Genomic DNA, 57,671 nt, shown 5'->3' on the forward strand with positions numbered 1-57,671 from the left:
GTGAACACCGCGCCTTAATTCCAGTCGTCCCGAACCTGGCTCAGCCGCTCGTTGATGACCTCTTCGAACTGCTCGGCCTTCTTCACGTAGATGTCCCGGAAGTTGCCGTCCTGCCGTAGCAGGATCGCCTGCAGGCGCACCAACTCGAGGATGGCCAGGAACATCGTCACCAGGCCGCGCTCCGAGCGCGTGTTCTTGAGCAGGCTTCGCAGCGCGACGGGCTTGTCTTCCATCACCAGCCTGCGCCGCATGAAATCGATCATCTGGCCAACGGTGATTGGATCCTCGTCGAGGTTCAGCACCGGGCGGTTCTTTGCGCGCTCGAGAATTTCGCGGAAAACGCGCACGAGGTCGACCGTGTCGGCGGCAATTTCCTGCTCGGTCCCATCCATGTTGCGGAACTCGCGCAGGTTGGGCTTCGACCAGGTTGCAGCCTCGATCTGCTGCTTCTCGTAGAGCATCTGCGCGGCGTTCTTGAAGCGCTCGTGCTCGAGCAGCCGCTCCACCAGCTCGCGGCGTGGATCCTCAGCCTCGCCCTCGGCGCCTTCCACCGGCGAGCGCGGCAGCAACATGCGACTCTTGATCTGGATCAGCAGGGCGGCCGTGTAGATGAACTCGCCCGCCGTGTCGATGTCGGTCTGCTTCAGCCGCTCGACATAGGCCAGGTACTGCGCCGTGATCTTCGCGATCGGGATGTCCCAGATATCGATGTCCTGCTTGCGGATCAAGTCCAGCAGCAGGTCAAGCGGCCCGTCATAGACCTTGCCCACCGTCACCGAGAAGGGGAAGACGGACTCTTCTTCCTTCTTACTCTTCTTCCTCTCGGACTTTTCCGCCTCGGGCTTTGCGGCTTCAGTCTTGGCCGGTGCTGCATTGGCTGCCGCGGGCTTCGCGGCAGGCGCGGAAGCCTGGACTTCGGTCACAGTTTCGGGCACGATCTTCTGCTCGTCGCTCATCCGGCTACTCTTCAAGCCCCATGGCTGTCTTTACTTCGCGCATGGTGATCGCGGCACGCGCCGCGGCTTTGGCGTTACCCGCGGAGATGATCCCCTCCACCAGCGCCGGGTTCGCCTCATAGTAAGCACGGCGCTCCTGAATCGGGGCCACCTCCGCGACGACACCATCGGCCAGCCAGCCCTTGCACTCGATACAGCCAATGGAGGCCGTCGTGCAGCCTTCGCGGGCCTTTGCCTGTGTCTCGGCGCTCGAAAACACCTTGTGCAAATCGAAGACCGGGCAGACTTCCGGGTTGCCCACGTCGGTGCGGCGGATACGCGCCGGATCGGTGACCATCCCCTTGAGCTTCTTGCGAATCTCGGGTTCGGGATCGCTGAGCCCGATCGTGTTGCCGTAGCTCTTCGACATCTTGCGGCCATCGAGGCCGGGCAGCTTCGGCGAAGGTGTCAGCAGCACCTTCGGCTCAGGCAGAATCGGCACATCCGGATTCGTCTTCGACGTGTAGAACTGGTTGAAGCGCCGCGCTACCTCGCGGGTCAGCTCCACGTGCGCCACCTGGTCCGCACCGACCGGCACAAAATGAGGCTGATACAGCAAGATATCAGCCGATTGCAGCAGCGGATAGCCAAGAAAACCGTAGGTCGCGAGATCCTTCTCCTTGAGCTGCTCCTGCTGGTCCTTGTAGGTTGGCACACGCTCCAGCCAACCGAGCGGAGTAATCATGCTCAGCGCCAGGTGCAGTTCAGTGTGCTGCGGCACGCGGCTCTGCACGAACAGCGTCGCCTTCTCGGGATCGAGACCGGCTGCGAGAAAGTCCAGCACCACATCCTTGATGCTGTCCTTGATCCTCGAGGGGTCGGCATAGTCAGTGGTCAGTGCATGCCAGTCGGCGACAAAGAAATAGCACTCGTACTCGTGCTGAAGGCGCACCCAGTTGTAAAGGGCGCCCATGTAGTTACCAAGATGCAGTTTGCCGGTGGGGCGCATGCCGCTCAGCACGCGCTTGCGCTGTTCAGAAGAAGTGTTCGACACCCAGATTCCTTGCCAGAAAATGACTCGCTCTATTGTACTGCTGTGCGCTGAGCGCCCCGCCTTCGGGCACTGGCCGTCCAGGCCTTAAACCGCCAGCAGGATAGCGTTCACGATGCCCAGCGCCGGGGAGACAAAGAAATTCACCAGCGGAGCGCCGATGATCAGCATCAGCAGCAGGCTGATCAGGCCCATTTTGTCGTAGATGCGCAGGGCGTTATAGGGCAAGAAGTTGCGCACTATCTGCGCGCCGTCGAGCGGCGGCAGCGGCAACAGATTGAAGACCGCGAGAAAGATGTTCAGCACCAGCGTCAGATAGAAGATCACCGCCATCGGGAATGCGGCGGACGACATCATCTCCGGATCGATCACGCCGACGATGACCGAGCGTACTGCCATCATGCCCACCGGGCTCACCTTCGTCAGGATCACCAGCGCGATAAACGCGACGAGCGCGGCCAGCAGGTTGCTGCACGGCCCGGCCAGCGTCACCAGCGTGTCGTCGCGGCGGATGTTCTTGAAGTTGCGCGTGGTCACCGGCGTCGGCTTGGCCCAGCCCACCAGGAAGCGTCCGTACGCGCCGCCGAAGAGCATGATCAGCGGCAGAATGACCGTGCCGACCGGGTCGATGTGCCGCAGAGGATTGAGCGTCACCCGCCCCATCATCCGCGCCGTCTGGTCGCCCAGCCGCGAGGCCATCCAAGCATGCGCCGCCTCATGCAGGCTCAGCGAGAAGACAAGGATGACAAATTCGAAGATCTTGAGGAGGATTTCCTGCTGACTCATTGCGTTGCTACGAGGATATCAGCCCGCCCGTGGACTGGCCGTCCAGGCTTTTCGCCTTCGGCCACCGTTCCCGCTGGTCGCGATTCAGCCCTCAACACTCGACGGTGCCCACTCAAGCCAATTTTAGGCTTGAATGGGCCACCCAGGCATTCCGCACGAAGGCACAGGAGACTGCGCGAGGATTCGACCCTCCCGCGGATGCTCGTTTCCCAGGCGGAGAGCGCGGACGCTCTATCCACCCGCCTTATTTTCTCCGCCCTGCTTTTCCTCGCCGCCCACGCGCGCATACTCGGCGACGGTCTCGCCCTTCTTAAGCGTCAGCTCGTTGCCATCCACCAGAACGGCGTGCTTCAGAATCGTCACATCGTCCTCGATCGTCACGTTGTAGCCGTAGCTGAACTCGACGCCATAGAAGATGTGCACATTCTTCCCGATGCTCTTGAAGATGTGCTTGCCCAGCATCGCCCGGAAGCGGAAGGCCAGCCAGAGATTCCGGGCTACCGGCGACTGGTCGAAGAGCCGCCAGAACCAGATCAGCGGTTTGATCTCGGCAAACTTCTCCCGGTCGAGATTCTCGTCGTACTCGGCCTCGAGCGTCACGTTTGCCGGATCGAGCGAGAGCTGCAGCACATTGAAGGGCAGCTCGCTGGTCAGGGTGAAGTTCAGCTTACCGCCATGCGGCGCGCCCAGCAGCAGCTGGTGCAGATTGTCGCGAACCATCTCGGCACGCAGCGCCGGCTTCTTGTGCTTCGTGAATGTCTGATCGAGATAGTCGATCCAGCGGAGATACACTTCCTTCGCTTCCCGCGAGGGCTCGACGACAAACTGCTCTTTCTTTTCCTGCTCTTCAGTGGTGGGCATGGCCATCCTTGCTGGTTGTCCGGAACGGAGTTCAAAGTACAGACCGGCCCGATCGTATCCTGCCGTGTCCTCTCAGCGCTCTTAGTTCTGATGCTTATCGACGCAGCAGGACGCTCAAAAGACCAGCCCGGAGTTTCTCTCAAGCAGCATCAGCTCGAGTCGCGAAACCTTCGCGCTACACCCTGACCCTATCCCCTACACCCTGTCCTTCGTATTCACAGCCGTATCCGCGGCAAACTCCCGCAGCCTTGCCACCACTGCGGTCGCGCCGCCGGAATCGATCGCTTCGGCCGCCCGCGCCAGTCCTTCGTGGAAATCCGCTGCTGTGCCTGCCGCCACCAGGGCCGCGGAAGCATTCAGCAGCACGATCTGCCGCTTCGGTCCCTGAGCTCCGGCAAGAATCCCTTCCAGCACATGGGCGCTTTCCGCCGCAGTCTCGGAAGCGGTGATATCGGCCAGGGTCGCCCGCTGCAGTCCGAAATCTTCCGGCTGAACATGGAAAAGCCGAACCGAATCCGGCCGTCCCTGCATGTGCTTCACCTCGGCCATGCTGGTCTCGCCGGTGATCGTGATCTCGTCGATGCCGTCGATGCCGTGGGCGACAAAGGCATGGCTGACGCCGAGCCGCGCCATCGCCTCGGCCACGGATGGCACCATGCGCGCGCTGGCTACGCCCATCACCTGAGCCCTGGCTCCGGCAGGATTCGTCAAAGGGCCAGCCTGATTGAAGATAGTGCGGAATCCCAGGTTGCGGCGGATGGTCATCATGCGCTTCATCGCCGGGTGAAAGACCGGAGCCAGCAGAAACATGAAGCCCGTCTCGCGCAGGCACAGCGCGGCCTGGTCCGGGGTCAGAGCCACCGGCAATCCCAGCGCTTCGACCACATCCGCTGACCCGCACTTCGAGGTCACGGCCCGGTTGCCGTGCTTGGCCACCTTCGCACCCGCCGCCACGGCCACCAGCGCTGCACATGTCGAGATGTTGAAGGTGCCACGGCCGGTGCCGCCAGTACCACAGGTGTCTACCAGGGAGTTGCGTTCCGCGTCCGTCAACGGGATCGGCGTCGCCCGGGCACGCATCGCCTCGGCAAAGCCGGTCAGCTCATCGGCCGTCTCGCCGCGCAGGGAGAGCGCCGTGAGCAGCGCGGCAATCTCCATATCTTCCTGCCCCGGCTCGCTTTCGAGAATTTCGGTGAGAAATCTCCGCGCCTCATCGCGCCCCAGGGTCGCGCCTTGCTCCACTACCAGCCTCAGAACCTGTTTCAACCCAGCCATAACGGTCAGTTTACCGTCCCCACTCCAGAGATTCGTCCATTCCTCTCTGGCGTGAAGCACCCAGGGCGATGGTTTACGGAGAAAGCGCCCACACCAAAACGGCCCCCCCCCGATCAGCAAACACCCCTGTACCCAGCGCGGATAGCTCCGCTGCTGGGCCCTGATGGAATTTCGAGGGAAACACAGCCGCCAGGAGCCGGAGATTGCCAGTCCTGCGAAAAGCGTCCAGAAATACCAGCCACGCCAGAAGAGGCCTGGGATCGCCAGAATCAACAGGCATGCGCCCACCGCCCGGATCACAGAATGCCGGCTCAACCAGGCTTCTGTGAGATCGGGAGCAAGGATGTGCCAAAGGCCGGAAACTCCCAGAAAAGCAGCCAACGCTCGGACATAGATCGTTTCCGCCACCTCATCCCCCCGGCGCTAGGCGCTATTCGCTAGGCGCTATTCTATTCATGGATGTCTGCATATTTACCCGTTCCAGGGGGTTTTCCAAGGAGGAATGTCCTCTCCCTCCCGCATCGCCTTTTCAGACAGGCAAAAGACACCGACCGCTCCGGTCCGATACACTGAAAAGTCTACGGACATGGACTTGTAACTGCGCACCACGGCGACGCCGTGTTGGCAACATTCTGCGGACGGTCGCCGGGATCGCCGTTTCACTCAGCTGCTTTTGTCTTAAGGGTCTTTCGAAACACACGACTATGAAAATTCACGAGTACCAGGCAAAGGACATCCTCGCGAAGCACGGCGTTGCCGTACCGCGCGGTGAAGTGGCCAACACGCTGGACGAAGCGTTGGACGTGGCCAAGAAGCTGTTCGCCAACGGCGCGAGCGGTGTGGTCGTCAAGGCACAGATTCACGCCGGAGGCCGCGGCAAGGGCGGCGGCGTCAAGGTCGCCAAGAACATTCAGGACGCCGAGACCTATATCAAGCAGATCCTCGGCATGCAGCTGATCACCCACCAGACCGGCCCGCAGGGACAGAAGGTCTCGCGCCTGCTGATCGAAGAGACCGCGGCCATCGACCGTGAGCTCTACCTGGGTATCGTGCTCGACCGCGCCGCCGCGAAGCTCGTCTTCATGGCCTCCAAGGCCGGCGGTATGGAGATCGAAGAAGTCGCTGCCAAGGACCCCAAGGCGATCCATAAGGCCTATATCGACCCGGCCGTGGGCTTCCAGCCCTACCAGGCCCGCCAGCTGGCCTTCGCGCTCGGCCTCAAGCCGACGCAGATCAACCAGGCCGTGAAGTTCATGCTGGGCCTCTACAAGGTCTACATCGATACCGACGCCTCGCTGCTCGAGATCAACCCCTTCATCACCACCAAGGACGATCAGCTCTTCGCCCTCGACTGCAAGATCAACTTCGACGACAACGCCATGTTCCGCCACAAGGAGCTAAAGGAACTGCGTGACGTTGCGGAAGAAGATCCCCTCGAAGTGGAAGCGTCGAAGTACGCGCTCAACTACATCAAGCTCGATGGCAACATCGCCTGCATGGTGAACGGCGCGGGTCTGGCCATGGCCACCATGGACATCATCCAATATGCCGGCGGCTCGCCTGCCAACTTCCTCGACGTAGGCGGCGGCGCAAACCAGCAGCAGATCGAAGCGGCTTTCGCCATCCTGCTCGCCGACAAGAACGTTCAGGCCATCTTCATCAACATCTTCGGCGGCATCCTGCGCGTGGATGTGCTCGCGACCGCAGTCGTCGCGGCAGCGAAGAACCTGAACGTCACCCTGCCCATCGTTCTGCGCCTCGAAGGCACCAACGTCGAAGAAGGCCGCAAGATCCTCGAAGAGTCCGGCCTGAAGTTCGCTGTCGGCGCAACCATGAAGGACGCAGCGGATATCGTTGTTGCGGCCGCGAAGGGAGGCAAGTAAATGGCAGTTCTCGTCAATAAGGAAACTCGCCTCATCGTTCAGGGCATCACCGGCAAGGAAGGCACCTTCCACGCCAAGGGCTGCGCCGAGTACGGCACCAAGGTTGTCGGCGGTGTGACCCCCGGCAAGGGCGGCACCACCCACGAGGGCTGGCCGGTATTCGACACCGTCGAAGAGGCCGTCGAAAAGACTGGCGCCAACGCGACCGTGATCTTCGTTCCGCCGCCGTTCGCGGCTGACGCCATCCTCGAAGCCAACGAAGCCAAGATCGCCCTGATCGTCGCCATCACCGAAGGCATCCCGGTGAACGACATGGTCAACGTGTGGAGCGTGCTCAAGGATTCGAAATCGGTACTGATCGGACCCAACTGCCCCGGCGTCATCTCGCCCGGCAAGGCCAAGATCGGCATCATGCCTGGCCGTATCCACAAGGAAGGCAATGTCGGCATCGTCTCCCGCTCGGGAACCCTGACCTACGAGGCCGTCTACCAGCTCACGCAGCGCGGTATCGGCCAGTCGACCGCGATCGGCATCGGCGGCGACCCGATCGTCGGGACTACACATATTGATGCGATCAAGCTGCTCAACGAGGACCCCGAAACCGAGGCCATCATCATGATCGGCGAAATCGGCGGCACCAACGAAGAAGCCGCGGCCGAGTACATCAAGGCTCACGTGAAGAAGCCGGTCGTCGGCTTCATCGCCGGCCAGACCGCACCTCCGGGCCGCCGCATGGGCCACGCGGGCGCCATCATCTCCGGAGGCCAGGGTACGGCCGAAGAAAAGATGAAGGCCATGACCGCCGCCGGCATCCACGTCGTCCAGTCCCCCGCCGAAATCGGCGAGACCCTGGCACGCGTGACGGGCAAGGCGTAAATCCCCGCTCTACCCGCAACAGAAAAGGCTGCGCTTCGGCGCAGCCTTTTCTTGGAGCCAACTTCAATGCACATCACGATAGAGCAAAGAAAATCCAACGGCCTGGCCCCATTAGTCACGGCAGATGCGGAGATACGTCGGCATTATCTGCGCGCTATCTGGTAAAGATAGACGCTCCAGCCGATTACGGAACGGCTGCTGCTAAATGAATAGAGCGTATACACCCGGAATACCCGTACTCCCGACCTATGCAATACACTGGACGTAACGTCTACACGTTCCAAGGAGAAACACAGGTGTCCCAACGCACCTTCAGCATCATCAAGCCGGACGCAGTCCGCAAGGGTTATACCGGAGCTATCCTCGCCGAGATCGAGAAGGCCGGTTTCAAGATTGTCGCCATCAAGAAGGCCTCCATCTCCAAGGCTCAGGCCGAGGGCTTCTATCACGTTCACGCCGAGCGCCCCTTCTTCGGCGGCCTCACCGACTTCATGTCCTCCGGCCCCATCTTCCCGATGGTGCTCGAGAAGGAAAATGCCATCGCCGACCTGCGCAAGCTGATGGGCGCCACCAACCCGGCCAACGCCGAAGAGGGCACCATCCGCAAACAGTTCGCCGGTTCGATCGAAGAGAACGCGATCCACGGCTCGGATGCCGAGGACACCGCGAAGTTTGAGATCGGCTACTTTTTTGCCGGCCTCGAACTGATCTAAATTCGAGTTCGCAAAGCCCTTCGGGTTTGCAAACAAGATCAAAAAAATCGCCGGCGCTCTCGTGAGCATGCCGGCGATTTTCTTTGTCGCGAATCTGGTGCGCCCGAGAAGATTCGAACTTCTGACCTACAGCTTCGGAGGCTGCCGCTCTATCCAGCTGAGCTACGGGCGCGCTCCTCAAGAATACTACGGGCGGCCCCATCCTGCACCCAATCTGCGCAGAAGGAGCCGCGAAACGCACCACCGCGGAACCCTTCCCTTTGACAGATCGCCCGCCTCCGCGCTGTGATGATGGGGGACCTGCGCGTCTCTTCACCGATTGGCGCACCCGTCACACGTTAGGAGCAATTCATGAAGCGTAAGCTGTTTGCCTGTCGACTCACCCTGTTCGTTCTCGTGCTCGCATTCTTCGCCGGAGTCCGCGCCAACGCGCAATGCGATCCCAAGAGCCAGAACCCTCCCAGCCCGCCCGCGCAGACCAGCGTTACGCTCGGAGGCAAGGACGTCACCATCTACTACTGCGCGCCTTCGATGCGCGGCCGCAAGATCTTCGGCGGACTGGTGCCCTATGGACAGTGGTGGCGCACCGGCGCCAACACCTCGACGACCATCAAGACCGAGACCAGCCTTGAGATCGGCACGCTGAAGGTTCCAGCCGGCACCTACACGCTCTACACGCTGCCTTCTGAAGCGAACTGGACGCTGATCGTCAATAAGCAGACCGGCCAGTGGGGCACCGTCTACAAGCAGGACATGGACTTTGGCCGTACCGGGATGACACGCGCACCCGCGCCGTCCTCGCCTGTCGAGACCTTCAAGATCGACTTCGAGAACACCAAGGGCAAGAAGACCCAACTGCACCTGATCTGGGACACCACGGACGTTTACGTGCCGGTGAAAGCCGGAAAGTAGTCCGCCTCAACAGGAAAAGCAAAGGCCGCGCTGCTAGCTGCAGCGCGGCCTTTGCGTGTCTATCGACTATTTTCCGGATTCACCCGAGGCAGCCAGCTTCTGCTTCTCCAGCTCTTGCATCACGGACTGGATCAGCTCCTTCGCACCGTTGATCTCACCCAGCACCGTCTCGAGATCGAGCGCCGGCTTCGACGGATTCCGCCGCGAGGTGCAGTACACACCGTGCTGCCCGATGAGGATCAGCGCGTCGGTCAGCATATCCAGCGTGACCGCCAAACGCCCCCGCGCCGGCCCCATCATGAATTCGTACTTCTCGATCTCGTCGCGACGATGCATCAGGGAAGACATGTTTACCACTCCTTAGCGGGCGTATCCATCTCCACCGGCGTTGAGGCAGGCGGCGCCTGCCAGCGCAATACCGGCTTGCGGGCGGCTGTCGTCTCGTCGAGGCGCGAGATGCGCGTCGAGTGCGGAGCCGAGGTCACCAGCTCGGGGTTCTCGTCCACTTCACGGGCGATCTGGCGCATCGCATCCACAAACAGGTCGAGCTCCTCACGCGACTCGCTCTCGGTCGGCTCGATCATCAGCGCGCCGGGCACGATCAACGGGAACGACGTGGTGTACGGATGGAAGCCGTAGTCGATCAGGCGCTTCGCGATGTCGCCCGTCTTCACACCGTTCTTCGTCTGCCGTTTGTCGCTGAAAACGACCTCGTGCATGGAAGGCGTGTTGTAGGGCAGCTCGTAAAGATCCTGCAGCTTGGCGCGGATGTAGTTCGCGTTGAGCACCGCATCCTCGGTCGTCTGGCGCAGGCCGTCGGGACCGTTCGCGAGGATGTACGCGAGCGCGCGCACAAACATGCCGAAGTTGCCGTAGGTCATGCGCACGCGGCCCACTGACTCGGGACGGTCATAGTTCCAGTGCAGCAGACCGTCGGCTCCCTGAGCGACGACAGGCGTCGGCAGGAACGGCTCGAGGATCTTCTTGCAGGCCACCGGACCCGAGCCCGGACCACCACCGCCGTGCGGTGTCGAGAAGGTCTTGTGCAGGTTCAGGTGCATCACGTCCACGCCGAAGTCGCCCGGCCGCGTCTTGCCGACCAGCGCGTTCATGTTCGCGCCGTCCATGTAGAGCAGCGCGCCCTTATCGTGCAGCACGTCGGCGATGCGGTGAATCTCGTTTTCGAAGACGCCGATGGTCGAGGGGTTGGTCAGCATCAGCGCCGCCGTGTCCTCATTCACCATCTGCGCGAGCGCGGCCACGTCCACGCCACCCTGCGCGTTCGACTTCAGGTTCACGACCTGGTAGCCGCAGCTCGCTGCAGTCGCGGGATTGGTGCCGTGCGCCGAGTCGGGGATGATGACATGCTTACGCGCATTGCCCTTCGACTGGTGGTACGCGCGAGCCAGCAGGATGCCGGTGAACTCACCATGCGCGCCGGCCGCAGGCTGCAGCGTGATCGCGTCCATGCCGCAGATCTCGATGAGGCAATCCTGCAGCAGCTTCACGATGCCGAGCGCGCCCTGCGAGAGGATCTCCGGCTGGTAGGGATGCGCCTCGGCGATGCCCTCGAGCCGCGAGACGAACTCGTTCACGCGCGGGTTGTACTTCATCGTGCAGCTGCCCAGCGGATACATGCCCAGGTCAATCGCGTAGTTCCACGTCGAGAGGCGCGTGAAGTGGCGGATGATCTCGATCTCGCTCAGCTCCGGCATCACGGCGATCTCGTCACGCACCGCGCCGCCCAGCAGCGCAGCCGCGTCGACTTCCGGCACATCGAGAGGCGCGAGCTTGTAGCCCTTCTTGCCAGGCGCCGACTTCTCGAAGCTCAGGTTTTCGTTCTGCGTCAGGTGCGCCGTGACCTTGCGCGGCGTGCCGACAAACTTGTCTGTAGTAGCCATGTGTTCCTCGAATCTCTATCCCACTGTTCCGGGTGCCCCACATCTCGTGAAGTTTGAGATGTGGGAAGGTAGAAACCTAAACTCTGGGTGCCCCATTCAAGCCTGATTTCGGCTTGAGTGGGAAGGCACGAACCTAACCCGAACTAACCTTGGATCGCTTCCGCGGCTGCTTCAATCTGCTCGCGCGTGGTCAGCTCGGTGGCGCACCACAGCGTGGCATTGCCCAGCTCGGGATACCACTTCTTCAGACTGAGTCCGCCGATGATCTTCTTGTCGAGCAGCCGTGCATTGAGAGCCTCTGCGGTCTCGTCCGTCTGCAGCACGAACTCATGGAAGCGCGGCGTGTTCGCGAAGAGCAGCTTGCCCTGCTTGCCGATCGTCTCCGCAGCGAAGCTGCCCTTGGCCAGGTTCTGCAGCGCGAGATCGCGCATGCCCTGCTTGCCGTAGACGGTGAGGAAGATCGTCGCCATCAGCGCGACCAGCGCCTGGTTGGTGCAGATGTTCGAGGTCGCCTTCTCGCGGCGGATATGCTGCTCGCGCGTCGAGAGCGTCAGCACGAAGCCGCGGCGGCCTTCTGTGTCCTTGGTCTCGCCCACAAGGCGGCCGGGCATCTGGCGCAGGTACTTTTCCTTCGCCGCCAGCACGCCGCAGTAGGGGCCGCCGTAGCTCAGCGCCACACCGAAGCTCTGCGCTTCGATCGAGACGATGTCGGCCTCGACCGGAGGACGCATGATGCCGAGCGAAACGGCCTCGGCGATCGAGACGATCAGCAGTGCGCCCTTCTTGTGCGCGATGTCCGCAATGGCCGGGATATCTTCCGCAATGCCGAAGAAGTTCGGCGACTGCACCAGCACGCACGCGGTCTGGTCGGTAACGGCCTGCTCCAGCGCTTCGAGATCGACGCGGCCAGCCTTGGCATGGCCCTCGGGATAGTACGTAACCTCGCTCGCATCGTGGCCCTGGTGCTGCGCGTAGGTGTGCATCACCTCGCGATACTCGGGATGCACGGTCTTCGCCACCAGCACGCCATCGCGGCCGGTGATGCGGACGGCCATCATCACGGCTTCCGCCGCGCCGGTCGAGCCGTCGTACATCGAGGCGTTGGCGATGTCCATGCCCGTCAGCTCACAGATCATCGTCTGGAACTCGAAGATGGCCTGCAGCGTGCCCTGCGTGATCTCCGCCTGGTAGGGCGTGTAGGAAGTGAGGAACTCGCCGCGCTGCACGAGCGAGTCGATGACCACCGGGCGATAGTGGCGGTACGCGCCTGCGCCAAGGAAGCTCGTGTAGCCGTTGGCGCTCTTCGCCGATGCGGCCTTGAAGTGATCGATAATCTCGGACTCGCCGAACTGGCGCGGGATGGAGAGATCGCGCGTGAAGCGGTACTCCTCAGGGATGACGGCAAAGAGCTCGTCGATCGAGGAGGCGCCGATCTCGCGCAGCATGTCTACGCGCTCGGCATCGGACTTGGGAAGATAACGCATCGGACTTCCTTTAAAAAGCGGTGAGCTTCAAACAAAATTCGTAACAGATACGACTACAAAATCCCTGCGCCGCGCTTTCCGCGCAGACGCAGCAATGCCCGTAGCCGCGCGCCTTGCACGCAGCTACGGGCAGATAGGCTACTTGCCGGTCTCTTCGGCGATGAACGCCTCGTACTGGGCGGCCGAGAGCAGGCTGTCGAGTTCCGCAGGGTCGCTCAGCTCAACCTTGATGATCCAGGCGGTGTGCGCCTCGGTGTTGATCTTCTCGGGCGAGTCATGCAGTTCGGCGTTGACCTCGGTCACCGTGCCGCTGACCGGCGAGAAGAGATCGCTGACGGCCTTGACCGACTCGACGCTGCCAAAGACCGCGTCCTTCTCGACCTTGGTGTCCACCTTCGGCGCGTCGACGAAGACGATGTCGCCGAGCGTGTTCTGCGCGTAGTCGGTGATGCCTACGGTGCCGATGTTGCCGGCAACCTCGATCCACTCATGTTCCTTGGTGTACTTGTACGTTGCGGGATAAGCCATGCGAACAATCTCTCCGTGAAATTTCGTCTGTGGTGCCGTATAGGGTGCGTATCTTGTTGGGGTCCGTGCGATGGAACCGGACAGGGTGGAATCGCTACCTCGGCAACGCGCGGACCTGAAATCCGCCTCGTGCCTCCGGTATAAAAGTCTAAAACCTGACTCTTTTATGCCTGCTTCTTCGGCCGGCGATAAAACGGTGTCGGCACGATGCGCGCCTTCACCGCATTCCCGCGGATTTCGACGGCAACCTCGCCATCCACCTGCGCCACCTCTACCGGCACATACGCGAGCGCGATGTTCTTCTTGAGGAATGGCGAAGGCGAGCCGCTGGTGACTTCGCCGATCTTTACGCCGTTTGCGTCGAGCACCGGATAGCCGTCGCGGGCGATGCCGCGCTCGATCATCTCGAGGCCGACGAGCTTGCGTTGCGGACCACCATCGGCGGTGATCTTCTCAAGCGCTTCAGAGCCGACGAACGGCCCCTTCTCGAGCTTCGCATAGCGGCCAAGGCCAGCTTCGAAAACGTTGATCGTCTCGGAGATCTCATGGCCGTAGAGCGCCATCGCCGATTCCAGGCGCAGCGTGTTGCGCGCGCCCAGGCCGCAAGGGATGATGCCGAACTCCTTGCCCGCCTCGAGCACCTCGTTCCATACGCGCTCGCTGGTGGCCTCGTCGGAAGGCACATAGATCTCGAAGCCATCTTCACCGGTGTAGCCGGTACGCGCGATCAGCGTGTTGTGCAGGCCGCAGACCGTGCCCCATGTGAACCAGTAGTTTTTGATCGTGCTCAGGTCCACATTGGTCAGCTTGGCCAGCGTCTCGGCCGCGCGCGGGCCCTGGATGGCCAGCTGCGTGTAGTAATCGCTGTAGTCGCTCACGTGGCAGTGGTGGAACTTCTGCGACTGGGTGCGAATCCACTGGTAGTCCTTCTCACGCGTGCCGGCGTTGATCACGATGAGGTAGTCGTTTTCGCCCAGCTTGTGCACGATGACGTCGTCCACGAAGGTGCCATTCGGATAGAGCATGGCCGAGTACTGCGCCTGGCCCACCTGCAGCTTCGAGGCATCGTTCATCGAGAAATTCTGCACAGCGGCCAGCGAATCGGGACCGCGCAGCTGGATGTCGCCCATGTGGCTCACGTCGAAGAGGCCGACACCGGTGCGCACGGCCATGTGCTCGGCGATCAGGCCCGAGTACTCGACCGGCATATCCCAGCCGCCGAAATCGACCATCTTCGCGCCCGAACGGCGATGCATAGCGTTAAGCGCAGTTTTACGAAGGGCGGCAGGTGCGGAGGTAGCCACGGCGGGGAATCCTTTAGAGAAATATCTCGAACCTTTTAAAGTATCACCTACTGCTTCGCATGGCGCTCCCGTTGGCGCGATCCCAGTTTTATGCAGTGGAGACGAAAAGGGGGGCGTCCCGTCCAAGCTCCGACTAGGCGGGAGATACCGACCTCCAGGTTCTCTAGCAGGCATGCATGCCCGTGCCGAGGAGAACCTTCAGCGCTGATGGGGATGTCTACCGCGGTACGGAACCCGGACGCAGAAATGCGCGCCGGAATACCCGGCGCGCATTCAAGCTAAACCTTACAGGAGAAGCTACTTGAGGCCGCGGCGCCAGCGGTAGACGACACCGACCGAAAGCGCGAACTGCTCTTTCAGGTTGCCTTCGCCGGCCGAGTTCTGGAAGTGCGTCAGCGTGGCGTCCGGCGAGATGCGGAAGACCCAGCGCGACGAGCGGTTCAGATCGATGGAGCCACCGATCGCGCTCGCAAACGTGGTCTGGTTATTGAACAGGCCCAGGACTTCGGGATCGATCTGCGTACCGTTGTCCAGGTGCGTCGCGCCGTTGAAGTAGCCGTACGCGCCGCCGACCAGGGCGTGGAAGGTCATCGAGACGTGCTCGTTACTGGGACCGCGGTATTCCGGGCCGGCCAGGAACATATGCTCGCTGACGAAGGGTCCCTTGATGTCATAGACGTTCGGCTCGACGCCGCTGGTGCCGTAGTAGCCGCGGACGTTGCCCATCACGCCCCAGCGGCGGGTAAAGAAGCGCGTGGCCTGCGCATCGAAACCGCCCAGATTGGCGCCCTGCGTCAACTGCGGACCGGCGTCGAAATGCGAATAGGCCAGACCGCCATAAAACTCCCACTTGTAGTCGTAATGGACGTTGGCCAACGTGTCATTCGCAGCCAGAACCGGCTGCTGATACTGTGCCTGCGCGTACCTGGACCCGCCCAGCAGAGTTACAACCACGACCGCGATCACTGCAAAAAACTTCTTCGTTCCTTCAGTCAACAAGACTGTCCTCCAAAATCGTCTGGGCAGACTACCGGGCCGGGCCGCAATTGCCTGCAAATTATCACGATACATGGCCGGGGCAGCCCTCGTCGCCCCTTCCTATAAGCGTTCTGCTGTGTGACGGGTGAAACCCGGTTCCGTTTCGTAAAATACGGCCTTTCGCACAAGGAAACCGGACGAAGCGCCCCTGTGCGACAATATTGGCAGCGAGTTGACCCTCGCAGTCCGGCAGGGCCGAGACCTGTCGTGTTTCCGGGAGACATCACCATGCTCGACAATCTGTTCACGCCCACCCACCTGATCATCATCCTGGTCATCGCCCTGCTCATCTTCGGGCCGCGCAAGCTTCCCGAGCTCGGCAAGGGCCTGGGCGAAGGGCTGAAGGGCTTCAAGGACGGCATCAAGGGCAACCCCGACGCCGCCAAGCAGGACAACGTCGCCAAGACCGAAGCCACCCCGCAGGCCAAGTAAGCCCGGCCGCAGTGCCGCTTCGCGACAGGCCTCTCAGCCTGCCTGTTCGGTCAGGCGTGCAGGAATAAGCTCATCCGGTGAAAGCCCGGGCCCACGCAAGGTGGCCCGGGCTTTCCTGTCTTTATCAACCGCCGGTTCCTGACAACCGCAGCTTACGGCGCGGAAATTACTCCCATCAAACAATTCCCATCCTTCGTCTTCGGCTGAAAACGTCCGTTGGAAGACCCTGCTGCGCCAAGCGGAGTTTGCAAGACCCAGTCCAGTCCCACGAGCCGGGCCATCGCATCTGCGGCGCGCCGCTCGTGCTGCAACGTTGGGATATAAGGCACTTCAGAGGTCAGATAGAGGCTGACAACTCCGTCAACAGGAGTAAAAGCCGGGTTGAAGCAAGCTCCGTGAAATTTCGCACCGGTGACCTGCTTGTAGATCAGCACCTGATCGAGAGCGACCGATGCGGGAATCAACCCCACATCCTGCCCAGTGAACGATGCGGAAGCATTCGCGACGAACTGATCGCACACCCACTCTTCGGGCGGCGCAGGCAAAGTAAAAGCAATATCCCAGCCACCCATGATCGGGCGATTCGCAGAAAGCCAGGGCGTATTCGCAGAAATGCTCGTCTTCAAATCACCGAGGGTCAGAGGCGCGGGCGTATAGCCGCTGGCGTATTGCGGATCGATGCAGTGCCAGTAGCTTTCCAACATATAGGTCGAACCGCTGTTGATGGTTGCTGCGTTTGTGTGACCGCAAACCGGCGCATAGACATCGACGCCGGTGATCTTCGCACCCGCATCGGAAGAGTTGGATTCGGTCTTCACCGAGAAAATAAAAGCCCCTTCGAAATGCAGATGCAATTCAAAGGGGGTTGAGGGAGTGGAAGCCTGCGAACTCACTTGCTCAGTCATCGAAACAGCTCCTTAAGGTTTTCCCTGCTCATGCCAAAGACGGAATAAGAGGCCCAGAAGTACGGATGGTGATATCCGGACTGTGCACTCAACTCCCGCTCAGACTCCATCAATGCGGTGGAAACACTCTTCCCTGCCGCCAACTCTCCATAAAACGCCTTCATCAACGGCACGGAAGCCGCAGAGTCCACAGCCCAGTGTGCGGCCACAGTCTGCTTTACGCCGTCAGCGGACAGGGTCTGCTCGATATCCGCTGCGCCGCCGACATCGCGATCTTCTCTGCTTCCGGTGGCGCAGGCAGAGAGCACAAACAGGCGGCATGCGGCGAGCGCGTGCGGCGGAATATTGCGCACATCGAGCTCCCCGGCCGTATCGTGCCTCTCTGCTGCCAGCATCAGTTTCGTCGCACTGTCCTTTACGGCGGCGTGTCCGGCAAAGTGCACCATGACAGATCCTGAAAGAGCCTGCTCCATGGCCTCCGGCGTCGCTCCGCGTCCAGTCAGAACCGTGGCTCCAGGCAGTGTCGCAGCCACAGCCACGGCCTCCGTCCTAGCCTCGGGCAGTCTCGCCAGATTCTCGCGCGCGGGCATCGAGGCACCGATAACCAGACTCTTCTCCCCCTCGGTGGCCCGGGACACGCCGGAACCGGCGAGAAGCGCGCGGACCTCTTCGACTGGCATCTCCAGTCCGAGGTAGCTGCCACGCCAGGGCAAAGCATTCACCGGCAGATAGTCCATGCTGTCATCGAGATCGAAAACGACCTCGTGCGCTTTCGCCAGATCGTCAACGAAAGGCCCAAACAAATGCGTAGCCAGAGAGGCTCCCAGCTCATGGATACCGCTCTCGGCGCTGGTCGGCGAGGCGACTGTATCCGCGAACGCATGGCAAAGCAGGTCGAAGCGCGCTGAATCCAGTTCTACTTCCTGAAAGCGAACGCCGTCACTGTCCATCTTCCATAGCAAAAGAGAGCGATCCAGGCGTATCGCGCCCAGGACAATCCCTGCGCCAAGACGTTTACGAATATTCTCCAGGGCTGGAACAAGGCAGGCAATACCAGGATCCTGTCCACACCATGGCCGCATATCCGGAGCTACCGACAACAGCCGATAACGCTCCCAGGCAGCAAGTGCCTCCATGGCCGGCCGCCCCTCGTGAAGCTCCAGCTGCACCATGGAGGCATAGACCGGACGGACACGTTCAACCCAGTCCTCCCGCTCCTGCCTGCTGGTCGCAGCCTTAGCGCCCTCTTCCGCTAGAGCCAAGGCACGACTGAGATTCCTGGCAGCATCCTGCTCATGATGCTCTACGAGATCGAGCTTGCCCTGAACCAGGGCATAACGCAGCTCGACATCCCGGTTACCAGCCAGATCGGCCCCCTTGCCAGCACTCGCCACAACTTGCTCAGCGTCGAGCATATCGCCGGAGGCAAGATAAGCGTCAGCCATCATGCTGCTCATGTTCACGTTCGAGCGCACGACCTTATCGTGGTCCTGCCCGGAGCTGAAAAATGCCACTCCCCGTCGCCAGTCTTCCTTGCTGGCGGCGAGCTCTCCATCTCGAACCTCCGCCTTTGCCAGCAGTAGCTGATTCGCCGCAAGCACCTCGGGCAAATCCATCGGGACTAGCATCCGGGTTGCTTCGCGATGCAGCAAAGCTGCGCCATACACCCGATCCGACGCCCCTTCGGCGTAGACCATGTTCCCGTAAAACTGCAGCTTGCGTATGGCCGGATAATCTCCGTTCCAGTAGGTCCGCAGGCCCTCCAGGCTCATCTTCCAGGCCTGCGCGCGGTTCCCCTGCGATTCTTCGTTGCTGGCGAGAAAGCCGAGTGCCCGCAGATGCACGATGCCGTAGCCGGCCTCATCGGAGATATGCAGGGAGCGTGTCAGGCTCGCATTTACCGTGGCAAAGTCATTCTGCTGCAGGTGGCAGGAAGACTCATCGGCCCAGAACTGCGCGGCCATCCACGGGTAAGGCCGGCCCGTGGAGACACCCGTCAGCGTCGCCGCTTCCTTGAGGCAGTTGCGGTCATCGAGCAGGTGTTCATCGTCGAAGACCACTTCGAGGCCGGCCCGCAGCGCCCCGGCCTGGTCTCCTAGCGTCGTGAAACTGCGCTGCGCCTCCGAAGCGCCATGCAGGGCCTCGGAAAAGAGCGTGTGCGTCCCATCGGTCATCGCCGTGCCCAGCAGCCCAGCGGCAGCGGGAAAGCCCGGCTTATTCGAAGCAGCCAGAAGATCGATCAGCCAGCGGTCGTGGTGCCGCGACTCCAGCGAGGCGGCTATGGCGGACAGCAGCGACCGCGCCGCGCTACAGCCTGCATCGCAGTTTTCTGTGGATTCGGATGTCGGGGGAGAGATCGGGAAAGCGGCTTGCAGCAGGTGCGGGAGATGCGTCGTGGAAAGCTCTTCGTCGTGCGCGGCAAGCAGGTCCGGACTTCGCGCCAGGTGCAGCATCCCTTCCGGCGTGGCCATGTAGGGCGCAAGCTCCGACTGCTTCGCATTCTCTCGCGCCAGCCTCGCGGTCACCGCATCGAGATGGCGCTGTCCGTCGGCGTGCCATTCCGGATCGCGCTCGACAGCGAGGTATTTCTTCCAGGCATCCACCGCGGCGAGGTATTGATAGACCTGCTCAAGGAGCAGCCCCTCGTTGTAGAGCACCACGGGATCGTTCGGCGCCAGCTTCGCCGCGTGCTCGATCGCATCCAGCGCGGCGGCGCGATCGGTCGAGGTATCGGTTGCCACGGCACGCTCCTGATACGCCGTAGCCAGATCCGTAAGCACCGCGACATCGTCCGAACTCTGCACCTCGAGGCGGCGCAACGTGTCGATGGCCGAATCGTAGTTCTCGTTCAGCAGATCGGCGCGCGCTTCCAGCAGCAGCCACTTCGGATCTTCCGGCGACTTCATCAGGGCCTGCGTAATCGCCGCCCGTGCTTCCAGCAGCGGCACGGCCTCGTGCCCCGCTTCGCCTGCGCCTCGGGTGCGCTCAGGTCCACTCACCGCGGCATAGCCGGCGAGGGGAATCCGCAGCTCCATCGTGCGATCGGTGGTGTACGCCTCGGCCAGCAGCCGCTCGGGGGACTTCAGACTCTGATTGCCCAGGAAGAGAAAGAGCAGCGCGCCTGCGGCAATCGCGCCGGCCACACCGAGCACCGAGCTCCACAGCAGTATGCGTCCGCCCTGCCGGGTATGGCTCTCGTGCATCTGCTGCGCCACGGCCGCCTGCCACTCTGGCTCGATGCAGCGGAGTTCCTCGAGCGCACCGCGCTCGCCCTGCACCTCGCCGTCACTCAGGACATCGGACCAGAAGAGCAGTCTTGCTCCGCAGCCTCGACACTCCGAAGCATGGAGCAGCAGCACGGCCGACGACGGCTTATCGAGACGCCCGGCAATGTATTTTTCCCAGGTGGACTCGTCCGGGCAATCCGGGCCGAAGCTGTCCCGGCCGATCGCACTCCATTGCGGAGGCTCGCCGCCCGGCAGCTCATCCAGCAGCCGCGAGAGGCGTTCTGCTGTCTTGTCATCACTGGGGCCCGGAGAAGGTTTCATATCCACTCACCTTTGTGTACCGCAGGGCGGGAGGAAAACCCTTCACCGGAATTGAAATTGGCCGCCCGGGAGGCGGCGTCGGTGCGAAGATTCAGCCGGAGAAATGCCAGCATCCGGTGCAGCGCGCTCTCCACGCCCTTCACCGACAACGAGATGCCGGGCTGCGCCGCGATCGCATTCGCCGTCATGCCCTGCTGGTAATACAGCCAGAAGATGGTGCGGTGCATACGGCCCGTCACCCCGCCGCTGTAGGAGTCGAGGAGCTGATCGATCTCCCCCAGCAGGATGCTGCGCTCCATCCACTCAGCCTCGGAGAAGACCGGCGCATGAAATTCGGTGAGATCTTCCTCGACCTGGCCGTCGCCGCGCTTCTGCGTGTTCTTGCGGCGGAAGTGATCGTTGGCTACGGCGGCGCTGATGACGCGCGCATATGAAAGAAATGAGTCGGGATAACGGGGCTCGAAATCGCGCAGCAGGCGGCGGTCATCCTCACAAAACTTGAGAAAAACATCCTGCACGATGTCATCGACGGTAGCCGCGGAGCTTTCGCCCCATTGCCGGGCGACACGGAGAACCGAACGCGCAATCGGCCGAGCGAAGCGGCGAACAAACTCCTGCCACTCCTCAGCCTTGGCGCCAGCTGCACAACGCAGCGCCAGGTCGTTCGCAGTCATGGTATCCATACCGGGCTTTTGCGTTCAGATTACCTCAAACCGATGTCATTCGGCAGTATCTGAAGCTACCTTTCCCGCGTAAATTCACGGAATAAAAGCGCTACCACGGAAAGGATGGGATAAATGCCGGGATATTTGCCCTGTCACTCCTGAGTTACTTCATCGCTAACCACGAAGAAATGTTTCAAATTAGCGACGCCAAAGGATGTCGTGATCGCCACATCGGCGGCATCGCGCCCCACGGCCATCAGCACCCTGCCTACGCGAGGCTGATTGTGGCGGGCGTCAAAAGTCCACCATCGGCCCTCCCCCCTGCCGTCTGCCAGATACACCTGGAACCAGGCGCTGAAGTCCATCGGGCTCGGAGCGGGCGGCACGCGGATATCGCCCAGATAGCCGGTGGCATACCGAGCCGGGATATTGAGCGCCCGCAGAAAGGTGATAGCCAGATGCTGAAAATCGCGGCAGACACCCTGGCGTTCGGTAAAGACGTCGAGGGCCGTCTTGGTGGGGCGGGCAAAGTGATAGCCGAAGGCCACCTTCTGGTGCACCCAGTCGCAGACCGCCTGCACCCGTCCCCAGCCCGGATCGACGCCGCCGAAGAGGTCCACCGCTTCCGCCGACATCCGGTCGACCTCGCAGTAGCGGCTGCTGAGCAGGTAGCGCATCACGTCACTGGGCAGCTCGGCGACCGGAATCTCTTCGGCATCGAGACAGACCGGGTCGGGGTCGCCCGAATCCTCGACGAGGGTGCGGTTGGAGAGGCGCACGATCCCTTCCGGAGCCTCGAAGCGGGTGCAGATATTGCCGAAGCTGTCGAGGTAGCTGTCCATCTGCAGTGCGGGGTCGATGCGCAGCTCATCCGGCTCGCGAAGATCGCCCGCGCGCGAAGGGTGCACGTGCAGCATGGCGACAAAGGCCGTGGCACGGGGAAGTTCGAAATCGATGTCATAGCCCAGGCGTAAGAGCATCCGTGGTTGCGACCCCTAGAAAGGAAATGAACAGCGGCCGCACGAAGACACAACCCGGCCCGCGCCCGTCGGGAATGGGGACCAGCCGCTGCCATGCGGGAGGGGCGCATCGGTAGGATGCGGTTTGCCCTCTTCGCAGCGTGGAATCACCTGCCCGTCATCTTCACCCGCCGATAGATCGTTTAAAGTGGCAGTAGCAGCCGCTGTGCGGCACACCACCACCCCACAAGAGGATTGCAGTGACGTATTGCCTCGGGATATTGACCCACCAGGGCCTGGTGATGGCCTCCGATTCCCGCTCCAACGCCGGTTTCGACCAGGTGAATGTCTGCCGTAAGATGCACACCTTTGTGCACCCGGGCGAGCGCTCCTTCGTCATCCTGACCAGCGGTAGCCTGTCGCTCACCCAGTCGGTCATCTCCCTGTTGCGCGACGAGTTCGAGGCCGGCGAGGGCCTGGCCAGCGTGGACTCCTTCTACGCCGCGGCGCGCGTGGTCGGCGACTGCGTACGCAAGGTCTCGGAGCTGGACCGGGCCGCACTCGAGCGCGATGGGTTCAGCTTCAACATCAACCTGCTGCTGGGCGGACAGGTGAAAGGCGAGCGCCCGGCGCTCACCATGATTTATCCCCAGGGCAATCCGCTGAGCGCCACCTATGACTCACCGTATCTGCAGATCGGCGAGGTGAAGTACGGCCGCCCGATCCTCGACCGCGGCATTGTCTCCGGCGCCACCACGCTCGAGGATGCAGCGATGTACGCGCTGCTCTCCTTCGACGCGACCATGCGCTCGAACGTGACGGTGGGGCCGCCGATCGAGGTGCTGCTCTATGAGAACGACAAGCTGGAGTTCGACCGCTACCGCCGCTTCTCCGCCGATGATCCGGAGCTGATGCTCATCCATCGCCACTGGGAGCAGGCGCTGCGCCGCGCTGTCGAAGAGCTGCCCAAGGTGCAGTTCAATTCCTGCCTGCCATAAGAGCATGCCTGCGCTGAGAGGAAAGATGCGCCCGTGATCGCCTTCCTGGTGGCCGGAACCGGCAGCGGTGTCGGCAAGACGACCATCGCGCTGGCGCTGATGGCGGCCTTCCGCGAGCTTGGCCACACCGTGCAGCCCTTCAAGTGCGGGCCGGACTTCCTCGATACCGGGCACCACACTGCAATCTGCGGCCGCATCTCCCGCAATCTCGACACCTGGATGCTGCCCCTCGAAGCCAATCGCGAGATCTTCGCACAGGCCAGCCGCGGCGCGGACGTTGCCATCGTCGAAGGCATGATGGGACTCTTCGACGGCAAATCCGGCGAAGGCGAGCGAGGCAGCGCGGCGGAGATTGCGAAACTGCTCGATCTGCCGGTAGTGCTGGTGCTCGACGCGGCGAAGAGCGCGCGCAGCATCGCCGCCGTCGTCAAAGGCTTCGAGAGCTTCGACCCGGAACTGCGCTTCGCGGGCATCGTGCTCAATGGCGTTTCGAGCGACGGGCATTCCCGCATGCTCGAATCCGCCATCACGGCCGTCACCGCGATTCCGCTGCTCGGCCGCTTCCCTGCCAATCCTGCATTGACGATTCCCGAGCGGCACCTGGGCCTACGCACAGTAGAGGAGGAACACCCGAGCACAGATCGCAATGCGCGCTTCGCAGAGGCTGCGCGGCAATATCTCGACCTCGCCCCACTGCTCCAGCGATCGCATGGGTCGCCTACGCTCGCAGCAAGCACTCCTGTGGCGACCGAAGTGAAGGTGCGTATCGGCGTGGCGCGAGACAAGGCATTCTCCTTCTATTACGAGGACAACTTCGACTTGCTGCGTGCGTGCGGCGCGGAGATCGTGCCCTTCAGCCCGCTCTCCGACCATGCTCTGCCACGCGATCTCGACGCTCTTTATTTCGGCGGGGGATATCCCGAGCTGCATGCGGAGCAACTGGGCGCGAACCACGCGATGATCGCGGCCATTCGCAGCTTCGCCGAATCGGGCCGTGCGATCTACGCCGAATGCGGAGGCATGATCTACCTTGGGCAATCGATTACGACACTCGATAGCCAGGCGCTGCCGATGGCAGGCGTGCTGCCGCTCTCCTTTGAGATGACCCAGAGGCTGGTGCAGTTCGGCTATGTCGATATCGAGTTCACAGAGGATTGCCTGCTCGGGCCGCGCGGGCTGACCGTGCGCGGGCACAGTTTCCACTACTCGCGCCTGACGCAGAACGACGCCCTGCCCACGTCCTACCGCGTGCAATATTCGTTATCGGGAAAGACCGAGCCGGAAGGATTCCTCTACAAAAACGTGCTGGCCAGTTACATCCACCTGCATTTTCGCGGTAATGCTGTGCTGGCCCAATCGTTCGTGCGCTCTGTTGCGAATTTGTCGCCGCGAAATCGAGATGCAGAAGATCTGGCGTTATAAGATCGTGCCCTCCCACCCAAGCGAAGCTTGGATGGGGCCCCCTGATCCTCGCTTACAGAACAGCTCTGTCGTTCCTACTCCGCTCCCAGAGCGTAATAGCCTTTGCGCGCCTGCACCTTCAGCCCATCGCCTTTGCAGCTGATATCGAGCTTGCGATAGCTGCCGTCGAGCTTCAGATTTGTCGGCGTGTAGCTGAGCAGGTACTGTGTGCGCAGCTCCTCTTCGATCTGCGCGAAGGCGTCTTCGAGCTTCTTGCCGTTGTTGCCGACATTGATCACGCGGCCGCCTGTCTCCGAGGCGAGCTTCTGCATCTGCGAATCGCCGGTGTAGCCAAGGCCGAAGCCTCCGCCTGCGTAGAAGGGACGGTCGGCGATCATGATGACATAAATGATGGCGTTGGCCTTCTGCGCGGCTTCGACGGCCTCGTTGGGCTTGGTCACCGAGCCCTCGTCCTCGCCGTCCGTCAGCAGGATCAGCGCCTTGCGGCCCGTCTCCGAGCGGATCTTGTCATTCGAAACCTGCGCCACGGCGTCATAAAGAACGGTTCCCTTCGGCGCGCCATGCGTGGGGACCGGTCCCTGGCCGATGCCGGGCACGCCCATGGAACCGCCGCCGGCTGCGGTGTTGATCTCGGTGTGATCGATGGCCCGCTCCAGCTGGCTGGTGTTGCTGGTGAAATCCTGCTCGAGGTTCACCCCCACGTCGAAGCTGACGACGAAGGCTTCATCCTTCTTGCGGATGACATCCTTAATGAAGGAGTCGGCCGACTGCTGTTCGAGCGGCAGCACGCGCTGCTGGCTGCCGGAGGTGTCGATGAGCAGGCCCAGCGTGAGCGGCAGATCGGTTTCAGCAGCAAAGTTCTTGATGTTCTGCGGCTGCTTGTCCTCGAAGACCGTGCAATCGCTCTTGGCCAGCGTCGGGATGAGGCCGTTGTGCTTGTCGCGCACGGTGAAATAGAGGCTCACCAGGTTGACGTTGACCTTGAGCGTCGTCTCCGGCTTGTTCTCATCCGGCTGGTCGGGAAAATTGCTGTCCGCGGGGGGCGCATCTGCCGAGGGCGTCGTCTGGGCAAAGGCTGCGGAGGACGGCACGAGAACAAGACCGGCGGCAACACCGGGCAACAGGGCCAGCGCCAGCAGCAGGGAGCGTCGGGAATTCAGCATGGTTCTACCTTACGCGTCAGAAGTGGGAGCGGCATCCTCGCCCTGCTCTGGCGGCAGGGCGTCCGGGACAGGAATTACTCCTATAGACGCGTCTGCCGGGCGAAAGTTCTGGAATGGTCCGAAGCGCCGCCGGATGGGCTATGGGCAGCAAAGAATGGCCCTCCCGCATCTGGTAGTCTGAGGTTTAGACTTTTTCTGCGACGCTGGCGTGAGAACCGGCTCTGGCGCGTCTAAGTAGTTGCGTGGCTGGGAATTGTGTTTCGGAGATACGGAGCAGATCCCGCCCGGCCGCAGAATTACCCGTGACCCATACCAGATTATTGTCGGAACAAGTCACGGCAGGCAGTTGGAGGATTTCTGGTGACGCAAGGCGCCTTGGTAGTGGCATTGTCCCTTTTTATGATGGGGGCAGCACAGCAGCAGCAACAGCAGAGCATTCCGGACGCACCCGCGCCCGCTCCCTCGACCACTGGTCTTTCCGACCTGAAGGATCAGGTCACCCCCGGTTCCGGCACAAGCTCCAGCAGCCAGACCACCCAGCAGAGCGCGCCTGCAAGCCAGAGCCAGCAGCAAAGCCAGAGCCAGTCCAGTGCGCAGCAGGACAATACGCCCACCCAGCAGACGCCGCCGCAGACCTTCAATAACCAGCAGGACGCGCAGGCCTTCCTCATCCGCGTTCCGATTAACTACATCGAAGTTCCGGTCCGCGTGTGGGACAAGCATCATCAGCTCGTTGCCGGCCTGCAGCCGGAGCAGTTCCGCATCTTCGAAGATGGCGCGCCCCAGAATATCGCTACCTGGTCGGTCGACCCCGAACCCCTTTCGGTGGCCTTCGTCATCGATCAGACACTGCCTTCCGACGTGATGAAGAAGGTGAACGAGAGCCTGGCCGCGGTCACAGGCGCGTTCGCTCCCCAGGACTCGATGGCCATCGTGACCTATAACAACAGCCCCGAGCTGGTCACGACGTTCACCGGCGTACGCGGCGCCCGCCTGCCTGCGGCGCTCGAGTCGGCCAAGCGTCCGGGACGCGACATGGGCATGCCCACCGTGACCGGCCCGATGGCCTCCGGCATGTCGATCAACGGCAATTCGCCCGATCCGAATCTTGCCCCCCAGCGCGGCAACATGTCCGGCTTCCTGGTCGTCCCCAAGGATACGCATCCGCTCAACGATGCCATTCTCTTCGCCGCGCATGAGCTTTCGCGCCAGCCCAGGGGCCGCCGCCGCGTGATCTACGTCATCAGCGATGGCAAGGACCAGCGCAGCAAGGTCACCCAGAAGGACGTCCTCAAATTCCTGCTGACCAACAACATCTCGGTCTACGGCACGCTGGTCGGCGACTCGGCGACCTGGGGCATCGGCTACCTCGACAAGCTGCGCCTGCCGCTGCTGCCTGCGGATAACGTGCTGCCCAAGTACACCACCTTCACCGGCGGCTACCTCGAAACGCAGTTCTCCGAGAACGGCATCCAGAAGAGCTTCATGGATATCGCCACCTCGCTCCGCACCGAGTACACGCTCGGCTATTACAGCCACGCGCCGTCTCTGAGCGAGAAGCACCACACCATCGAAGTCAAGGTGAAGGTGCCGGACGTCGACATCTACGCCAAGGAAGGTTATTACCCCTCTCTGGCGAACGTCAGCCAGTAGTGGCTTCGCACCTCGGTGGAGGGCCCGTCATCCTCGGGCTCTCCACTTCCGCGCTCTGGGGCTCCTCTGACTTCACCGGAGGCTTCGCCGCCCGTCGCACCCCGCCCGCGCTCCTCGTCTCCTTCGCGCACGCACTCTCCCTGATCCTGCTGCTCGCAGCCTGTTTCCTGCACCATGAGGCGCTGGACGCGGCCTCCGTTCGTTTCGGACTGCTGAGCGGCGTGGCCGGTGGCATCGGCCTCATGGTGCTCTACCGCGCGCTGTCACTTGGGTCGATGGGGATCGTCGCCGCCATCTGCGGCGTCATCACCACGGTCATCCCGGTCATCGCCTCCTGGATTCTCGAAGGCCATGCCGCGCCGGGGAAGCTTGTGGGCTTTGCGCTGGCCGCGGTCTCCATCGCTCTTATCAGCCGTACCCCCTCCGAGCACGCAAACTCCCGCGCCGTCGGCCTCGCCATCCTTGCCGGTTTCTGTTTTGGAGGCATGCTCATCGCGATGCGCTTCGGGGCCGGACACTCCGTGCTCTGGACGATGGTCTGGACCCGTGCCGCCAGCACCACGATCGCGCTCGCCGCCACGGCATTGCTGCCCGCAGCGAGCCGCAGCCGGGCAGCTTTCGCCGCCGCGCTGTTGCCTGCCATCCTCGTCGGCACGCTCGACACCTCCGGCAACCTGCTCTACATGCTGGCCACCCTGGCCGGGCGTATGGATGTAGCCACCGTGCTCTCCGCGCTCTACCCCGGCACGACGATGCTACTGGCGATCTTCATCCTGCGCGAGAAGGCTACCCGCACACAGGCCGCCGGGATGGCGCTGGCGCTCGCCGCCGTAGCGCTGATCGCGCTGTAACTGCTGCGCGCAGGGCGATCCGCCTTTGGCCTCCGCTCCCGCTGGTCGCGTTCAAGACTCAAGTAAAAGTCAAAAAGTCTGTCATTCCGACCGAAGCGAAGCCCAAAGGGCGAGGCGTAGTGGAGGAACCTGCAGTTCTCCCTCAACAGGCGAGGATCCGAGTTCAACATGTCCCCCACTCAAGCAAAGCCTGGACGGAACACCCTCTTTGACACAATGCGAACGTCCCTGTCGCCTCTCAGAATCGAGAGATGCGGCACCCAAGGCTTGTCGCGACCAGCGGGAGCGAAGGCCGAAGGCGAATCGCCCTGCGCGTAGCAGTCCCGTGGGAAAATGGGGCCAGCATGCGCAAGATTCTTGCTCTCTTCCTTTGCCTTCTGCCCGCACTTGCCGTCCGCGCGGAGAAGCGCCTCGTCCTCATTGACCAGGACGGCTCCGGGCCGGGCGGCTCGAACCAGATGGCGATGATGGTCCTGCTGCAGTCGCCGGAGGTGGAGGTGCTCGGCATCACCATGGTCACCGGCAACGCCTGGCGCGACGAGGAGACAGCCCACACGCTCCGCATGCTCGAGCTGATCGGCCGGACCGACGTGCCGGTGGCGCAGGGCGCGGTCTTCCCGCTGGTGCGCACGCAGCAGGAGACCGAGCTCCAGTCCGCCCTGGTGGGCAAGGTGGCGTGGCTCGGAGCCTGGGGACAGGGCCCGAACACCCTCGTCCAGACCTCGGAGGGCCTCGCCGGGCAGGTGACTCACCCTGGCGACGCGCATGGCCCTTACTTCGTCCCGAAGCTGGCCGAGGGCGCGCCCCACACGAAGCCAATCGACGAGGACGCCGTGCATTTCCTCATCCGGCAGGTGCATGCGCATCCACACCAGGTCACGATCTATGCCGCCGGCCCGCTCACGAACATCGCGCTGGCCATCTCCATTGATCCGCAGTTCGCCGGGCTGACCCGGGGCATCGTCATCATGGGCGGCAGCCTCAATCCGCAGACGGCCGACCCGGAGTTTTCCGCCTCGCCGCGGCATGAGTTCAACTTCTGGTTCGATCCCGAGGCAGCGCACATCACGCTGCGCGCTCCCTTTCCCCGCATCGACCTGACAACCGTGGATGTGTCGATCAAGGCGCCCTTCACCGAGGCGATGCTCAAGGAGATCGCCCAATCGCCGAACCCCGCGGCACAGTACATCGCAAAGTATTCGGAAGACCGCTACTACCTCTGGGACGAGCTGGCCGCCTGCGCCCTGATCGATCCGACGCTGATTACGGGCGAAAAATCGGTCTACATGGACGTCGATCTGAGCCATGGCCCGTCCTACGGCGACACATTGACCTGGTTCCAGGCGAACAAGCCCCAGACCGAACTGCAGGTCGTCCACGCCCAGACCGACGTCGATCTTGAGCGATTTGACCGGATGTTCGTCCAGCTGATGAAGGCTCCAACGCCCCCTCACAACATAACGAGCCAACACTGATCGTTTTGATTCAACGACTTAGCAGAATCCCTAACAGGACTCAGCCCCAGATGACAACCAGGATTCCGCCCCGTCCAAACCTTTAGGACGCCGCAACCTGGCCGGAACTGCCGGGTTGCTACCCAGAGGAGCGCGCCCAATCGCGTTTCCACGCCTTCCGGCTCCGGCCGGCCCGCATCCAATCCCACGAGGCCCAAGGCCTCCATCGCAGAGATCTGGAGTGACCAGAGACACGACCATGAGCCCACGATCCGTTCGATCAAGATCCGCTCGACTGCGCACTGCTGTCCTTTCCGTTGCTGTACTCGCGCTTTCCACGTTTTCCCTCCGCCTGATGGCGGACCCCGCGCCGTTCGACCTGCAGGGACCTACGCTCGAAATCAAGGTCACCCGCGGCGGCATGTCGTTGCCCATTACGCAGGTGCCGAACCTCTCCGTCGGCGACCGCATCTGGATTCACCCGGACTTTCCCGCCACGCAGGCCGCACATTACCTGCTGATCGGCGCTTTCCTGCGCGGCACGACGAATCCGCCGCCGGATAACTGGTTCTTCAAGGCCGAAACCTGGGACAAAAAGTTCACGGGACTGAACATCACCGTCCCTGAGGGCGCGCAGCAGGTCATCATCTTCCTCGCGCCGGAGACAGGCGGCGACTTCAAGACGCTGATCAACGCTGTCAAAGGACGTCCCGGCTCGTTCGTGCGCGCCTCGCAGGATCTGAACCAGGCGAGCCTCGACCGCACGCGCCTGGATACCTATCTCGCCGCCGTCCGGCAGATCAACAGCCAGGATCCGACCAAGCTCAAGGACGCGACGCCGCTGCTGGCCCGCAGTCTGAGCGTGCAGTTCGACGACAAGTGCCTACAGCAGCAGCCTGACCTGCAGGCTTCCTGCCTCACGGCCAAGCAGGACAGCCTCATTCTCGACGATGGGCACAGCCAGTCGATCGTCTCGGCGCTCACCAACGGCTCAGCCGGTGACCTTGCGCTCGAAGCCAGCTACACGGCGCAGGCGAACTACGGCTACTACAGCCCCTATATTTCGTCGGTGATGGACATCGCACGCATCCTCGACAGCTTCCACACCGCGCAGTACCAGTACATTCCCGGCCTCGCCTCGTTCCACAACGGCAACTACGAGCTGAAGCTGAACGCGCCGCCGTCGTTCCACAACCCCAAGTCGGTCATCGTCGTGGCACTGCCTCCGGTGGAAGGCTCGCAACCGCCGCCGCTGCACCCCATCGACGAGAAGCAGGCTTTCTGCGCCGAGAAGAAGGATCTGGTGCTGCCGGTGGATGGCGCGCCGCTGGTCTTCTCTACGCCCTATGCGCATAACCTCGCGCTGCACCTTACCAGCGACGGCAAGAGTTTTGATCTGCCGCTCACACCGGACGCCATCCACGGCGGCTTCCAGGTCGATACCAAGCCCCTCGGCGGCACCGTACCCGGCCCGAACACCGAAGCCTCGGTAAAGGGCGTCTGGGGCTTCTCGCCCTTCGATGGCCCGAAGTTCCATCTGCAGGGCGCACGAGAGCAGAAGTGGGAGCTGGCTTCCACCGACCAAAGCGCGCTGGTCGTCGGTCGCGATGACACCATCCACCTCGAAGCCGAGGACGCAAGCTGCGTCGACTCGGTCGAGTTCAAGGATGCGAGCGGCAAAGAGGCCAAGGCCGACTGGAAGCTCTCGAAGCCGAACCAGCTCGAAGTGAAGCTTGCTCTCAAGGACGCGAAGCCGGGCGAACTCACGCTCGTGGTGAAGCAGGCCGGCCTCGAAAAGCCTGAGCCGATTGCGATGAAGGCCTACGCCGAAGCCGGCCATCTCGAAAGCTTCACCATCCACGCCGGCGATCCGAATGGTCTACTCAAGGGCAGCCGTCTGGATGAAGTTGCGAGCCTGACGGTGAAGGGCGCGAAGTTCGAGCCCGGCAGCCTGTCCAGCTCCGAAGGCAGCGATGAGCTGCCCATGCTGACCAAGGACACGAAGGCCGCCGAAGGCTTTACCGCCGGGCAGTCGCTCGACGCCACGGCGACCCTGAAGGACGGCCGCACGCAGAGCGTCAGCGTCACGGTCGATGCCTCGCGTCCGCGCATTGCGCTCATCGGCAAGAACATCGAGGCCGACAACAGCGCGAACGACAACATCCAGCTGGCCAATCAGGACGAACTGCCGCAGAACAGCAAGCTCGTCTTCTCGATCAAGGCGCAGTCGCCGAACAGCTTCAAGCGTGAGGACAAGGTCGAGGTCGCGACCGAAGACAACTCCTACTCGACCGTGCTCTCGATGGGAGAAGGCACGCTGACGCTGCAGGACGCGAGCACCGCGCTGGCCACGCTCGACCCTGCAAAGGCCTTTGGCAGCTCGGCTTTCGGTCCGCTGCGCTTCCGCATCGTGGACGCAAGCGGCGACAAGGGCGACTGGCAGCCGCTGGCCACGCTGGTGCGCCTGCCGCAGTTCAAGACGCTGAACTGCCCCTACGACACCACGCAGCCCTGCAAGCTCACCGGCTCGAACCTCTTCCTCGTGGGCTCGGTTGCAGGCGATCAGCAGTTCAGCCATCCGGTGCAGGTTCCGGACGGCTTCCCCGGCGGCTCGCTGCCGGTGCCGCATCCTGCGGGCAGCCAGCTCTTCGTGAAGCTGCGCGACGATCCCTCGGTCGTCAACCAGGTCACGCTCACGGCGGTGGTGGCGCCCGCTCCCGCACCGGCAGCAGCGCCTGCTCAGCCTTCAGTCACGCCCGTCAACCCGTCGATCGCGCCGGACGGCAAGCCTCGCCCGGACTACACGCAGCCCTCGAACAACTCGAGCAGCAACTCCACATCCGGCAGCCCGACAAACAATGCGGCGAGCAATTCGACAAACAACGCGGCAACACCTTCCACGACGCAGCCGCAGTAGCACCTTCCCACAAAACGCGTCGCTCCCGAAAAGCGGGTGGAGTAATCTGAACTCCACCCGCTTTTCTTGTCTCGCATTCTGATTTCAGATGAGCTACCAACACACCATCCGCGGCGTCTCTTATACCTTCTCCGATCTGCGCGAGCTGCTGGCCAAGGCCACACCGGCACGCAGCGGCGATGAGCTTGCAGGCCTCGCCGCCAGCTCCGCTGCAGAGCGCGTAGCCGCGCAGATAACCCTCGCGGACCTTCCGCTGGCCGAGTTCCTCGCACATCCGCTCATCGAAGACGACGAAGTCACACGCCTGATTCACGCGCAGCATGACGCCGCGGCCTTTGCGCCGCTCGCAAGCTTCACCGTGGGCGAGCTGCGCGACTGGCTGCTGGGCGACGAAGCCACCGGCGAACGCCTCACCGCATTGCACTGGGCCTTCACGCCGGAGATGGCGGCGGCCGTCTCGAAGCTCATGCGCCTGCAGGATCTCGTCCTTGTCGCGCGCAAGATCCGCGTCGTCACGCGCTTCCGCACCACCATCGGCCTCGCCGGTACGCTCGCCTCACGACTGCAGCCAAATCATCCAACCGACGACGCAACCGGCATCGCAGCATCCATGCTCGACGGGCTCTTGTTGGGTGTGGGCGACGCGGTCATCGGCATCAATCCTGTCTCGGATAATGTTGCGACGACGACCACGCTGCTCACGCTGATCGACCGCGTACGCGAGCGCTATCGCATCCCGGTGCAAAGCTGCATACTCGCGCACATCACCACGCAGATGCAGGCGCTCGAGCGCGGCGCGCCCGTGGACCTGCTCTTTCAGTCGATTGCCGGAACCGGGAAGGCGAATACCTCCTTCGGCGTCTCGCTCTCGCTGCTCGATGAAGCCTATGACGCGGGCCTTTCGCTCAAGCGCGGCACACTCGGCGAGAACCTGATGTACTTCGAGACTGGCCAGGGCAGCGCGCTTTCTGCGAACGCGCACTACGGCATCGATCAGCAGACATGTGAGGCGCGCGCGTATGCCGTTGCGCGACAGTACAAGCCGCTGCTGGTGAATACCGTCGTCGGCTTCATCGGGCCAGAGTATCTATACGACGGCAAGCAGATTCTGCGCGCCGCGCTCGAAGATCACTTCTGCGGCAAGCTGCTCGGTCTGCCGATGGGCTGCGACGTCTGCTACACCACGCACGCCGAGGCCAACGACGACGACACCGACACCATCATGACCATGCTCGGCGCAGCCGGCGTGAACTACATCATGGGCGTGCCCGGCGCGGACGACGTGATGCTCAACTATCAGAGCACCTCCTTCCACGACATCGCCTACCTGCGCACCGCGCTCGGCCTCAGACCCGCGCCGGAATTCGAAGCGTGGCTCGATGCGGGGCTGCGTGAAGAGCTTTCCCTCGCAGGGCTGCTCACCGCATGAGTGACAAACTCGCGCACCATGATCCGGCAGCATTGCGCGATGCGCTTCGCGCGCATACACCGGCGCGCGTGGGCCTGCGCAGTGCCGGGCGATCGCTGGCGACGAGTGAAATCCTCGACCTCAACTGGTCCCTGGCGCAGGCGCGCGATGCGCTGCACACGCCACTGAGCGTGGTCACGCTGGTGCCCGCATGCGCCGCCGAAGGCTGGATGCCTCTGCGCGCACACAGCGCCGCGCAGGACCGCAGCGAATATCTGCGGAGACCCGACCTCGGACGCCAGCTTAGCGAAGCTTCGCGCGAAACCCTGACCACGCAGCACACACAACCACGGCCCCTCGCCATCGTCCTCGCCGATGGTCTATCGTCGCTTGCCGTCGAGCGGCATGCCCTGCCGCTGCTTGTCGCGCTACGGAATCTGTCGCCGGAGGTGGTCACTGCTCCGCTGGTGATTGCCGAGCAGGCGCGCGTCGCCCTGGGGGATGAGATCGGCGAACTGCTGGACGCAGAACTTATCCTGTTCATGATCGGCGAACGCCCCGGGCTCAGTTCACCCGACTCGCTCGGCGTGTATCTTACCTGGTCACCAAAAAGAGGAAGGACGGATGCCGAGCGCAATTGCATCTCGAACATCCGTCCTGAAGGCCTGCGTTATGCCGAAGCCGCGGAGAAGATCGCCTTCTATCTCCGCGCGGCGCGCCAACTGGGGCGCACCGGCGTCGATCTCAAAGAAGATTCCCTGTTACCTCACCAGACATAGGTCGCAACCGCACCGGCCGGCAGCGAAGTCGTAATCGCCTTGCCGTGATCGCGGATCGCGAATTTCTGCTCGTCCTTCGAGGTGTTCGCCACGATGACGACTTCCCTGCCGCCTTCTACCTTGAAAGCCACATTCGGCAGGCTGTCCGGCTCATTCGAACCGATGCGCACCGAGCCCGTCGGAACGAACTTCGAAGCCTGTGCGACCGTGTAGTACGCGATGTTCCGTGTGATTGCGTCGCCGTCGATGGTGATTGCGCCCTCGCAGATCGGGCAGCCGCCGTCGTTCGTGTGCGGGCCAAGCTCAGGATCGGCAGCGAGGTTCCACAGCAACACGTTGCGAGCCCAGTTGCGCGGCGCGCCGACGATGAGCCGCGACACCGAACGCGCAATGGCAAGCTGCGACTCCCCCTTCTCATCGATGGTCATCTGCTCGGTGAAGTAGAGATTCTTCTTCGGATAAGCATCGTGCACCTTGGTCATCGCGCTGATATCGCCCTCATAAAGGTGGAAGGCCGAGCCGTCGACATACTTCGCAGCTGCGGGATCCTTGAGGATCGTCATCGGATACTCGGGCTTGTCGCAGTTGTGGTCATAGACGATGATCTTTGTCTTCAGCTTTGCCTTTTCGAAGGCCGGACCGAGCGCGGTCGCGATGAACTTCGCCTGATCTTCGGCCTGCATCACCATGCTCGGTGTGTTGTGCGGATTCAGCGGCTCGTTCTGCACCGTGATGGCATCGATGCGGATGCCCTGCGCCCGCATCGCATCGATGTACTTCACAAAGTAGGCCGCATATGCGCCGTAATATTCCGGCTTGAGGCTGCCGTCCTTGAGCTTGCCGTTCGTCTTCATCCACGCAGGCGCCGACCACGGCGAACCAAGAATCTTGAGCTCCGGATTGATGGCGAGAATTTCCTTGAGCACCGGCACCACCGTATCCGCATCGGGGCCAAGATTAAACTTCTCGAGCTTCGGGTCCGTGTCGCCGTCCTTGAGGTCGTCATAGGTGAAGGCGTGGTCATTCATGTCCGACGATCCGATGCTCACGCGGATGTAATTCACGCCAACTTCGTTATCGCCTCGCCCAAAGAGCTCGCGCAGTAGCTCGCCGCGCTGCGGCGCGCTCATCTTCATCAGCAGCTGGGCGCTACCGCCGGTGAGTGCGAAGCCAAAACCATCCATGGACTGGAACTTCTTGCTGTCGTCGACATCGATCACCGGAAGCTTGCTGTCCTTTTCCTTATGAAATTCGAGCAGGCCCGGCTGCTTCGCCAGCAGCGAGCTGCGATCGGCGGTCGTCAGCCACTCGGTGGCGTCACTCGAGCCGGCAAAGGAAAACGAGGGCAGGGCAAGCAAAAGCAACGCGGGCAGGATGGCAGGACGGAAGCGCACAGGAGTTCCTCTCGTGAGTCGATCGATCTTCGGGCGTCGCAGGCGCGGACAGCCCGCAATCATTAGGCATTTGAGCGAAGCAGGCTGTCAAGCCAATGCGCACCCTGCACGCAGAAAACAAACGTTTGTCTCTACGGGACGATCAATTTATCCGGCGATGACGAGGCAGCCTTCTTCGAAACCACTCCCGCGCCCTCGCGAACCGTATAAAAATGCTCGCCGTCTAGGTTCGTGAGCGTGTCCTTGGCGCCATCCGGCCATCGGACTTCGACCTTCTCTGCGCGCGCATGTGCTCCGAGGCCGAAGTGCAGACGCAGGTCGCTCTGCGAGAGATAACTGCCGCCGCTCAGCACCTCACCGTTCTGCGTGAGGTCGCCACTCGTCACGCGCACGCGCGTGTTCAGCGCGAGGCGGTTGCTCTTCGTTCCTTCGAGCGTAAAGCTGATCCAGTGATTCTCCTCGCCGCCCTTCGGCCTCAGGATCATCGGAGGTCCGGTGAGGTTTTCAACGATCAGCTCCTGCTTGCCATCATTGAAGAGATCGGCCACAGCAAGCCCGCGGCTCACCTGCGGCGTTTCGATCGCCGGCCCTGCGTCCTGGCTCACATTGCGAAACGTCCCGTCGCGCTGGTTGCGCAGCAGCAGCTTCGGCTCGCGATAACGCGCCGCCGTATGCGCGTCATCCACCTGTGGGTACACGTGCCCATTCACCAGGAAAAAGTCGAGCCATCCGCTATTGTCGAGGTCGACGAGCGCATCGCCCCAGCCGACATAACCTTTACTCGCGAGCTCGATGCCACTCGCAGCCGAGATATCGCTGAAACTCATATTTCCATCATTGCGATATGCAGCCGCGTATTCATTGTCGAAGTGAGAGAGGATGATTACGGAGCGCCCCGAGTGCAGAGCATCGCCATACGCGACGCCCATGTTGGCCTGCTCCACACCATCTTCGCTCGCCGCTACGCCTGCGGTGTAAGCCACGTCAGAGAAGGTGCCGTCGCCGTGGTTGCGATAGAGGTAGTTTTGCTCGCCATCGTTGGTCACAAATAAATCGAGATGCCCGTCATCGTCGAAGTCGGACCAGATCGCGGTGAGACCGAAGAGCTTCTGCTCATCCGCAACACCTGCCTTCACCGAAACATCGGTGAAGGTGCCGTCATGATTGTTGTGATAAAGATTATCCGGCGATCCCTTCAGTCCGCGCGGACCGCACTGCACCTCGACACCGAGATACCGGCACGTCTTGCTTGAGCCGAAGACCGGGAGCGCCTTCAGATCCAGATCGACATAATGCGAGACGAAGAGATCGGCATAGCCATCCTTGTCGTAATCGCCAAAAGCCGCACCCGTGGCCCAGAGCTTGTCGTCTGCGAGTCCAGCAGCCTTCGTCACATCGGTGAATGTGCCATCGCCGTTGTTACGATAGAGCACCACACCGCCGAAGCATGTCACCAGCAGGTCGGGCAAACCGTCGTTGTTGTAGTCACCCACCGCCGCGCCCATCGCCCAGCATGGTGTCGCAACCCCGGCCTTCTCGGAGACATCAGTAAATGTGCCATCGTGATTGTTACGATAGAGCGCACTGCGCGCCGGCTTGCCTGCCAGCGCCATCTCCACGCTTTGTGCGCCGGTAAAGTAGAGGTCAGGCCAGCCATCGTGATCGTAGTCGATCACCGCAACACCGCCGCTCATCGACTCCACAATATAGCGCTGCGCGGGGCTGGAAAGATGCTCCCAGTGGATGCCGGTCGACGCGGTGATGTCGATCAGCTGCACAGAAGAAGTCTTTTCGCGGCGCGCGGACTCCTGCGCAGGCTCCTGCGCTCGCGCACGTGAAGGGCCGCAACATGCGGCCATCAGCGCGAAGATGACAATCCGCAGCGCAAGCCGAATTCCGTGCAGAGCGTTAGTTCTTCGGGAGTGACGCGTCGTCTTTCGGGTCATCGCGGATCTGGTCCGGCTGAATCTGGAGCTCTTTATACATCGCGCGGAGCTTGTCTTTCATCTGCCGGTATTTTTGAAACTGCTCGAGCTCGGCCTTTGCCTGTTCTGCGTTGCCTTGTTCGCGAAAGAGCGTACTCAGGCGATAGTGCGCGGTCGCGTTCGTCGGATCGACCTGCACCACGTGCTCAAGCAGCGGTAGAGCCTTATCCTTCTGGTCGAGCGCAATGTACGTCTTCGCGAGTCCGAAGTTTGCCTCGGCATCGTCGGGACGAAGCGCGACGGCCTTTTCATACGCCGGCTTCGCCTGCGTCCAGTCATTCTTCGCGGCCGCCGCATCCCCGATGCGCTCAAGCGACTTCTCATCGCCGGGGTTCTGCTTCAAAGCTTCTTCGTACTCGGCAATCGCCTCCTGCTTCAACTTCGGATCGGACGAGGTGTTCAGCAGTTCGGCCAGCTCGAAGTGCACACCGGGCAGTTTCGGATCGAGCGCGATGGCCTTGCGGTATTCGGCGATGGCTTCGTTCGTCTTGCCTTCGCGCGTCTCCTCGTGCGCCATCACCTGGTGCATCTGCGGCGAGTCGGGATCGACCAGCGAGAGGCTCACGATAGACTCCGCCGCAAGATCGGAGTGAATACGATAGGCCGCGTAGAGAACCTCTACGTTCTCAGGATCGTTTCTGCGCAACTCGGCAACCGTCGCGGCTGCCTTATCCAGCTCGCCTGTTGCGGAATACAGCTCGATCAATGACAGCCCGAGTTGCGTTTTGAATTTCGTCTCGGTAATCAGCGGAAATGCGGCTTCCATGTCGATACGTGCTGCGGCCAGGTCGCCGGTGTTGCGCTCCGTGATGCCCAGCAATCCCTGGATCTTCGCCAGCCCCGGCTGCAGCGCAACAGCCTGCCTCAGATGCGGCAGCGCGCCGGCGTAATTGCCGCGGAAGAAGAGCAGCACGCCCAGATTCGCCTGCACATCGACGTTCTGGGGATCGAGCTTTACCCACGCTTCGAGTTCAGGAATAGCCAGCTCAGGCTTCTTCTCACGCAGATACTCCTGCGCTTTGCGGGCATGCGCGGCGATCTCGGCCTGCGTGCCAGTAGCCGGCGTGGTTGCGGTCTGCGCGAAGAGCGGAGCGGCGAGGAGGAGGGCGCCGGCAAAAAAGAGGCAGGGGCGCGATAGGAATTTCATGACAGACGATGATAGCCGGTGAAGACGTGAGCACGCAGCGCATAAAAGAAGGGAGACGGCGAACCGTCTCCCCGGTTTTCATGTGATGCAGTGGAAGGTTAGAAGTTGATGTGAGCCGCCAGCTGCACGGTACGGCCACCGACCGTCGTACCCGTGATCTGCTGCTGACCGGTCCAGGTGTAGGGCTGCCCCGCCTCCTGACCGGAGGGTCCGGTCAGCTGCTGCGTGGGCATGCCGAAGCTGGCATGGTTGAAGGCGTTCGACGCATCGGCGCGGATGTTCAGCTTGACGTTCTCGTAGATCGAGAAGGTCTTGCCGGCCGAGAGGTTGACCTGGTCGATGCCGGGGCCATAGAGGGAGTTGCGGCGAACATTGCCGAAGGCACCATCCGCCGGCTTGATGAAGGCTTCCGGGTTATACCACTCGTTCGCGCAACCCGGATAGCCAGGTTCGCAGCGAGCCGAACGATGAGCCGGCTTGACGTCCTTCACAGCCGGGTTCCAGTCGGGGAACACCGAACCGGCCTGCTGGTAGTTGGCCTGTGTGCCGTACACGGTGAACGGATTGCCCGAGGAGAGCACAATGGTGCCGGAAAGCTGCCATCCACCGATGACCTCATCCAGCAGCGCATTGTGGTTCAGGAATAAGCGTCCCTTGCCGAAGGGCAGTTCGTACAGCGCATAGCCCTTGAAGGCGTTGCGGATGTCGAAGTTCGAGTTGCTGTAATTGCCACTCGGGTTGTTGGCCTGCTGGTAGTTCTGCTGGCCGGAACGGCTGCCCCAGGCAGACGAGTCCTGGTCGTCGAGGAAGTGCGACCAGACGTAGTTGAAGCTGTAGCTGAATCCCTGTGCCAGACGGCGGGAGATCGTAGCCTGCAGCGAGTTGTAGTTGGAGATACCGTTGTTCGAGCTGCCAGTGATGCCCTGGTAGGCCGAGTACGGACGATACGCGGTGTCATTCGTCGAGAAGTACTGCTCCGGCACCGCATTCAGATCGGTCGGATAGTTCAGATTGAAGCCGTGGCTGCCTACATAGGAGAGCTCGGTCATCATGTTCGAGCCGATCATTTTCTGCAGAGCGACGTTGTACTGGTAGATCTTGGGAACAGGGGTGTGGAACTCGTTGTACGTCACGGCCTGGCCGTTGAAGCGTGTGGGAGAAGTGCTGGCCGCGGAATACGGCAACGGGGTGCTGGTGCCGTAGATGGTGCCAGGGCCGTCCAGCTTGGTGATCGGCGTGATGCCGTTGGTCTGATCGGAGTCGTTACCGCTCGAAAGCACAGCTCCGCCCATACCGCCGCCGTAAGTATCCAGGCTCCAGTTATAGGAGTAGACACCAAAGCCACCGTTCAGCGTGGTGTCCTGCTTCGGCTGCCAGGAGAAGCCCACACGAGGCAGGATGGTGTTGTAGACATCGGCCTGCAGTGCGCCGCGGCCATGGGCCTTGGTGCTGCCATACCAGTACGCGCCGTCCTGATTGGTTGCCGTGTTCAGCACTTCCGGATCCCACACGGCTTCGTTGCCGGTAATTTCATTCCAGCCGTGGTTGATCTGGTAGCGGAGGCCGAGGTTGATGGTCAGGTTCGGACGCAGCTTCCAGTCATCCTGGATAAAGACCTGCGGGCTCTTGAGGCGTGCGCCATATTCCGGCGATACGCTCGCGTTCCAGCTGTTCGGGAGACCGAGCAGGAAGTCGGCGTATTCCAGACCGGTGGAGGTGTCGGGCGAGGCGACGCCATTCGCGTCCAGCGTCCACTGTTCGGTGTACTGGCCGGCGAAGGTCATGGTGCCTGCGTTGGTGTTGCCCCAGGCCGTCGAGTCATCGCGATAGATAAGGAACTCGCCGCCGAAGTGGAGGATGTGACGGCCGCGGATCATCGTGACGACATCCGACGGATCGAAGACATGCTCCTTATAGACGGCATTCGCGCTGGGCTCAATCCAGGCATAAGGATAGTTGCGGTCGTACTGGATGTTCGGGATGCTGTCCGCCTTGGCGAACTGCCAGCCGAGTGCCGAAGGATATCCCTGTCCGAGAGTCAGGTCCTGATAGAAGTTGCCCTGCCAGGTGTAGCCGAGGCGCGCTTCGTTGATGGTGGTCGGGCTGATGTTCCAGACGTCGGTCACCTGCGCGTTGTTGTTGTCCACATCGCCCGACTGGCAGCCGATCGGGCAGGCGGTCACACCGTTCGGATACACCACCGGCGTATCGCTCTGCGTGTCGGACAGCGTGAGGCGGTTGGTCTTGGTGATGTCAAAATCCAGGCGGCCGAAATACTTCCGGTAAGGCGTCGACTGCGGAACGCTGGAGTAGAAGTTATTCTGCAGTTCGCCATCGGAGCCGATGCTGCCGGGAATGAACTTGCCACCCGCGATGTGATTGGAAGCGGTCGGGTAGAACTGCTGGAACTTGTTCGCCACCGAATCAATCATTGCCGCCGGAATGGCGTTCGATCCGTATTCCTCCTGGAAGGACTTACGAACCGGGTAAGGATTGCCCTTCGAGTCATAGGCAATGGTCTGCGTCGTGGGATCGTAGATGGTGTACTGGCCGGTGAAATCGCCGCCCATGACCGCCGCGGTCGGAATCGAATTGGTGGCGTTGCTGGCCGCACCGTGATTCACGATCTGGTCATAGTTGAAGTAAAAGAACATCCGCTTCTTGAGGATCGGACCACCGATCGATCCACCGAAGTCGTTGTAACGCGAGAAGGGCACGGTCGGCTGGCTGGCAAAGCCGAAATTGTTCGCATTCAGCTTGTCGTTCTGCCAGTAGTCGTAGGCTGTGCCGTGGAACTGGCTGGTGCCGCCCTTGGAAATCTGGTTGAAGACCGCGCCGCCGATGCCGTACTGCGCCGAGAAGGTCGAGGTGTTCACCTGCAGCTCGGCCACATTCTCAAAGACTTCAGGATTGGCGTTCGAGCTGTGCGAGAGCGTCGTCGAAGCACCGTCTGCTAGCACGTTGCTGTAAGGCAGGTTGCCGTTGATGGCCACTTCCTGGCCGGGGTTGTTGGCGCCTGCACTCGAAGCCGGAGTACCGGTTGCGCCCGGCAGCAGGATCATGAAGTTTTCCCAGTCCTGCGTGGTCTGGGGCAGCTGCGCCATCGACTTCGCATCGAGGGTCGTCTTCTGCTCACCCGATTCGGTCTGCAGCAGCGGAATGTCGGTGTTGACCACAACCTTCTGGCTGACAGCGCCCACTTTGAGGTTGCCGTTGACCGTGCTGTAGCCCACCTGGAGGGTGATGGGGCCGCGGACGAGCTGCTCAAAGCCGTCCTTAGTGAAGGTCACCGTGTAGTTGCCGGTCACGATCGAGCCGGTGTCAAAAACACCCGCGTCATCCGAAGTGAAAGATTTCGATACGCCGGTATCGACATTCAGAACCGTAATCGTCGTACCGGGGATAACCGCTCCGGTTGCGTCCGTAATGGTTCCGCGGATGTCGCCCGCGTTCATGCTCTGCGCCCATACAGGTGCGCTGCCCGCACCCATGGCCACGGCGAGTATCGCCGCTCCAAGGCGTCCCAAATTCTTCATACTGCCTCCCGAAAAGATCTTGCCCTTCCGTCTCTTCTGTAAAACTCATGAGGTTCTGCCCGTTACTATCCGGCAACTCCGGTGGGGAGAAACTGGCAGCCCCTGGCGTCCTTCCCATAGACAATCGCTTGTCTTAACACTGGACAGGAATGCGTTGCAGATTACAGCGCCTTCGAACAACGATTGTCAAGCGGGGCCCGAAATGATTTTTCAGACTAGACAAACGTTTTCCTCCGGAAGGCGGGAAAAAGCCCGGTCCTCTGATCTGGCCGGCGGCACGATTCTCCGCAATCGTTTGCCTGAATTTTGCGCGAGGACGCTGCAAAATCCCATCGGGCACCCAATTATTTGCTACACTCCACAGGACATCAGGCGCTTAGGCAGCAGGTTCACAGGCAGGTTCAGAGGTAGATGGCAGCAAAATCCGAGAGTGGAAAAAAGGGCAGGCAGCCGCTTCGCGATAAGCCGGTTCGCCTGAAGGAGCTGGCCGAGTACCTGGGCCTGAACCCGTCCACCATCTCCGTCGTGCTCAATGACACCCCGGGACGCTCGATCCCGGAAGCGACCCGCCAGCGCATCAAGGAAGCCGCGCAGAAGCTCAACTACCAGCCGAACCTGGTGGCGCGCTCCTTCCGCAACCGCCGCACCCTCACCATCGGCATCATGGTGCCGGTGCTCAGCGACGGCTATCACACCGAGATCATGACCGGCGCCGGCGATTGCCTGGTCAACGCCGGCTACTTCTACTTCACGGCACACCACCGCCATCGCCCGGCACTGGTCGACCAATACAGCCGCCAGCTGGTGGCCAAGGGAGCCGAGGGGCTGATCTGCATCGATACTGCGATCGAGCACCCGATGTCCGTGCCGGTGGTCGCCGTCGCCGGTCATCGGCACGTCCGCAACGTCACGAACGTCGTGCTCGATCATCGACGGGCAGCGGAGTTGGCCATCCAGCACCTGTATTCTCTGGGCCACCGGCGCATTGCTTTCATGCACGGCCAGCCCTTCAGCTCGGACTCGAACGACCGCTGGCAGAGCATGGTCGATGTCTGCAGGGAACTTGGCCTGCCCATGCATCCCGAGCTCATCATGCAGCTGGATCGCGACATCAGCACGCCGGAACTCGGCTATCCGGTGGTCGAGCAGCTGGTGAAGGCTCGCCGCAAATTCACCGCGCTGGTCTGCTTCAACGACATTGCCGCCATCGGCGCCATCCGCGGCCTGCGCGATCTCGGACTGCGCGTGCCTGAGGATGTCTCGGTCATCGGCTTCGACGACATCAAGGCTGCCGCCTTCCTGACACCGGGCCTCACCACCATCCGCCAGCCGCTGGCCGAGATGGGTCGCTTCGCCGCGCAGTACATGGTCAACCGGCTGAACCAGACGGAAGAATTCCGCGAGCAGGTTGCCTTCGAGCCCGAGTTGATCGTTCGCGAGTCGACCGCGCCACCGCACCGCAGCTGACTTTCCTATCCCAAAAGAAAAGGCCCGGGATCGATCCCGGGCTCAAAGCCGTTCAGTTCTGCCTGTGCGGTCACTCCCATAGGACCGCGCTTACGGTTTCTTCGTTACCTCGGAAACCGTTGGCAGCTTGGAGGTGTCCCAGCCTCCGCCGAGTGCTGCGATCAGCTCGACGGCGGACACCATCTGGTTCATCTGGAGAGTCGTCAGCGACTCACGATCCGTCAGCAGCGTATTCTGCGCGGTCAGCACATTCAGGTACGTATCGACGCCCGACTTGTAGCGCGTCGTCGCGATGTCCTGATAGCGCTGCGCGGCATCGACCGCGAGCTGCTGCTTCTGGATTTGCTCGGAGAGCAGCCGGCAGGAGACGAGATAGTCTTCCACCTCCTTGAACGCCGTCAGCACCGTCTCACGATAGCTCGCCACATCCGCGTTGTACTGCGCCTCGTAGTTCTGCACATTGGCCTTGCGCGAGCCCCAGTCAAGCAGCGTCTCCGAGGCTGATGCCCCGATAGACCAGAAGCGCGCAGGCCAGCCCAGCAGCTGCGTAATGTCCGAGCTCTGCGTACCGCCGGAGCCAGTGAGCGAAATCGTCGGATAATACGCCGCCTTCTGTACTCCGATGTACGCATTCGCCTCAGCCATGGTGCGCTCGGCCGCGGCGATATCCGGACGCCGCTCCAGCAGCTGCGAAGGCAGCCCTGTGGGGATCTGCGGCAGCTTCGCCGAGAGTGGCTTCACCGCAAGAGAGAAGCTGCTCGCCGGTTTGCCCAACAGCAGCGCGATGGCGTGCTCGTACTGCGCGCGCGTGATGCCGACCGCGACAGCGTTTGCCTCAGCGCCGCGCAGATTCGTTTCGGCCTCGGCAACATCCTCATCGGTGTCGACGCCCGACTTGAAGAGTGTCTTCGTCAGCTCGAGGTATTGCTTGTAGCTTTCGACCGTATTGTCGTAGACCTGCTGCAGCGCGTCTTCCCCGCGCAGCTCGAAGTAGTACTGCGCCAGGCTCGACTGCTCGCTTAATGTCTCATTCGCGAGATTCGCCGCGCTCACCTGCGCCGCATTCTGGTCGGCGCGCAGCGTGTTGCGCACGCTACCCCAGAGGTCCGGCTCCCATGAGACATCGCCTACCAGTTCGGTGCTGGTCGAGCTGCTGCTCGACTCCAGCTTGGCCGTGCTGGCGCTGCCCGTGCCCTGCCGAGAGTACGAAGGCGCAGCGGTGACCGAGGGAAACAGCGAAGCATGTTCCGAACGCACAACGGCGCGCGCCGCCATGTAGTTCTGGAAATACTCCTTGAGGTTCTGGTCGTTGATCAACAGAGACTCCTCAAGCTGATTCAGCTCGGGATCGCCGAAGATCTCCCACCACTTGCCGCGCAGCATGGCATCCTGCGGATCGGCCTGCTTCCAGCCGCCGGCCTGCGCATCGGACGAGCCCGGCTGGCTTTCCTTGTAAGCCGGAGGCGCGGGTACGCTGGCGCGTTGATATTTGGGTCCGACGTTGCAGCCGGCCACGAAGACAAGCAGAGCCGCGCACGCAGATTTCATCAGCAGACTTTGTGCAGGGGTTCGGGCGTTCATAGAGCCTCCTGAGGCCGTGCCATGGGAGCAACGGTGCGATGGCCCTTGAGGCGCATCCGCAACCGGTCCAGCACGAGATAAACCACCGGCGTGGTGTAGAGCGTGAGCACCTGGCTCACCACCAGACCGCCGAGAATCGTGTACCCGAGCGGCTGACGCAGCTCGTGTCCAAGCCCCGTACCGAAGGCCAGCGGCACCGCGCCGAAGAAGGCGGCGGCCGTGGTCATCAGAATGGGGCGGAAGCGCAGCAGGCATGCGTGGAAGATCGCATCTTCGGTCTTCAAGCCCTGCTCGCGCTCCAGTTGCAGCGCGAAGTCGATCATCATGATCGCGTTCTTCTTCACAATGCCGATCAGCAGGATGATGCCGATGATCGAGATCACATCCAGCTCGGAGTTGAAGAGGATGAGCGTGATCACCGCGCCCAGGGAAGCCGAGGGCAGCGTGGTCAGAATCGTAATGGGGTGAATGAAGCTTTCATAGAGAATGCCCAGCACGATGTAGACCGCGCCGATGGCGGCGGCAATCAGGATCGGCTCATTGCTGAGCGAACTTTGGAAAGCCTGCGCCGTGCCGGTGAAGCTGCCATGCACGCTCTTCGGAATATGCAACCTGTCTTCGATCGCTTCCACCTGCTGCGTCGCCTGTTCCAGCGAGACACCGGGCGCGAGATTGAAGGAGATCGTCGACGAGGGATAGAGCCCGGTGTGGTTCACCTGCAGCGGCCCGGTACGCGCCTGGTAGCTGCTGATCGTGCTGATAGGCACCGCGCCCTCGGAGCTGGTGACATAGGTATTGCGCAGCGCATCCGGACCGGTGCTGAAGTGTGGATCGGCCTCGAGCACGACGTGATATTGATTCAGCGGCTTGTAGATCGTCGAAGGCTCGGCCTGCGAATAAGAATAGTTCAGCACGTTATCGATATCGTTCGGCGTGAGCCCGAGCCGAGCCGCCGTGAGTCGATCGTAGGTCAGGTACGACTCAAGACCGCCCGCGAGCAGATCCGACTCCACATCCGTCACCGAGGACAGCTTCTTCATCTCGCGCGTCAGCATCGGTGCGTACTTCTTCAGCTCGTCCTCCGAGTCAGCCTGCATCGTGTACTGATACTGCGCGTTCGACTGCCGACCACCGATATGCAGATCCTGCGCGGCCATGAGGAAGGTCTGCGCCTCCTTGATCTGCATCAGCTGCGGACGCAGGCGGTTCACAATGTCCGTCGCACTCACCTTGCGCTCTTCGAGCGGCTTGAGCGCGATGAACATAAAGCCGCTGTTCGAGGAGCCCATGCCGCCACCGGTAAAGGCGACAACATTCTTTACACCGGGGTCCGAACGCACGATGTTCACAGCACGGGTCACGGCGGCATGCATCTTGTCGTAGGAAGCATCCTGCGAACCCTGCAAACCGCCCATCAGGACACCGGTATCTTCCTGCGGAAAGAATCCTTTTTGTACCCGTGCGAGATACAAAACATTCAGAGCGATGGTGCAGAGAAAGAGCAGCAGCACAAGGCCCGCATGATCGCGGATGACCCAGCGCAGGCTGCGCTCATAGCCACGCACCAGCGCGTTGAACATGCGCTCGCTCGCGTAATAGAGGCGCCCATGCTCTTCCTTCTTCTCTGTCTTCAGCAGTACCGAGCAGAGCATCGGCGTCGTCGTCAGCGAGAGAACCATCGAGATCAGGATGGCAATCGCCAGCGTCACCGAGAATTCATGAAAGAGACGGCCCACGATGCCGCCCATCATCAGGATGGGAATGAAGACCGCGATGAGCGAGATGGTGATCGAAAGGACCGTAAAGCCGATCTCCTTCGAGCCGCGCAAGGCTGCTGCCACCGGCGACATCCCCTCCTCGAGATAGCGCGCGATGTTCTCCATCACCACGATGGCGTCGTCGATCACAAAACCGGTCGAGATGGTGAGCGCCATCAATGAGAGATTGTCGAGCGAGTAGCCGAGGAAATACATCGCAGCGAACGTGCCGATCAGCGAGACCGGAACAGCGATGCCTGGAATCAGCGTCGCCCGCCAGTTCCTCAGGAAGACGAAGACCACCACGACAACCAGGCAGATGGAGATGATAAGCGTCCGCTCGACATCGTGCAGAGAGGCTCGGATGGTCGTTGTCTGGTCGAGCGTGAGCGTCAGCTTCTGGTTCTGCGGGATCGCGGCCTGCAGCGCCTTGAATTCACTCTTGATCTGGTCGACCGTATCGATGACATTGGCGCCCGGCTGCTTGAAGATAATCAGATCGACCGTCTGCTGGCCGTTCATCATGCCGCCGGAACGAATGTTCTCAGTCGAGTCGACCACATCGGCGACATCTTCAAGGCGCACAACGGTACCGTTGTGCTGTGCGATCACCAGCTCTTTGTAGTCGTTGGCCTTCGAGAGTTGATCGTTCGTGCGAATGTAGCTGACCGTCTGCCCGTTCTTGAAGGACCCGGTAGGCGTGTGCGCATTCTGGTTCTGCAGGAACGTAGCCACCGTCGCCAGGCTGATGCCGTAGTGCTGCAACTGGAGCGGATTGATTTCGACGCGCACCGCGGGCAGCGCACCGCCGCCGATTTCTACCTGCCCCACTCCCTGGATCTGTAACAGCTTCTGTTCCAGAATCGTCGATGCCGAATCGTACCGGTCTCCTACGCCCGCTGAATCCGACGTGATGCTGATGATCGCGATCGGAGAATCCGACGAATTCATCTTGCGATAGGTTGGATTCGATGGCAGATCCGAGGGCAGATAGGTACGCGCCGCTGCAATCGCCGCTTCCACATCGCGCGCCGCGCCGTTGATGTCGCGGTTGAGCTCGAACTGCAGCGAGATCGACGCAGAGCCGGTCGAGCTCTGCGAAAGCATCTCCGTCACGCCGGCGATGTGCCCCAGCTGGCGCTCGAGCGGAGTCGCCACCGAAGAGGCCATCACATCCGGGCTCGCGCCCGGCAGTGACGCCTGGATGACGATCGTCGGCGAGTCGACCTGCGGCAGCGGAGCCACTGGCAGCACGGCAAAGGCGATGATGCCGGCGATCGCCACCGCCGCAGTCAGTAGCGTAGTGGCAATGGGCCGCCGGATCGCAGGCGCGGAGAGGTTCATGCCTGGCCTTCCAGTGGCAGTTCACCCTGGGCCGGTACGCCGCGGCGCACGCCCATCTTTTCACCCAGCCAGTCGAAGAAGAGATAGATCACCGGAGTGGTGTAGAGCGTAAGCAGCTGGCTCAGCAGCAAGCCGCCCACCATGGCAATGCCCAGCGGACGGCGCAGCTCTGCGCCGATGCCGTGACCAAGCGCGAGCGGCAGCCCGCCGAAGAGCGCGGCCAGCGTCGTCATCAGAATCGGACGGAAGCGCAGCAGCGAAGCCTCGAAAATCGCTTCCTTCGGCGACTTGCCGTGATGCCGCTCCGCTTCGAGCGCGAAGTCAACCATCATGATGCCGTTCTTCTTCACAATGCCGATGAGCAGCACGATACCGATGATGCCCACGATGCCGAGGTCCTGCTTGAAGAGCATTAGCGCAAGCAGCGCGCCCACACCTGCTGAAGGCAGCGTGGAAAGAATCGTCAGAGGATGGATGAAGCTCTCGTAAAGCACGCCGAGCACGATATACACCGTGACCAGCGCCGCAATGACCAGCCATCCCTCATTGCTCAGCGAGTTCTGATACGACGCTGCTGTGCCCTGGAACTTCGCCTGCACGTTGATCGGCAGGTTCAAATCCTTCTGTGCCTTCTCGATCGCATCCACTGCCTGGCTCAGGTGGTAGCCCGGCGCCAGATTGAAGGAGACAGTGATGACCGGAAACTGCCCCTGGTGCGCAACTGTCAGCGGCGCGAGCCCCTTCTTCATCGTTGTGAAGGCCGCGAGCGGAATCGGCTGCGCCGCGCTCGTCGCGGACGAAGTGCTTGAACTGCTGCTGCCGCTCGAAGAGCTGAGAGCGGAAGTGGTACCGCTGGTCGAAGCCGCCTGCAGCACCGTGCTGTTCGTCGAAGTCGACGAGAGGGATCCAGTCGAGGACGAAGTACCAAGCGAGGTCGAATTGCTGGTCGTGCCCAGCGTGGTGCTGTTCGAGGTCGTGGAGGAAACGCCCGAGGTCGACGAAGCACTGAGCTGCGTTGTCCCGGTAGAGCTTGTACTGCTGCTCGAAGACGAGCTGGACGAGGAACTCGACGAAGAGCCGGACCCGCCAGAGCTCGTGCTCGACGAGCTGGTGGTCGAAGCGGGCAGATAAATCTCTTCGAGATCCTGCGGGCTCGTCTGGAACTTTGGATCGACCTCGAGAATCACGTGATACTGATTCGTCTGCGTGTACAGCGTCGTTACCTGGCGCTGCCCGAAGGCGTCATAAAGCGTGTCGTCGATGGTTTGCGGCGTGATGCCGAGGCGCGATGCAGTCACGCGATCGATATCGAGGTTCACAGCGTTGCCGTTCGGCTGCTCGTCCGTGACCACGTCTTCAATCTGCGGCAGCGTCTTCAGCTTCGCCAGCAGCTTTGCCGTCCATGTCGAGAGCTCCTGCTGGTTCGGATCGCTGACCGTGTATTGATACTGCGTACGGCTCACGCGATCTTCCACCGTGAGGTCCTGCACCGGCTGCATATAGGTCTGGATGCCCGTGACCTGCGCGAGCTTTGGCTTCAGCCGCTCGATTACATCCGACGCGCTGATGCCGCGTGTCGAAAGCGCTTTGAGGTTGATCTGCATGCGGCCGCTATTGAGCGTGGTGTTGGTGCCGTCCACGCCAATGAACGAGGAAAGCGAATCGACAGCCGGATCTTCCAGGATGACGCGCGCCACGGCGCGCTGCCGCGTGACCATCGCATCGAAGCTGGTGGCCTCGGGAGCCTGCGTAATGGCCTGGATGATGCCCGTATCCTGCGTCGGGAAAAAGCCCTTTGGGATCACGTAGTAGAGCGCCACGGCGCCTACCAGCGTGACGACGGCCACGATGAGCGCCAGCGCCTGCCGCGCCAGCACCCAGCTCAACGTGCGTCCATAGAAGGCGATGATGTCCTTGAACAGCTTCTCGGACCAGTGGTAGAAGCGGCCTTGCTCGGATTCCGGTGTGTGCTTCAGCAGCTTCGAGCACATCATCGGCGTCAGCGTCAGCGATACGACCGCCGAGACGATGATGGTCACTGCCAGCGTCACCGCGAATTCGCGGAAGAGGCGGCCAGTGATGTCGCCCATGAAGAGCAGCGGGATGAGCACTGCGATCAGCGAAATGGTGAGCGAGAGAATGGTGAAGCCGATCTCGCTTGCGCCCTTCAGCGCCGCTTCGAGCGGTGCCATTCCCTCTTCGAGATAACGGCTGATGTTCTCGATCATCACGATCGCGTCATCGACAACGAAGCCGGTCGAGATGGTCAGCGCCATCATGGTGAGGTTGTTGAGGCTGTAGCCCATCGCATACATCACCGCGAAGGTGCCCACCAGCGAGAGCGGCACAGCGACGGACGGGATGATCGTCGCACGCCAGCTGCGCAGGAAGAGGAAGATGACCGCGACCACGAGGCAGATCGTCAGCATCAACTCGAATTCGACATCATCCACCGAGGCGCGGATCGTCGTAGTGCGATCCGTCAGCACCGTCACCTTCACCGAGGCAGGCAGGGACTCTTCCAGCTGCGGCAGCAGGGCCTTGACCGAATCGACCACCTGGATGGTGTTCGCATTCGACTGGCGCTGGATATTCACGATGATCGCCGGCGTCTGGTTCATCCACGCGGCGAGCTGCGAGTTCTCAACGCCGTTATAGACATTCGCCACGTCGCTCAGCAGAACGGGCGAGCCATTCTTATAGGCGACGACGATGTTCTTATACTGACTCGCGTCCTGAATCTGGTCATTCGCGTCGAGCGTGTAGGCCTGCTGCGGTCCGTTGAAGGTTCCCTTCGAGCCGTTCACGCTGGCATCGCTGATCGCCGTGCGCACATCTTCGAGCGCAATGCCATAGGACGAAAGCGCTGCGGGGTTTGCCTGGATGCGCACCGCGGGCTTCTGTCCGCCCTGGATCGAAACAAGGCCCACACCGCTGAGCTGCGAAATCTTCGGCGCGAGGCGCGTGTCGGCCAGGTCCTGGATATCGGAGAGCGTCATCGACTTCGAGGTCAGAGCCAGCGTGAGCACCGGCGCATCGGCCGGGTTCGTCTTGCTATAGACCGGAGGCACCGGCAGATCGGTAGGCAGATAGCTGTTCGCCGCGTTAATGGCGGCCTGCACTTCCTGCTCTGCAACGTCGATGTCCTCTTTGAGGACAAACTGCATCACGATGACCGACGCGCCACCCGAGCTCGTCGACGTCATCTGCGCAAGCCCTGGAATCTCACCGAACTGTTTTTCGAGCGGGCCGGTCACCGTCGATGACATCACGTCGGCGCTCGCGCCCGGATAGAGCGTCTGCACCTGGATGGTCGGGTAGTTCACCTCCGGCAGAGCGGAGATAGGCAGCTGAAAATACGCCACCGCGCCCACCAGGAGGATGGCGACCATGAAGAGAATGGTCGCCACCGGGCGAAGAATGAATGGACGCGAAAGGCTCATCGAGGTCCCGGTCCTGCGGGGGCCGTGCTCACCTTGGCGCCGTCCTGCAGGCGATCGAAGTTACTCGTCACCACCGACTGGCCGGGCGTGATGCCGGTAACGGCGGTCTTGTCTTCGTCAGAATCCACAACCGTGATGTTGGTCAGCGCGACGGTGTTATCGGACTTCACCACATACACAAAGGCCTGCTGGCCGTTGTACTGCACCGCCACGGTCGGAATCAGGTTCGCGTTCTGCAGCGTCTCCACATCCAGCTTCGCGTTCACAAACTGGTTCGGGAAGAGCGCATTCGTTGCGTTATCAAAGATTGCGCGCAGCTTCACGGTGCCGGTGGTCGTGTCCACCTGATTGTCGAGCGTAAGCAGCTTGCCGGTAGAGATGCGGGTCAGCTGCGCGCGATCGTAGAGGTCCACCTTGAGCGTCGCATGCTTCACCGCCGCGAGCACCTTCTGCACGTGATCTTCGGCGATGGCGAAGACAACCGTCATCGGGTTGAGCTGCGTGATCGTCGCAATCGTGCTCGAAGAGCCGGAGAAGATGATGTTGCCCGGGTCCACAAGGCGCAGCCCGATACGGCCAGAGAGCGGCGCGCTGATATGGCAATAGCTGAGCTGCACCTTGTCATAGGCCACGGTGCCTTCGTCATTCTCGACTGTGCCTTCGTCCTGCTTGACCGTGCCCAGCTCGTCGTCGTACGTCTGCTGGCTGACGGCGTTGCCCTTGAGGGCGATCTCATATTTCTTCAGGTCGTTCCGCGCCTGGTCCAGCGCCGCCTGGTCGCGCTTGAGCGAGCCCTCGGCCTGTTGCAGCTGCGTCTCATAGGGGCGCGGATCGATCTCGACCAGCGACTGGCCCTTGCTCACCATCTGGCCTTCGCGATAGTTCACTGCGAGCACCTGGCCGCTCACCAGCGGGTAGACATTCACCGTGTGCTCAGGCGTGACGGTGCCCAGCGCATTGAGGTAAACATCCATCGAGCCCTGCTCGACCTTCGCCTCGGTAATCGATACACCGGCATTCTTCGCGCCCTGCCCGCCCGGGCCAGCGCCCGGAGGTCCGCCGCCGGGCATGCCGCCCGGGGCCGCGCCATGATGCAGAAGGGGCAACAGCAGCACGCCCACAACCAGGATCACCAGCAGCCATGCCAGCCAATGTTTCTTCTTTCGAGAGGAGGAAGCCTTGTCCTGTGGTGCGAGTTCGTCGGTCATCTTTATCCTTAGGGTGCTACGCCATCATCCCAGTGAGGGTGCGCGGTCGTTCTGGCAGCTGCGAGCGAGGCAGCGTGCTCTTTTAGAAGACTTCAGAAATCGCGAAATGAACGTAATACTGTGTCACGGTTCGTCATCGTATGTAACAGATCGTCACCGGATAGCCGCTGCACGAGTTTCCGGCGCAAACTAGGAGGAGTGACCGCAGACGAAACGATGAGTACGCCACCGGTGTCCACCGAACTCGAACATGTACTGCTCATCGACGATGACGTCGAGCTGTGCCGCATGCTGCAGGACTATCTCAGCCGCCACGGCTGGGAGGTCTCAATGGCGCATCGCGGCTCAAGCGGCCTGGCCGCCGCGCTCGAGATGCGTCACGGTCTCATCGTGCTCGACGTGATGCTGCCCGACTTCGACGGCTTCGAGCTGCTGCGCCGCCTGCGCCGCGAAGCCGATGTCTACGTGCTGCTGCTGACCGCGCGCGGCGAGGAGATCGATCGCATCGTGGGGCTCGAGCTGGGCGCAGACGACTATCTGCCCAAGCCCTTCAATCCGCGCGAGCTGCTGGCCCGCATGCGCGCCATCGTGCGGCGCGGCACACGCACCGGCAACAACGGCGAGCCATCACGGGAGTCGCAGCCAGCGATTGCCGGTTTTACCGTCGACCACGCCGTGCGCAGCGTGCGCTTCGGCGAACAGCCACTGGAGCTCACCGACCTCGAATTCGATCTGCTTCACCAGTTTCTGACGCACCCCGGCGAGGTCCTCAACCGCGAGCAGCTGGTCGAGCGCGTGCTCGAACGGCCATTCCGCCCGCTCGACCGCAGCCTCGACATGCTGGTTTCGCGCCTGCGCCGCAAGCTTGAAACACTGCCCGGTTTTTCGGGAGGCATCAAGGCCGTTCGCTCGAACGGCTATCTCTTCTTCACCGAAGGATCAAGCAGAGGCTGACCCATGCGCAGCTTTTTCCTGCAGTTCTTCCTCTCCTTCTGGGTCATCACCTGCGGCATCTTCATCGCCGCCACCCTGCTCTCTCCGCAGGACGACCCTGGCTCGCCGGGCGAGGTACGATCCGCGCTCGACCTCTCTGCCGATGCGCTCGCGACCACATCTATCGCGCAATATCGCGAGCATGGCTGCGCAGGCCTTGCGCCGCTCGGCAAAGAAAGCACCTTCGCTGACAGCAACGGCAATCCCATCTGCGCACCGCCCTTTGAAAAGCCGGTGGCAGAACTGCTGCGGCAGACGCGCAAAGAAGGACACCCCGTTTCCTTGCGCGCCGACGGCATCTGGGTACAGGTACGCCAGGTAAGCATCGGCAACAACGAGCGCTATTACCTGGTGCAGCGCATCAGCGGCGAGCACCGTCCCTGGTGGCCTCACCTGCCCGTGGTCGCCATTCCGGTATCGCTGCTCGTCACCTTTCTCTTCGCCTACATCCTTACGCGGCCGGTGCGCGCATTGCGTCTCGCCTTCCGCCGCTTCTCGGCCGGCGACATGGACGTCCGCCTCGATGTTCCGCCCTCGCGCTGGAAGGATTTCGGCGGAGCCGACGTGCGCACGCTCATGATCGACTTCAACCACATGGCCGACCGCGTAAAGGAGCTGGTCGAGGCGCAAAAACTGCTCATTCGCGATATCTCGCACGAGCTGCGCTCGCCTCTGGCGCGCCTGCAGGTGGCCCTCGAGCTCGCGCGCGAAGAAGCGCCCGAATCCACCGGCCTGCTCGATCGCGTCGGCGTGGAGGCCGACCGCCTGAATGCGCTTATCGGTGAAACGCTGCGCCTGTCCCTGATGGAGTCTCTGCGCCAGCCGCCGAGCGACGAGACCTTTGCCCTGGGAGAAATCTTCGCGCTGCTGCTGCCGGACATGCGCTTCGAAGCCGAGGCTCGCGGATCGCGCGTCGTCTACAGCTCGGCATGCGACGCCGTGATGCTGCGGGGCCAGGGGGAGATGCTGCGCCGCGCGCTCGAGAACATCGTCCGCAACGCCATCCGCTACACCCCTGCGGGCGGCACGGTGGAGATTGCCGCCACCTGCGACGCGCACGCCGGCAACCCCCTCGGCGTCTCTACCGCTACGCCCATTCCAATCTGGATCGACATCGTCATCGCCGACCGAGGCCCCGGCATTCCCGAGCAGTATCTCTCGGACATCTTCCGGCCTTTCTATCGTGTGGACATGGCCCGCGAGGGCACTACGGGCGGCTTCGGCGTAGGACTGGCCATCGCCGAGCGCGCAGTCCATCTGCATTCGGGCTCCATCCGCGTGGAGAATCGCCGTGGTGGCGGCCTCTCGGTCATCGTGCAGCTGCCAGGGCTTGCACCGGCCATAAGCTAGCCAGATTCACCGTACGAAGATCCGGCATGGGTAGACTGAAGAAGATCGTTCGGTTCCCCCATGAAGAGACTTGTATTCCTCCTTGCCTTTTCTTCTGTTGCGGTTGCCCAGGCTCCGCAGCACGCTGACGACACACTCATCTTCCAGACGTCACAGGGCTGGTCGCCCCGCGTCAACGTCGAAGCCGGCACGGTAATGACCTACGGCATCAACGAAGACCTGCCCGATCGCATCCGCAGCTGGAAGAACCATGGCTACCGCGTCGCGCTCATGACCGGCGTGGCCTGGGGCACCTATGGCGACTACCTGCGCGGCGACTTCGACGGCAAGGAGCACTGGAACGAGACGCAGCAGGAGGCCAGCGGCAACCTGATCCTGCACAGCGGCCGCGAAGTTCCCTACATCGCGCCCTCGGAAAGCTACGGCAAATATCTGAGCCGCGGTGTGCTGCGCGCGCTCGATGCCGGCGCCGATGCCGTCTACCTCGAAGAACCCGAATTCTGGGCCCGCGCCGGATGGTCCGATTCCTTCAAGAAGGAATGGGAGAGCTACTATCACGAGCCCTGGCGTGCGCCGGACTCCTCGCCCGACGCGCAGTATCGCGCCAGCAAGCTGAAGTACTTCCTCTATCGCCGCGCGCTCGCGCAGGTCTTCGCCGCCGTGCATGACTGGAGTCAGCAGCATGGCAGGCAGATCCCCTGCTACGTGGCCACACACTCGCTGCTGAATTACGCGCAATGGCAGATCGTCTCGCCCGAGTCGTCCCTGCTCGACGTGGGCGCGGATGGCTACATCGCGCAGGTGTGGACCGGCACCTCGCGCGCCGAGAATATCTACGAAGGCATCCGCGCCGAGCGCACCTTCGAGACCGCCTTCCTCGAGTACGGCGCGCTGCAGAACATCGCCCGCTCCTCCGGCAAGCGTATCTGGTACCTGAACGATCCCATCGAGGACAACCCGAACCACTCCTGGTCCGACTACCGGCACAACTGGGAGTCGACGCTGGTGGCCTCGCTGCTGCAGCCCGACGTCTCGAACTACGAGATTCTTCCCTGGCCCGATCGCATCTTCGGACCGCACGGACTCTATCCCTCGACGGAGCCGACCGACGCAGATCCGAAACCGGAAAAGACAGCGATTCCCTCGGCGTATGAGACAGAGCTGCAGAGCGTCTTCCATGCGCTCGGCGAGATGCATGGGCAGCCATCGCAGTGGCAGGTCTCGGGCACACAGCATGTCGGCGTGCTGGTCTCCGACACACTGATGTTCCAGCGCGCGAATCCGCAGCCCTCGGATGCTTACCTGAGCAATATTTACGGACTCGCGATGCCACTGCTCATGCATGGCCTGCCGGTCGAGCCGGTGCAGATCGAGAGCACCTATCGCGGCGACGGCGCGGCGAACTTCCTCAGCCAATATAAAGTTCTATTGCTTACGTATGAGGGGCAGAAGCCGCCTTCGGATAAGTTTCACGCTGCGATCGCCGCGTGGGTGAAAGCTGGCGGATCACTGGTCGTCGTCGACAAGGACAGTGACCCCTACAACCACGCGCAGGACTGGTGGGACGAGAACGGCAAGACGCAGACCATCCCGCGCGAGCTGCTGTTTCGCGCGTTAGGCCTCGATCCCGAAGCCGAAGGTCTGCATCACGTCGGCAAGGGAGTCGTGATCTTCCGCAAGGCTTCGCCTTCCGCGCTCGCGGCCGATCCGCAGGGTGCGGCCGAAGTGCTGTCCTGGGCGAAGGAAGCCGCTGCCCACGCGAAGC

The 57,671-nt window shown here is 61.9% G+C and carries 41 protein-coding genes and 1 tRNA gene (1 of these 42 running past the window's edge); 17 read left to right on the forward strand and 25 right to left on the reverse strand.

The features are described from left to right. Positions 1-14: 14 nt before the first annotated feature. The 5 genes from QM649_RS10650 to trpD form a co-directional block, all read right to left on the reverse strand. Positions 15-956 (reverse strand): segregation and condensation protein A, encoded by a 942-nt coding sequence (locus tag QM649_RS10650; protein ID WP_415199022.1) that lies wholly within the window; start codon positions 954-956, stop codon positions 15-17. Between the two features lie 4 nt (positions 957-960). After that, on the reverse strand, positions 961-1,989 hold the full coding sequence (gene trpS, locus QM649_RS10655) for a tryptophan--tRNA ligase (RefSeq protein WP_415199023.1): 1,029 nt from the start codon (positions 1,987-1,989) through the stop codon (positions 961-963). A gap of 84 nt (positions 1,990-2,073) precedes the next feature. Further along, entirely contained in the window at positions 2,074-2,772 is a 699-nt protein-coding gene (locus QM649_RS10660; RefSeq protein WP_415199024.1) for a site-2 protease family protein, read from the reverse strand. A gap of 231 nt (positions 2,773-3,003) precedes the next feature. Next, positions 3,004-3,633, reverse strand: coding sequence for a hypothetical protein (locus QM649_RS10665; RefSeq protein WP_415199025.1), 630 nt, complete (start codon positions 3,631-3,633; stop codon positions 3,004-3,006). A 195-nt stretch (positions 3,634-3,828) separates the two neighbouring features. Further along, positions 3,829-4,908, reverse strand: coding sequence for an anthranilate phosphoribosyltransferase (gene trpD, locus QM649_RS10670; RefSeq protein ID WP_415199026.1), 1,080 nt, complete (start codon positions 4,906-4,908; stop codon positions 3,829-3,831). 704 nt (positions 4,909-5,612) lie between these two features. Here trpD and sucC point away from each other — a divergent pair. From sucC to ndk, 3 genes are all read left to right on the forward strand, one after another. Beyond that, complete coding sequence (gene sucC / locus QM649_RS10675) at positions 5,613-6,791, forward strand: ADP-forming succinate--CoA ligase subunit beta (RefSeq protein WP_415199027.1); 1,179 nt, start codon at positions 5,613-5,615, stop codon at positions 6,789-6,791. Next, a complete protein-coding gene (sucD, locus tag QM649_RS10680; RefSeq protein ID WP_415199028.1) occupies positions 6,792-7,667 on the forward strand; it encodes a succinate--CoA ligase subunit alpha in 876 nt (291 codons plus the stop codon). A 248-nt stretch (positions 7,668-7,915) separates the two neighbouring features. Then, complete coding sequence (ndk, locus tag QM649_RS10685) at positions 7,916-8,380, forward strand: nucleoside-diphosphate kinase (protein WP_415199029.1); 465 nt, start codon at positions 7,916-7,918, stop codon at positions 8,378-8,380. A gap of 95 nt (positions 8,381-8,475) precedes the next feature. Here ndk and QM649_RS10690 read toward each other — a convergent pair. Continuing rightward, a tRNA-Arg gene (locus QM649_RS10690) sits at positions 8,476-8,552 on the reverse strand. Positions 8,553-8,731: 179 nt separating this feature from the next. On the opposite strand from QM649_RS10690, the gene QM649_RS10695 reads away from it, so the two are divergent. Beyond that, the gene (locus QM649_RS10695; protein ID WP_415199030.1) at positions 8,732-9,292 is read left to right on the forward strand and encodes a DUF2911 domain-containing protein; all 561 of its coding nucleotides are present in this window, start codon (positions 8,732-8,734) and stop codon (positions 9,290-9,292) included. Positions 9,293-9,358: 66 nt separating this feature from the next. On the opposite strand, the gene QM649_RS10700 is transcribed toward QM649_RS10695, so the two are convergent. The 6 genes from QM649_RS10700 to QM649_RS10725 form a co-directional block, all read right to left on the reverse strand. Then, entirely contained in the window at positions 9,359-9,640 is a 282-nt protein-coding gene (locus tag QM649_RS10700; RefSeq protein WP_415199031.1) for a hypothetical protein, read from the reverse strand. 2 nt (positions 9,641-9,642) lie between these two features. After that, positions 9,643-11,193 carry an aminomethyl-transferring glycine dehydrogenase subunit GcvPB gene (gcvPB, locus tag QM649_RS10705; protein ID WP_415199032.1) on the reverse strand — a complete coding sequence of 517 codons (1,551 nt, stop codon included), beginning with the start codon at positions 11,191-11,193 and terminating at the stop codon, positions 9,643-9,645. A 143-nt stretch (positions 11,194-11,336) separates the two neighbouring features. Then, positions 11,337-12,677 (reverse strand): aminomethyl-transferring glycine dehydrogenase subunit GcvPA, encoded by a 1,341-nt coding sequence (gcvPA, locus tag QM649_RS10710; RefSeq protein ID WP_415199033.1) that lies wholly within the window; start codon positions 12,675-12,677, stop codon positions 11,337-11,339. 138 nt (positions 12,678-12,815) lie between these two features. Further along, positions 12,816-13,205, reverse strand: coding sequence for a glycine cleavage system protein GcvH (gene gcvH / locus QM649_RS10715; RefSeq protein WP_415199034.1), 390 nt, complete (start codon positions 13,203-13,205; stop codon positions 12,816-12,818). 164 nt (positions 13,206-13,369) lie between these two features. Further along, a complete protein-coding gene (gene gcvT, locus QM649_RS10720; RefSeq protein ID WP_415199035.1) occupies positions 13,370-14,509 on the reverse strand; it encodes a glycine cleavage system aminomethyltransferase GcvT in 1,140 nt (379 codons plus the stop codon). Positions 14,510-14,806: 297 nt separating this feature from the next. Continuing rightward, positions 14,807-15,508, reverse strand: coding sequence for a hypothetical protein (locus QM649_RS10725; protein WP_415199036.1), 702 nt, complete (start codon positions 15,506-15,508; stop codon positions 14,807-14,809). 267 nt (positions 15,509-15,775) lie between these two features. Between QM649_RS10725 and tatA the strand changes: the two genes are divergently transcribed. Continuing rightward, positions 15,776-15,979: a twin-arginine translocase TatA/TatE family subunit gene (gene tatA, locus QM649_RS10730; RefSeq protein WP_129209941.1), complete on the forward strand. Its 204-nt coding sequence runs from the start codon at positions 15,776-15,778 to the stop codon at positions 15,977-15,979. A gap of 152 nt (positions 15,980-16,131) precedes the next feature. Here tatA and QM649_RS10735 read toward each other — a convergent pair whose 3' ends face one another. The 4 genes from QM649_RS10735 to QM649_RS10750 all read right to left on the reverse strand — a co-directional run bounded on the left by QM649_RS10735 (position 16,132) and on the right by QM649_RS10750 (position 22,077). After that, on the reverse strand, positions 16,132-16,884 hold the full coding sequence (locus QM649_RS10735; protein ID WP_415199037.1) for a hypothetical protein: 753 nt from the start codon (positions 16,882-16,884) through the stop codon (positions 16,132-16,134). Beyond that, positions 16,881-20,432: a CHAT domain-containing protein gene (locus tag QM649_RS10740; RefSeq protein WP_415199038.1), complete on the reverse strand. Its 3,552-nt coding sequence runs from the start codon at positions 20,430-20,432 to the stop codon at positions 16,881-16,883. The genes QM649_RS10735 and QM649_RS10740 overlap by 4 nt, the downstream gene beginning before the upstream one ends. After that, complete coding sequence (locus tag QM649_RS10745; RefSeq protein WP_415199039.1) at positions 20,429-21,106, reverse strand: RNA polymerase sigma factor; 678 nt, start codon at positions 21,104-21,106, stop codon at positions 20,429-20,431. Before QM649_RS10745 ends, QM649_RS10740 begins: the two co-directional genes overlap by 4 nt. 143 nt (positions 21,107-21,249) lie before the next feature. Then, positions 21,250-22,077, reverse strand: coding sequence for a transglutaminase-like domain-containing protein (locus QM649_RS10750; protein ID WP_415199040.1), 828 nt, complete (start codon positions 22,075-22,077; stop codon positions 21,250-21,252). A 239-nt stretch (positions 22,078-22,316) separates the two neighbouring features. On the opposite strand from QM649_RS10750, the gene QM649_RS10755 reads away from it, so the two are divergent. After that, positions 22,317-23,054, forward strand: a complete 738-nt coding sequence (locus QM649_RS10755; RefSeq protein ID WP_415199041.1) for a peptidase — start codon at positions 22,317-22,319, stop codon at positions 23,052-23,054. Between the two features lie 33 nt (positions 23,055-23,087). Next, a complete protein-coding gene (locus QM649_RS10760; RefSeq protein WP_415199042.1) occupies positions 23,088-24,476 on the forward strand; it encodes a cobyrinate a,c-diamide synthase in 1,389 nt (462 codons plus the stop codon). A 74-nt stretch (positions 24,477-24,550) separates the two neighbouring features. Here the strand turns inward: QM649_RS10760 and QM649_RS10765 are convergent, their stop codons facing one another. Beyond that, complete coding sequence (locus tag QM649_RS10765; RefSeq protein WP_415199043.1) at positions 24,551-25,639, reverse strand: VWA domain-containing protein; 1,089 nt, start codon at positions 25,637-25,639, stop codon at positions 24,551-24,553. Between the two features lie 381 nt (positions 25,640-26,020). Here QM649_RS10765 and QM649_RS10770 point away from each other — a divergent pair, with 381 nt between their 5' ends. From QM649_RS10770 to eutC, 6 genes are all read left to right on the forward strand, one after another. Further along, positions 26,021-27,292 (forward strand): VWA domain-containing protein, encoded by a 1,272-nt coding sequence (locus QM649_RS10770; RefSeq protein ID WP_415199044.1) that lies wholly within the window; start codon positions 26,021-26,023, stop codon positions 27,290-27,292. Then, positions 27,292-28,143 (forward strand): EamA family transporter, encoded by an 852-nt coding sequence (locus QM649_RS10775; RefSeq protein WP_415199045.1) that lies wholly within the window; start codon positions 27,292-27,294, stop codon positions 28,141-28,143. The genes QM649_RS10770 and QM649_RS10775 overlap by 1 nt, the downstream gene beginning before the upstream one ends. 344 nt (positions 28,144-28,487) lie before the next feature. Continuing rightward, positions 28,488-29,618 carry a nucleoside hydrolase gene (locus QM649_RS10780; RefSeq protein ID WP_415199046.1) on the forward strand — a complete coding sequence of 377 codons (1,131 nt, stop codon included), beginning with the start codon at positions 28,488-28,490 and terminating at the stop codon, positions 29,616-29,618. A gap of 334 nt (positions 29,619-29,952) precedes the next feature. Beyond that, entirely contained in the window at positions 29,953-32,514 is a 2,562-nt protein-coding gene (locus tag QM649_RS10785) for a hypothetical protein (protein WP_415199047.1), read from the forward strand. A gap of 88 nt (positions 32,515-32,602) precedes the next feature. Beyond that, positions 32,603-33,943, forward strand: a complete 1,341-nt coding sequence (locus QM649_RS10790) for an ethanolamine ammonia-lyase subunit EutB (protein ID WP_415199048.1) — start codon at positions 32,603-32,605, stop codon at positions 33,941-33,943. After that, the gene (eutC, locus tag QM649_RS10795; protein ID WP_415199049.1) at positions 33,940-34,701 is read left to right on the forward strand and encodes an ethanolamine ammonia-lyase subunit EutC; all 762 of its coding nucleotides are present in this window, start codon (positions 33,940-33,942) and stop codon (positions 34,699-34,701) included. The genes QM649_RS10790 and eutC overlap by 4 nt, the downstream gene beginning before the upstream one ends. On the opposite strand, the gene QM649_RS10800 is transcribed toward eutC, so the two are convergent. From QM649_RS10800 to QM649_RS10815, 4 genes are all read right to left on the reverse strand, one after another. Further along, a complete protein-coding gene (locus tag QM649_RS10800; protein ID WP_415199050.1) occupies positions 34,689-36,095 on the reverse strand; it encodes a glycoside hydrolase family 30 protein in 1,407 nt (468 codons plus the stop codon). The genes eutC and QM649_RS10800 overlap by 13 nt on opposite strands. 131 nt (positions 36,096-36,226) lie before the next feature. Then, entirely contained in the window at positions 36,227-38,041 is a 1,815-nt protein-coding gene (locus tag QM649_RS10805; RefSeq protein ID WP_415199051.1) for a CRTAC1 family protein, read from the reverse strand. Then, entirely contained in the window at positions 38,004-39,227 is a 1,224-nt protein-coding gene (locus tag QM649_RS10810) for a tetratricopeptide repeat protein (RefSeq protein ID WP_415199052.1), read from the reverse strand. Before QM649_RS10810 ends, QM649_RS10805 begins: the two co-directional genes overlap by 38 nt. Positions 39,228-39,325: 98 nt before the next feature. Beyond that, the gene (locus QM649_RS10815) at positions 39,326-42,763 is read right to left on the reverse strand and encodes a carboxypeptidase regulatory-like domain-containing protein (protein WP_415199053.1); all 3,438 of its coding nucleotides are present in this window, start codon (positions 42,761-42,763) and stop codon (positions 39,326-39,328) included. 411 nt (positions 42,764-43,174) lie between these two features. Here QM649_RS10815 and QM649_RS10820 point away from each other — a divergent pair, with 411 nt between their 5' ends. Further along, positions 43,175-44,230, forward strand: a complete 1,056-nt coding sequence (locus tag QM649_RS10820) for a LacI family DNA-binding transcriptional regulator (protein WP_415199054.1) — start codon at positions 43,175-43,177, stop codon at positions 44,228-44,230. Between the two features lie 90 nt (positions 44,231-44,320). On the opposite strand, the gene QM649_RS10825 is transcribed toward QM649_RS10820, so the two are convergent. Genes QM649_RS10825 through QM649_RS10840 form a run of 4 tightly spaced genes read right to left on the reverse strand, consistent with a single transcriptional unit; the run spans position 44,321 to position 53,563 of the window. Continuing rightward, the gene (locus QM649_RS10825) at positions 44,321-45,811 is read right to left on the reverse strand and encodes an efflux transporter outer membrane subunit (protein ID WP_415199055.1); all 1,491 of its coding nucleotides are present in this window, start codon (positions 45,809-45,811) and stop codon (positions 44,321-44,323) included. Further along, positions 45,808-48,912 (reverse strand): efflux RND transporter permease subunit, encoded by a 3,105-nt coding sequence (locus QM649_RS10830; RefSeq protein ID WP_415199056.1) that lies wholly within the window; start codon positions 48,910-48,912, stop codon positions 45,808-45,810. The genes QM649_RS10825 and QM649_RS10830 overlap by 4 nt, the downstream gene beginning before the upstream one ends. After that, a complete protein-coding gene (locus tag QM649_RS10835; RefSeq protein ID WP_415199057.1) occupies positions 48,909-52,355 on the reverse strand; it encodes an efflux RND transporter permease subunit in 3,447 nt (1,148 codons plus the stop codon). The genes QM649_RS10830 and QM649_RS10835 overlap by 4 nt, the downstream gene beginning before the upstream one ends. Then, positions 52,352-53,563 (reverse strand): efflux RND transporter periplasmic adaptor subunit, encoded by a 1,212-nt coding sequence (locus QM649_RS10840; RefSeq protein ID WP_415199058.1) that lies wholly within the window; start codon positions 53,561-53,563, stop codon positions 52,352-52,354. Before QM649_RS10840 ends, QM649_RS10835 begins: the two co-directional genes overlap by 4 nt. Before the next feature lie 198 nt (positions 53,564-53,761). Here QM649_RS10840 and QM649_RS10845 point away from each other — a divergent pair, with 198 nt between their 5' ends. The 3 genes in view from QM649_RS10845 to QM649_RS10855 are tightly spaced (at most 60 nt apart) and all read left to right on the forward strand, a layout consistent with a single transcriptional unit that may run on beyond the window. Continuing rightward, a complete protein-coding gene (locus tag QM649_RS10845; protein WP_415199059.1) occupies positions 53,762-54,517 on the forward strand; it encodes a response regulator transcription factor in 756 nt (251 codons plus the stop codon). A gap of 3 nt (positions 54,518-54,520) precedes the next feature. Beyond that, complete coding sequence (locus tag QM649_RS10850; RefSeq protein ID WP_415199060.1) at positions 54,521-55,906, forward strand: ATP-binding protein; 1,386 nt, start codon at positions 54,521-54,523, stop codon at positions 55,904-55,906. Between the two features lie 60 nt (positions 55,907-55,966). Beyond that, positions 55,967-57,671, forward strand: the 5' portion of a protein-coding gene (locus tag QM649_RS10855) for a hypothetical protein (RefSeq protein WP_415199061.1). It continues 569 nt past the right edge of the window; the window shows 1,705 of its 2,274 coding nt (coding positions 1-1,705); its start codon is at positions 55,967-55,969; the stop codon falls past the right edge of the window.

Source organism: Silvibacterium sp., from assembly GCF_047605705.1.
GTDB lineage: Bacteria > Acidobacteriota > Terriglobia > Terriglobales > Acidobacteriaceae > Silvibacterium.

Coding starts and splice junctions, on each gene's coding strand:
- tatA (WP_129209941.1), top strand. CDS start 15,776: ATGCTCGACAATCTGTTCACGCCCACCCACCTGATCATCATCCTGGTC.
- QM649_RS10650 (WP_415199022.1), bottom strand. CDS start 956: ATGAGCGACGAGCAGAAGATCGTGCCCGAAACTGTGACCGAAGTCCAG.
- eutC (WP_415199049.1), top strand. CDS start 33,940: ATGAGTGACAAACTCGCGCACCATGATCCGGCAGCATTGCGCGATGCG.
- QM649_RS10780 (WP_415199046.1), top strand. CDS start 28,488: ATGCGCAAGATTCTTGCTCTCTTCCTTTGCCTTCTGCCCGCACTTGCC.
- gcvPB (WP_415199032.1), bottom strand. CDS start 11,193: ATGGCTACTACAGACAAGTTTGTCGGCACGCCGCGCAAGGTCACGGCG.
- QM649_RS10700 (WP_415199031.1), bottom strand. CDS start 9,640: ATGTCTTCCCTGATGCATCGTCGCGACGAGATCGAGAAGTACGAATTC.
- QM649_RS10745 (WP_415199039.1), bottom strand. CDS start 21,106: ATGACTGCGAACGACCTGGCGCTGCGTTGTGCAGCTGGCGCCAAGGCT.
- gcvH (WP_415199034.1), bottom strand. CDS start 13,205: ATGGCTTATCCCGCAACGTACAAGTACACCAAGGAACATGAGTGGATC.
- QM649_RS10765 (WP_415199043.1), bottom strand. CDS start 25,639: ATGCTGAATTCCCGACGCTCCCTGCTGCTGGCGCTGGCCCTGTTGCCC.
- QM649_RS10815 (WP_415199053.1), bottom strand. CDS start 42,763: ATGAAGAATTTGGGACGCCTTGGAGCGGCGATACTCGCCGTGGCCATG.
- sucD (WP_415199028.1), top strand. CDS start 6,792: ATGGCAGTTCTCGTCAATAAGGAAACTCGCCTCATCGTTCAGGGCATC.
- QM649_RS10665 (WP_415199025.1), bottom strand. CDS start 3,633: ATGCCCACCACTGAAGAGCAGGAAAAGAAAGAGCAGTTTGTCGTCGAG.
- gcvPA (WP_415199033.1), bottom strand. CDS start 12,677: ATGCGTTATCTTCCCAAGTCCGATGCCGAGCGCGTAGACATGCTGCGC.
- QM649_RS10695 (WP_415199030.1), top strand. CDS start 8,732: ATGAAGCGTAAGCTGTTTGCCTGTCGACTCACCCTGTTCGTTCTCGTG.
- QM649_RS10830 (WP_415199056.1), bottom strand. CDS start 48,912: ATGAACCTCTCCGCGCCTGCGATCCGGCGGCCCATTGCCACTACGCTA.
- ndk (WP_415199029.1), top strand. CDS start 7,916: ATGCAATACACTGGACGTAACGTCTACACGTTCCAAGGAGAAACACAG.
- QM649_RS10785 (WP_415199047.1), top strand. CDS start 29,953: ATGGCGGACCCCGCGCCGTTCGACCTGCAGGGACCTACGCTCGAAATC.
- QM649_RS10750 (WP_415199040.1), bottom strand. CDS start 22,077: ATGCTCTTACGCCTGGGCTATGACATCGATTTCGAACTTCCCCGTGCC.
- QM649_RS10790 (WP_415199048.1), top strand. CDS start 32,603: ATGAGCTACCAACACACCATCCGCGGCGTCTCTTATACCTTCTCCGAT.
- QM649_RS10735 (WP_415199037.1), bottom strand. CDS start 16,884: ATGACTGAGCAAGTGAGTTCGCAGGCTTCCACTCCCTCAACCCCCTTT.
- QM649_RS10840 (WP_415199058.1), bottom strand. CDS start 53,563: ATGACCGACGAACTCGCACCACAGGACAAGGCTTCCTCCTCTCGAAAG.
- QM649_RS10805 (WP_415199051.1), bottom strand. CDS start 38,041: ATGACCCGAAAGACGACGCGTCACTCCCGAAGAACTAACGCTCTGCAC.
- QM649_RS10835 (WP_415199057.1), bottom strand. CDS start 52,355: ATGAGCCTTTCGCGTCCATTCATTCTTCGCCCGGTGGCGACCATTCTC.
- QM649_RS10820 (WP_415199054.1), top strand. CDS start 43,175: ATGGCAGCAAAATCCGAGAGTGGAAAAAAGGGCAGGCAGCCGCTTCGC.
- trpD (WP_415199026.1), bottom strand. CDS start 4,908: ATGGCTGGGTTGAAACAGGTTCTGAGGCTGGTAGTGGAGCAAGGCGCG.
- QM649_RS10825 (WP_415199055.1), bottom strand. CDS start 45,811: ATGAACGCCCGAACCCCTGCACAAAGTCTGCTGATGAAATCTGCGTGC.
- sucC (WP_415199027.1), top strand. CDS start 5,613: ATGAAAATTCACGAGTACCAGGCAAAGGACATCCTCGCGAAGCACGGC.
- QM649_RS10660 (WP_415199024.1), bottom strand. CDS start 2,772: ATGAGTCAGCAGGAAATCCTCCTCAAGATCTTCGAATTTGTCATCCTT.
- QM649_RS10850 (WP_415199060.1), top strand. CDS start 54,521: ATGCGCAGCTTTTTCCTGCAGTTCTTCCTCTCCTTCTGGGTCATCACC.
- QM649_RS10810 (WP_415199052.1), bottom strand. CDS start 39,227: ATGAAATTCCTATCGCGCCCCTGCCTCTTTTTTGCCGGCGCCCTCCTC.
- QM649_RS10740 (WP_415199038.1), bottom strand. CDS start 20,432: ATGAAACCTTCTCCGGGCCCCAGTGATGACAAGACAGCAGAACGCCTC.